Consider the following 57671-nt stretch of genomic DNA (forward strand, 5'->3'; position numbering starts at 1 on the left):
TTTACTTATTCATATCTAAAATTTTATTAGCAATAGTTATTGGATCAAAATTAATATGATCTAAAACATGATTAAAAGGCGCAGAGTGTCCAAAAGTATCTATACCAAAAGCAAAACCATCATCGCCAAGGAATTTATGTCAGCCAAAAGTCGATGACAATTCTATTGAATATCTTTTAGTTTTAGTATCGATTATTGATTCTATATATTCTTTATCTTGTTTTAAAAATAAATTCATATTAACCATTGAAATTAATTTAACCTTTTTATTATTATTATTTAAAATTTCTTTGACTTTTAATGCTAATGAAACTTCACTTCCGGTTGCAATAAGTGTAATTGTACTATTTGTGTCTTCTTCTAAAACATATGCACCCCTATTAACGTCCTCTACTACCCTACTTATATCTTTGTGTTTTAATTCTTCTAAATTTTGTCTAGTAGCTAATATTATACTAGGTTTATTTTTATTATTACAAATTGCATCATAATATGATGCAATAGTTTCTGTCATATCACAAGGTCTGTAAACAGAAATATTGGGGATTGATCTTAACATTGCTAATTGTTCAATTGGTTGATGTGTTGGTCCATCTTCACCAACTGCTATTGAATCGTGGGTAAATACCATTAATTTTTGAATACCCATTAAAGCAGATAATCTTATAGCTGGTTTCATGTAATCTGAAAAAACAAAAAAGCCACTTTCAATTGGGTATAAACCACCGTGTAATGCAATACCATTATTTATTGCACTCATTGCAAATTCCCTAACCCCATACATAATATTTCTGCCTAATTTATTGTTATAGTCATAATTTCCATCAGGTCCTTTTATTTTTGTAGACTCACTTAAATCAGCACTGCCACCAATAAAAGCTTTTATTTTACTTGAAATGTAATTGAAAGTTTCACCAGAGCTAACTCTTGTTGCTTGTGTTGTATTTTTGTTTAAACTAAATAATTCATCAATATTAATTTTTCAATTTTTATTAATGTACATTTCCAACTCATTTGCCAAATCAGGATATTCTAACTTGTATTTAGCAAATAAATCATTTCAATCATCATTACACTTTTGTCCTTTTTTAGAAACATTTGTTTCGTAAAAGTCGTATATGCTTTGAGGTATTTCAAATGAATTATATTTTCAATTCAATTTATCCTTTACATTTTGAATATCATTGCCAAGTGGTGCTCCATGAACTTTTGTAGTTCCTTGATTTGTAGAAGCAAAACCAATAATAGTTTTAACTTCAATATATGTTGGTTTGTCTTGTTTTTTAGCTTCATTAATAGCTTCATTAATAGCATCAATATCTTCGCCATCATTAACTCTAATTGTGTTTCAATTAGCAGCTTCAAATTTTTTGATCATATTTTCTGATTGTGCTTCACTAACTTTAGCATCTAGTTGAATGTCATTTGAATCATGTAAAACAATAAGCTTATTTAGTTTATATCTACCTGCAAAAGAAATTGCTTCTTGACAAACCCCTTCTTGCAAATCACCATCTCCACATAAAACATATGTGTAGTGATCTATTATTTTAAAATTGTCTTTATTGTATTTTTCAGATAAATGAGATTCTGCTAATGCCATACCGACACCCATTGCAAATCCTTGTCCTAAAGGACCTGTTGTAGCTTCTACACCATCTGTTATTCCAAATTCTGGATGCCCTGGTGTTATTGAACCTATTTGTCTAAAGTTTTTTAAATCATTAATTGATACATTAAAACCTGATAAATGTAATATAGAGTATAAAAGTGCACTTCCATGACCAGCACTTAAAATAAATCTATCTCTATTTATTCATTTTGGGTTTTTAGGATTTATAATCATTTGATTTACAAATAATGCATAACACATAGGTGCTGCATCTAATACTATTCCAGGATGACCTGAATTTGCTTTATTTATTGCTTCTATTCCTAGAATTCTAATTGCATTTAAGTTATCTTTATTCATTTTTTTCTCTCCAATGTAATTATATAAAAAAAATAATAAACAATTTAAATTGTTTATTATTTTTTTTCTTCATTTGGATTTACAATTTTTATACTTTTAAGTTGATTCTCAAAATTTTTTTTAAATATTTTTAAATATTCTTGCCTTAAATTATTTCTTTCAATGATTTCTGATTCTGTTAGACTTCTACTTTTAGCTAATTTAGCAAAATTATTAATTTTTTTTATAAGTTCGTCCATTTCCATGATATACCTCTATATTAATGGCTTTAACAGTTTTACAGAAACACCATATTCTGTTTTAGGTACTGTTATAGACACTTTCATTCCTTTAAATGTTTCAAAATTTATTCATCCTAAACCAGATATGTGGATATCAACTTTGTCAACTTTATCAAAGTCAAAATTATGAGTTACGAAATCATAATTAATATCTTTTAATCTTGGTGATAATGAATGTCTATGTTTTTTGAAATAATTCATTGCATTTAATGTTTTAGTTCTATGTAATGGTAGTCTTTTATTAACATAAAAATGAAAACTAGTTTTTTTTGGTTTTTGTTTTTCATTTAAAATCTCACCATCATCAAAACTAAATCATGCTAAGCCACCATAAAATATTGTTTGATCTTTGTATAATTGATAAGTAATTTGTTTTATTTCTTTTTGAAAAAAGAAATAATCTCAATAACTTGGTGCTGTTGCAATTGCAATATGTTTATGTTTTATTAAACCTGGTGTATCATAAATAAAATTATCTTTAGTAAAATTAATCTTTATTTTATCAAGTGTTGTATTAACATATTTTGAAGTAACTATTGATGGGATTTGTTGGTTCAGTCTTAAACAAGCATTTATTAAGCTTGATTTACCAGCATTAGATATACCTATAATGTATTGATCGTACTTAATTTTTCTTAACTCAAGTATTAAATTAAAAATATAACTATCTTTTATAGATGAAGTCAGCATAATTTTTGAGTTTTTTAATGGAGATGAACTAAAATAATCAGTTAAAAAATCCAATATTTTTTTACTGCTGACTGCTTTTGGCAATAAATCAACCTTATTAGCAAGTATTATCACTTCTTTTGTTGAAATTAACTTTTCTAACCAATCTAATCTACTTCCTGGTAAATCAAATATATCAACAACATAATAATATCTAATTTTTTCTTTTTCTTTATTTATGTTATCTAAAATTTCAATAAAGTCTTTATCATTTATATCTTGTTCAACAAGTCTGTTATAGTTTTTTATTTTAAAACATCTTAAACAATAGTCTTGTTTTTCAATATCAATAACATAACCTGGTATTTTTTCATCATTAATTTGTAACTCTTTCCCACATCCTACGCATTTTTTTGGACCATTACCATCAAAATTAGTTGTGTTACCAATGCCAGGTTCATATTCTTTAAGTGAAACTTTACTTGTTTGTTTGATTTTTTGTTCATTATTAGTTTTTGAAGTACTAATTAATTTGTTCTCTAAATCATTAACTTCTTTTTCAATTTCCTTAATTTTATTATTATCATCATTATTGTCATTAAAGAATTTCATAATTTCCTCCGATATCACCTTCGTCATAAAAACCTTCATGTAGAATATTTTTTTGAGCTAACTTTTTAAATAAACTATTTTCAAGATAATGAACCAATTTGTTGCTACTAACATCTCTATTTATTGGAGATATTAAAATACTTTTTATGTGAGCTCTATTAGCAACAAGTACATCAGTAACCAATTGATCACCAATTAATATCATTTCTTCTTCTTTATAATCAAAAAGTTTTTTAATTAGTTTCATTTTACCAAGCAAAGGTTTTTTACAATCTCAAAAATAATTATCTATTCCAGCTTTTTTTGCAAAATTTTCAACTCTACTTCTAATATTGTTTGAAAACAATACAAACTCCATATTATGATAATGAACATTTTTAATAAAATTTAAAACATCATTACTTGGAACTCTTTGATTCCATCCTATTAAGGTATTATCCATATCACATAGTAATAATTTAATACCACTATTTTTTAAAGATGCTAAATTAACCTTTTTATAACTCTCAAGATATATAGAAGGTTTAAAGTAATTTAGTAATAATGATTTTCTTTTGTAATTTTGCATGTTTCACCTTTAAATAATTATATTATAAAAATTATTTAAAAAGTATTTACTATTTATTTTTTTTATATTTTCTATCTTTATTTTCAACAGTTAAATTATCAATGTTTTTTTCATCATTAGTTATAGATTCTATTTGTGTTTTTTTATTAATTAATTTATTTTTTCTTTCAACATTAAAATGTCATACTAAAATTGCGACAATTATAAAAAATACAAATCCACCAAATATGAATAAAAAATCAATTAGTGATTTAACCCAATCAGTTTGTCAAGATTTTACACTTGGAATAACACCAAAAAAGAAGGCTATTCCAAGTAATACCAAAGTAATTATTGAAATAGTTATTGGTATTTTTTTATTTTTAAAAAATATAATGTCTCTTTCTTCATCATTAAAATTAATTCTTAATTTAATATAGGCTACAAAGTAAAAGAACATTTGAACAATTGCTAGTGTTGTTGCTGATTGAATTATTCTTGTTAAAAACTCACTAGAACCTTGATCTGTATCACCTGTTGTCGTTGCACCAACAATCAATAAAATTATCGCAACAACAATTGCTTGAATGTATAGAGCGTTTACTGGCGTACCATTTTTATCTGTTTTTGATAAAAATTTACCCATAACATTTTCTGGTACTTCTGAAAAGAAAACTTTTGCTGGTGCAGAAGTTCAAAAGAATAAAGAACCTATTCCATTTAACGCTGTTACTAATCCAACAATATGTATGATTGCTTTACCACCACCAGAATCAATGTCCAATCCTAAAATTGCTGGGAAAACATAATAATATGAGTTAGAAATTCCTCATTTTGTAATTTGACTTTGTGAAATTGTAAGACTTAATAAAATGGTACCCATAAACATCAAAAACACAACTAAAATAATACCGATTAGTGAAGCATTTCTAAAAGTCTTTGCACCACCTTTTGTATCTTTAATAAATACACTCATAGTTTCAATTCCGTTATAAGCAAATATTAATCATGGAAATGCACCAATAAATGATCATCAATCACCATCAAATCCATTTTCTTCATCAGTAATTGGATTAAATGAACTTGAATTCATATTGGTTAAAATACCTTTAGTTGGCAAAGTATAAAGTAATGCAATTATAATAAAAATTAAACCTAATAATAAGCTTGCTATTCCACCTATGTTTGTTACTTTACCTAATCATTTTGGTCCTTTTTTTGATACATAACTTCCTGTTCAAAATAAAATTATTGAAAATAATGTTAATGTTATAGCGCCAACTCTTGTTGAATTATCAGTTGAAAGACCACTATTATCAACTAAAATTTTAGCAATTTGATCAAATCCATTTGCACCATAAAAAAAGAAACTAAGTGCAATAACTGTAAAAGGTGCAATTGTTGCAAAAAAGAATAAGTTACCAAAATAACTTGATCAACTTGCAAGAAAACCTGCTTTTTTACCTAATGTAAAAACACAAAAACTACCCAAACCAGACTCTTGGTCTTTTAATTTTTTAACACTTCCAAATTCTGAAGTTATCATAACTAATGGAATAGCATAAATAGCACCACCAACTAAAAATAAAATGGCTGCTAATATTCCAAATTGATTTTGATTATTAATTATATTTCTAAATCCAAAGATTGTTGAAAAACTCATTAAAAATATTGAGATTTTCGTTAACGATTTTACTCTATTTGACATAAATACCCCTATCTAAATAATAATTTAAAGATTTCGCGCAATAAAAAATATTTGAACTTTCAAATATTTAGCGCTTAAGCTTTCGTTTATTATTAAAGAATGGCATATTTCTCCTTTTCATTTATTAAATTATACCTAATTATTTAAAAAAAACTATTTTTTAATAAATTTATTTTTAAAATAATTATTATAAGTAAATTCATAAATAAATTCTAAAAAAATTAAAATCTTAAGAACATCATTATAACAATGATCAATAACTTTTTTTAAAGTTTTATTCATATGTTTATATGACTCAAAACTAATTTTTTTAGTATTTGGATATGAAAAAAAAGAATATGTCTCACAGCACATAGAATAAATATCTGTTTTTTCATTCTTGAAAATATTATCTACATTTCCTTCAAACCAATCAAAAAATTTTTTCATACTAGTTAATGTAATCATTTCATCATTTTGTTTCCCAGAAGGTAAATTATTTTTATTTCAAAATTCAGTACCATCATTTTTTGTGTTTGAAAATGAAAAACAATTTTCAAGAATATCATAAACATCAAAGTTTTTTACATTTAGTTCATTTTTTTCTTTATTTAAATAAGTCATTTTTAGTGGTTTCTTAGAAAACAATTTTCTATTATTGTTAACTCATAGTTTAATAATTTTTATATCATTACTTGCCCCTGCACACACAATAGTTCTGATATCTTTATTGCGACACATATTTAAAAAAGAAATTATCATTTTTTCATATTGACTATAAAAATTATAACTACTATCGTTATAACTTCTTTTTATGCTTATTGATTTAATTGCTTTTTTGTTATCTCTTGATGATATTTCTTTTAAAGATTTGGCAAAAGAATATTGCACAACGTAAACTAAATCTTTATTATTTTCATTATATAATTTTTCTTCAAATTCATTATTGATATCATGGGAATAATTAAAAAATTCAGTATCTAATATTATAATTGGAAACTCAATTTTTTCAATGTAATTTTTTGCAACTTCTTTATCAAATCTAAATGTTTGATTTTCATTTATTAGAAAATATCCTTCATCAATAACTTGAATAGAATTTAATTTCATCATTTATACCTACTTTTAAATAATATCATAATTTTTTTAATATAATATAGTATTATAATGTAATATAAAAATATAGGTGAAGAAATGAAAAGCAATAAAAATTTAATTGAATTTATTGATGAAATATCTGCAAAATGATTTAAAGATTACTTTATAAAAAAAATTAATCTAATTAAATCTAATTTTTTGAATGATAACGAATCTGATTTAGGCGGTTTTAAATTAAATATGAGCGTTGCTAACTTTTATTTAAACTCAATAAAAACTGATTTAGAAGAAATAAAAGATTATGATTCAATGCAAAAATTCGTTAATAAACATAATTTTTATAAAATGAAAACAGATGATTTAAAATTATTTAGTGAAGAAGCTTCTGAAGAAATAGCTGAAACTCTTGATAAGGAAGGTAAAAATATAGAAGAAAAAATAACCGAATTAATTATAAAAATGCAAATAAATAATATTACAAAAAATTTAGGTAATTCAACTAAGTTATTTAATAGTATTTTAAATAAACTCGGGAATGAAACTTCAATAAATGACATAGATTATGAAGATTTAAAATATATTATTGAAAGTAGCTATAATGAAAGTCTTGAATTATTTAAATCTTGGTCAAATCAAAATAAGAAACAAAGTATTAATTATGAAGAAGAATTAAAAGTACTAGAATCAGATGATGACTTTATAAAAAAACTTGAAGCAAGTGAAATAATTGAGCATTATTTTAATAGTATAATTTCGAGTGAAATAGATGATTCAGAAATTTCAGACATAACCAATATTAAGAATGTTGATAATAATAAAATAATTATTTTCAATAAAGGGATAATGTCTTGTGAAGAATTATGTTCAAAGATTGATTTAATTAATTATTTGTACAAAAATGAAAACAATATGTTTAAGAGATAATTTTATACTTAAAATTATTAAATGTTAAGTATAAAATATCTTTATCATTTACAAAAGAGAATTGTTTTTTTGCAAATGATAAATTACTTATTAATTTTGATTTTATAGTTATATCTTCAAAAAATTCATCGAAATTTTTTTCATTTAAATTACTATTAATTATAAAATCAAAAACATCAATTGTTTTTTTATCTTCATTTTTAGTAATTGATTTAACAAATTTTGTTGAATAAAAAATTTTATTTATAAAGTATATTGTTTCATTTATGTTGTATGGTATGTCATTTTCAAGAGTTAAAAGAATTTTACCAACTGTTTTTCAACCTTTTTTAATAGTAATTGCAATATCAGAGTTTACAGTTAATTCTAGATTAACGTCAACACTTATAAGATTTAAAAATATGTTTTCTATATAAAATGTTAAACCTGTAAAGTCATATAGATTGTTTTTATCTTTTGAAGGTGTATATAAATTTACTAAACTATTAAAAAAATCTGTTAATAATTCTTTTTCACTTATATCTACAATGCTATGATCTATTTTATGTGTTGATATATTATTATTGAAACCGATATGTTCTCATGAATTATTAATTAATTCCATATATTTTGTATTATATGGTTTTAAGTTATTTTCTGGTAAGAAAAATTTTTCGAGAGTAGTTGTATTGACATTTGCATGTTTAGAAGGAAATGATTCAATTTGTTCACAAGAAATTACACTGATACTTGTACTAGACATTGATAAAGCTGTTAATAAAGATAATATTTTTTTCATTATTCTATTTCCTCTTTTGGCGGCAAATTATGGTACTTTGTTTTAATTTCTATGTAACTTATATTTTTATCTTTAATATTAATAGGATTGCTAAAAGTACTTGTTTTTCAAGTTTTATTTCTAAAGTATTCTAATTTTGAATAATCAATTTCTTCTTCTGGTTCTGAATTTAAAACATCAATTAGCTTTTCACCAACATTTGGCTCATCACCAGTATTTGATTCATTACTTTCTATTAAAATTTCATGAGTTTTATCAACAAATTTAATTGGTTCAATGTAAAATAAAATATTTGTAAGAATATTAGCAAGGTTATCAATTATTGGTTCGTTTTCGAGTTTTTTCTCATCAAATTCAAATGATAAATTAAGATAATATTTAGTTTCATTATCATCAGAATCTTCTTTTGATTCAGACTGTATTTCTTTAACTTCAAGATTATAATCTATTGGTACAGTTTCATCAGTTTTAAAGTAAACTGGTAAAAAAGATTTTATAATATCAAGATCAAAATCGACATTTTCGTTAAGGATTGAATAATTATTTTGCTGTTCTGAACTATCTTTGTTAGATATAATTGTGCTTTGCGTAGTATAAAATTTAATAATATTATTATTATCCTCATCTCTTATGAATTTGTAAAATGTATTGTTATAATCAACTGTAAGATTTAAATCAGAAAAATCATAAAATATGTTATCTTTACTTAATGGTCCAATTCCATAACTATAAGCTATAGAATCAAATGCAATCTGAACGTTACTTATCAAATCACTTTTTTCATTTATTAAATTTGGATTAGCGTAATTTTCATTTGTCAATTTAGTGCCTTCAAATTTATTATCATCACATTTAAACTCAATGCAATTTAAAACAATATTATTATCTTTAAATAAAAACTTTTTTGCATTTTTATTTTTTTGATTTTTTAACTTTAAATCAGGTAATAAATTATAAAATCCATTTTTGGTAGAATTGAAAATATTAGAATATGCAACTAAATAATTTGCATTTTCAAAGTCTGGATTAATTGTATTAGTTGAACATGATAAAACAGATGAAGGTATTGCTAACATCATTATAGATAGTGTAATTTTTTTAAATTTATTCACATTTATCATTCTCGTTAATTTTATTAGCATCAATATCATCTTCTCAAAAATTAATTGCTAAAACATTTTTTACATATCTAATTGATATTTCAAGACCATTTACAGGTACCTGGAAATAACCATTAGTGAATTTAGCTGCTATATGTATCATACATAGTGGAACCATTTCTGGTTCTGATTTAATAAAAACAACAGGGTCCATATCCTTAAATTCTTCAAAACCAAAATGTTCATACATATCTTTCTGAAATGATTTTATACCATTATCCATTCAATTTTCTATTAAATAATTTACAATTGAATTATGAAATGTTAATCTATCTGATATATGCGAATAAGCAAAATCCATTGCCCAACTTGAGAATTTTTTAACAGCTTCTTCTGGTGTTCTTACAATTAAAACACCCCTAAATCTTTTATTGTCATCGCCAATTGCAGATATAGAAATAAAAGAAGTACCTTCCAGGAATGATATTTTACCTAAATTTGACTTCTTAATATTATAGATTTTTTCGCTCATTAGAATTCACTCCATACTATACATTTATTATACACTTTTCAATTAATTAATTAAACCCTTTATGAGTTTTAATAATCTAAATAGAATTGATTTTTCTAAGGTATATTTCACCTTTTGATGTTATTTTTCTTCCTTTTGGTGTTTTAATAATTAGACTATTTTTATACAAAATTGGTTCAATATTTGAAACAATTATGCTTTGTGACAATGAAAGCAACTGTGCTATATGTTCCAAGCCTAATATTTTATAATTTTGCAATAACTTTAAATAATTAATTTCTAAACTTGATATACCATATTTATATATTTCAAGTTTATTTAAAATTTTTAAAATAGTATTTTCATCTACTATATTTACATTATCACATATAATATAATCTTGTAACCTTTTTAATAAATTTATTGCAACTCGAGGATTACTTTTACAATATTTAGAAATTATATTTATTGTTTTGTAATTTAAATTTATATTTATTTTTTTAATATTAATTTCTATTATTTTTGCTATCTCTTCATCATTATAATCTTTAAAATTAAAATTAATTGGAAATCTATTAATAAAAGGTATTGAAAGCTTATTTATTTCTGTTGTTGCAGCAATTAATGTAAAGTTTGCCAATTTAATGTTGATTATTTTTGAGTTGTATTCTTTTCCTATTATTACATTAATTCTTCCATCTTCAAGTACTGGATACAAAACTTCAAACACTTCTTTTGAACAAGCATGTACCTCATCAATAAATAAAAACTCCCCTTCTTTTAATGAAGTTAAAGGTGAAATTATATCACTTGGTTTTTGTAAACTAGTACCATTTAATGTATAAATCTTCTTAGACATAGTTTTAGCTATTAAAATTGCTAAGCTAGTTTTACCTAGACCACTGTTTCCATTTAATAATATATGATCTAATGAATCCTTTCTTTTAATAGCTGATTCAATAAATATTTTTAAGTTCTCAATAATATTTTTTTGTCCAATATATTCATCAAAACAATTAGGTCTTAAGTTATTGTTTGACTTCATTTAATTTGTTTATTGCCTCTAATACAATAATTTCATCTTTTTGTTTAAAGTCGATTTCACTAATTGCTGAGTATATTGAACTTAAATTATAACCTAAATTATACAATGAATTAATTATTGTAAGTTGTTTGTTAGAAAATTTTACACTAAGAAGTTCTTTTCTAACTTTTTCAATAATCTTACGAATTACTACTGAATTTACTCTTGTCTTGTTTACAATACTTTCAATATCATAATTTAAAGAATATTTTATTAAATTATCATAATTTATATTTTTATATATTTTTTCCAATGTTTTAAAACCAACATTACTTATATCAATTATAAAAGTACTTAATTTTCATAATTTAAAATCATCAAAAAATAAATATTTTATATAATATTCATTTTTATAAAATAAATATCAAACTTTTAATTCTTCATTTATTTTATAGGCTCTATCAGAAATAAACTTTCCAATATAACCATTGTTATTACTTTCTATTGTAATTTCATTTTCTTCTATATTTACAATTTTTCCTAATAAATACATAAAAAGCACCCATTTATATAATCGGTGCTTTTAAAAATAAATTAAACAGTTTTATAATTAACTAAAACTTTTCCTGTGAAACTACTATCTTCATTCGCCTCAATTGATGCATAAGTATTCTTTCAACTATCTAATGGTATGCTGAAATCAGTTAATGTAAATTTAATATTGTTTTCTTCTCATTTTTCTTTATGTAGTTCAAAAATTTTATTATAAATTGTCTCTTTAGAAGGAACATCATTTTCCCCTTTTTGCAAATCACCTAAATCTAAATTAGTTATAATATTACCTAATATAGTTTTGGCTTGTTCTTCTTTTTTACCACATGAAATAGCAAATGTTGATAATGATGCTGTTAAAGATATAGAAGTAAGTAAAGTAATAATCTTTTTCATAATTCTCCTTTTAGTTCAATATTAATTATATATAATATTTATTTTTATTTACAATTTATTATAAAAAAAAGTAAGTTAATACTTACTTTAAATTATTGTGTCTAATTGAATTCTTTTCTTAGAAAGATCAATCATGTGTCATACTTCAGCTTCAAATTTTTTAGTTCCGTTTATAACTGCTAATAATGGCAACTCTCCTATTTTTGTTGGCAATTGCAAAGTATCTGCAAAGTATTTATCAATACCTCTAATAAGTGCTCCACCACCACAAATTGTTATACCATTTCTAAAGATATCTCCAGCTAATTCTGGTGGTGTATCTTCAAGAACTTGTACAGTTAAGTCAACTATTCTTGATACTGGTACTTTTAATACTTCACGAACTTCTTCAGGTGTAATTTCAACTTCTCTTGGCAAACCTGAAACAACGTCACGTCCATAAACTTTCATTCTTCGTTCATCTGGATATCTGCTCAATGAACCAATATTTATTTTTATTGACTCTGCTGTTTTACTACCAATTTCTAATCCATATTGTGATCTAATAAATTTTTGGCATTCTTCATTTAAGTAGTTTCCAGCAACTTTAATAGATTTAGATACAACAATATCACCTGATGAAACCACAGCAATATCAGTTGTACCACCACCAGTATCGATAATTAAATTTCCTACAGGTGCATAAATATTAACACCACCGCCAAGTCCAGCCATTTTAACTTCTTCTTCAATAAATACTTCTTGAGCACCTAAATTTATTGCAATTTTTTTTAAAGCAGATTTTTCCAATTCAGTTATAACTGATGGACAAGCTAGTAACATTACAGAATTTTTAAGTATTTTTGTAAGTCTTAATTTTTCAAAAATATGTTTCAATTGTGCTTCAGTTGCACGTATATCAGTTATTACACCACTTACCATAGGTCTTATAACTTTTATATTTTTATTACCTTTTCCAATCATTTTATAGGCTTCAATACCAACTGCAATAATTCGATTCTCTCTAATTTTATATGCAACAATTGAAGGTTCATTATAAACGATTCCTTGTCCAGTTATATAGACAAGAGTATTAGCGGTCCCTAAATCCATAGAAACAAAATTTGGTTTTGATTTCATAGTTTTCAACATAATAGTACCCCTTATAAATTACTAATAGCTATTAAATATTAGTTATTTTGTTAATAATTAATAACCTACATATACTATAATATATATTAATAATTTAATGAATTGATATCATTATGTTTAGAATTAATTTCAAAAAAAAGTATTTATTTTAATAAATCTTTAAAGATTATATATTAAAATAGATACCTTCTTTTATTAAATTATTCAGTTTTTTTCCTACTGCACCCTCTCTAACATTTTCAATTACTTCCTTAGCAAGTGATTTTAATTTAAATATTGCATTATCAACTGCAAATGAATTTTTGAAATCTTCAAACATACAAATATCATTTACATTATCTCCAAATACATATAAATCATCTTCTTGAACACTTAAATGTCTTAAAAGTTTTCTTAAGCCATAACTTTTAGTAACATCCTTTTTGTAAATTTCGATTTTTGCACCACTAGGATAATCAAATTGTACACTTTGTAAGTTCAATTTATTTACTAATTTATTTGCTAAATTAATTTTGTCAGAAGTATTACAGTCCAATACAATATTTACAAACTCATTATCATTTTTAACTGACTCATCAATTAATTCTCTTATTGAGTTATATATATAAAAAGTTTTATTATTTTCATTATCATCAAATTTTATTTTAGCATCACTTGTACAAAAATGTTTATATCATGGATCATTTTTTATTATATGAGCTCTAAAATCATTATGCATAACAAAATCAATTTTATTTTTATGAAATTCTTCCATTATTAATTTTATTTCATCTTTTTTAAAATGATTTTTAAAGATATATTTTTTTGTAATTGGATCTATTACAGAAGAACCATTTGAACAAACTATTGGTAACTTGATATTTAATTCATCAACTAAAAAATCAACAAGAAAATAATTTCTTCCAGTTACTAATGTAAGCGCATTATTAGATTTATTTTGAAATTCTAATAAACTTAACTTGTTTTCTTTTGATATTTCATCTCATTTATAAAGAATTGTTCCATCAATATCAGTTGCTGCAATTCTTTTTATAGTATCAACCATTTTTCAACCTTCTTTTATTTATATTTTATAAAAATAGAGTCTTAAATTTATCTAAAACATTAACAAAGTTATCTTTATTAACTGATGAAATTGATAAGAACTCATCACCTTCACTTAATTTAAGTGTTTCTTTAATAAGTTTTTCATTTTTTTTAATATCATTTTTTTTACATTTATCTTTTTTTGTAGCTATAATAAAAACTTTTTTGCTATGATACTTAAAAAAATTATACATTTCAATGTCATCGTTTGTTGGTTTATGTCTTAGATCTACTAACTGACAAATGAACTTTAAATTATCTCTATTTGTAAGATATTCATCCATCATTTTTGCAAAACTTATTTTTAAATCATTACTCACTCTTGCAAATCCATAACCAGGAGCATCGACAATTCTAAACTCACCATTATTTATTTCAAAAAAATTTAAAAGTCTAGTTTTACCAGGGGTCGATGATGTTTTAGCTAATTTTTTATTATTTGTTAATGAATTTATAAAAGTTGATTTACCGACATTACTTCTACCAATAAAACAAACTTCCTTAATTGAATCTTGAATTCAACCTTCCTTACTTGCAGCAGATTTTATAAACTTTGCATTTTTAATAATTAACGACTCCATATTAATATTTTAAAATCTTTTTATAAGGTTTTATAGTTTTTTTAAATTCTTTTGCAATTCTTTTTATATCCATTTCTTCAGTTGGTTTTAACAATATAACATCATAATAGTATTTATTTAACTTATCAACATAATCTTTTTGCTTGTTAATTTTCATTTCTAAAATCAGATTTTTCTTGTCAGTTGTATCAAAATAATTGATTAATGATTCTAATACTCTTTCTTCCATTTGTAAGTAACTAAAAAAATCTTCTTTTTTAAGCTTGTTTAAATTTGCTTTTGAAAATGCTTTTTGTTCTTCTTTGTTTAAAAAATACTCTAACATAATCCAATGTCTCCTTTATATAATTTTACATTTTTTTAAACACATATAAAGTGTTTATTTAATAAAATTAATTTATAACTCTATATATTATATATATAAATAAACAAAAAACCTAGTTAAACTAGGTTTAAAACATTAGGAATTTTATTGATAAGAAATGCTAATTCTTGAATATTAAACAATGTAAGAATGTTAATTTATAACAATCCTTTCCAATAAAAATTATATTATTAATACTTTAGATTTTTATTTTTTAATGTGAAATAAATTTTAATTTATACACAATTTATTAAAATTTACTTTGTGTCTATTTAGTTCTAATAATTTATAATAAATAATTCTTAAATAATAAAGAACTGCAAAGTATGATTCGTCGTTAGATTTATTAATAGATTCATTGACTGGTAATTTCAAAGTAAGATCTTTATTTTTTATTAATTCATTTTCATTTTCATTTGTTATTATTAATGTATTTATGTTTTTATAATTTAATTTTTCAATTATATTAGAATAGTCATTTTCTTTTAATGAATATGAAATTACAATTGCAATATCATTTGAATTGATAATTTCTGTAAAAGACTGTTGACATGTTAAATCTGCTACATAAAATGTTTTAAGATTAATTTTAATAAGTCAATTAATAAATAAATGTATTAAAAATGAATCATTACCAGTTCCAAAAATGTAAATATTTTTTGCTTCATTTATAGAATTTACAATACGTTCAATTCTATTTTTAGAATAAAATGCAGCTCCATTTATAGAATTTACTACAACATCAGTTAACATGCATCTAACTTCTTCGTATGGTGCTTCATTTTGTTCATCCATTATTTTTTTATGTGTTTGGATTGTTCAATATAAACTTTTATATCCAGTTAAACCTATTTTTTTACAAAACCTTGTAATTGTAGATGCACTGGTGTTTGTTAACTTAGACACATCAAAAATTGTATAATTATCTAAATTTTCAAAATTATTTCCAATAAACTCAGCTATTACTTTAAAACTAATATTATCTGAGTGTTTTGCTATTTGATTAATTTGATTTAAGATACTTTTCATCATATTGAATTTCACTACTTTCTGTAAAATTATTAAATGATATTAAACCTAAATTTATTTCATGGTTTAATATTTCTTAACAGTAGTAAATCATCTGATGATATTTGCCCTATTTTATTTACTGTATTATCAAAATTTTTATAATTATCTTTAAGTACTATTAACACTTCTTTTTGGTAGTGTTTATTATTGGAATTTATAATACAAACATCCCCAAAGTTATAAGTGTTATTGATATTATTAGGTTTAATATCATCTTTAAATACTACCCTTGGTTGAGTTGAACGAATGAAGTTTTCATTTGCGTCTCCTCTTCAGAAATGATTGTTAAAATTTATTATTTCCAATTCATAATCAGTGACATTTTTTTCTAATTTGATGTCAAATTCAAAAACATTATCAAATTTTATTTCTTTAATACTTTTAATTTCTTCTTCACTTAATGGCTGATTCCCGACATAAATTGTTTCAAATAAATTTGTTGATAAAGCTAATTTTATTTGATTTTTTAATTTCAGATTTCTGTAACTTTCACAACTAACTAATTTACTAACATCGTATTTTTGAGGTCCTTTTTTTCCAAAATCCGATCCCACAAAACAACTAACTTCAATATCTAAATCTCTAAAAATTTTAGTAGATTCTAAAAAAAGTTCATCTGAAAGTGCACTATCTGCTAATGGATAAAAATTATGACATCCAAATAATCTGTCTTTATTTGGCATAAAATCACAAATATTAGTTACAAAATGATCGTTATTACTTGCATTAATCTGAATATCTAAACCTTGATAAGTAGTTTGTGCTACTTTTTGAGCCAATAAAGGCACATCTAATCTAACACAATCAATTCCTTTTGTTATAAAGAATGAAAGATCATTATCAGTAATGTTATACATTTTTAATGTAACATCTGCAATATCAACTACTGTATAATAACCCAATTCTTTTGCATACAATATTGTTCTTTCATAATATTCTAATAATGATTTATCAGGTTTTTCACCTAATTGAAGAATTGATAAAAACACTTTTCTAAAACCAGAATCATAACATTTTTTTAAATAAGTTTTTGTTTCTTCTTCAGTAAAATGTTCAGGATAAACTGAAATACCAAGATTTTTATTTCTCATAAAGTTATACCTCTCTGTTCGTAATTATTAAAAAAACCAACAACTTTATTTTAATATAAAAAATAAGTTTTTAACAACTTATAATTTTATATTTTTATTGGTATAATATATTGCTAATTTTTTTCTAAAATTATAAAATTATTTAGAAAATCTTTTAATTTATAATCATATTTAAACTTGATAGTTGTTTTAGCGCCATCATCAAAGTGAGTTAAAAATAGTTTTTTTCTTTTTAAATCATTGTCAATATTAAGTATTTCTTTCTTTTTAATTACATTGTTTATAGTTATTAGGTTGTCTTCATAAATAATAATATATAGTGATTCATTATATTTATAAAGTAATAAAATTAGACATAATATATATAAAATATATGAAACATAAAAAATTGTAAAAATTAGAGGTATAAAATTATAAATATTAATATATATGATCGATAAAATAAATGTTATTATATTTGCTATAATTATTAACAAATTTAAAAATAAAAAATTTAATATAAACAATAAAATAAGAACTTTATTTTTGTAATAAATAGTTGATTTAAATTTTTTTAATTTGTTTAATTTAAGTGATAGATCAATTACAAAATAAAAACTAATTATAGCAATTATTAAAAATAAGACAAAACCAGTTATTAAACTAACTATATTAAAATTTGGCATTTTATTCTCCTTTCAATAATTTATTTATAGTGAAATATATTTTTAATGCATCATCTATTAAAAAAAATTTATCATTTTGAATTTTAATGAATACTGTATTTAACCATTCGCCATTTATGTATTTTTGATCTAGATAATAAGAGTCAATATTATTTATATTATATTTTATATATTCTTGTGAAAATAACACAACAATCGAAAAATTGGTTATATAGACATCAATTTTACTAATTAGTTTTTTGTTTATTTTCATTTTTTTTATTTTTATATTGTAAATTTTACAACTTAAACCTTTATAATAACAATTTTCATTTTCATTTAAGCTATAATTAATTTTAATTTTTTCTAATATAAATTCTTTCTTATATTTATTTATAAGATTAGTTTTTTTATCTATAAAAGTTTTTAATTTTTTATATTTTAATCTATTTATTAAGTACAAGATTAATGCAATAACAAATGCTAAAAATCAAGTTATGAAAATTATTAATATAACAAAGTCAGAATTAGTCATTTTTTTATTACCATTCTATATTATTTAAAGTTATAAGGATAATTTTTTTCTAAAAATTCTTTTCAACCTGGGTTTGGACTATGTTTAGGATAAATGCTTAAAAAATCCCTTCTAGCTTTATTATAATCAGAATTAGTTAAAAACCCTTTATTAACCAAATACATAAATACAATACTCGCACTTCTGTTAACACCTCATATACAATGAATATAAATAACTTTATTTTCAATATTATTATCGATTAAATTAAATACATCTTTAATTAAATTTATATCTAATGAATCAACATAAGGATAATCTTCAAATCTATAATAGTATTTGTTTTTATCTTTCATTTTAATTTTATTTTCATTTATTACATTAATGTTTTTTGACAACATTTTTTCATCAAATGTTTCTTCAGCACATGAAATAACTAAATCAGCATTATATACAGTACTATTCATGTCACCTAAATAAAGGTTTTCAATAATTTTTTTAGACATATTAATCCTTTCTAAAATATTTTAATAATTTAAAAACTTATTTTATGATTTTATTAAAATATTTTTTTTATAGTAATTTTATTTTACAATAATATATAGAAAAGGAGGTAAAATTATGGAATATAAAAAACATTATAGGAATTTAAAGAAATACCATTACAATTGGTTTAATATTACTTTTGTAATTTTACTATTTCCTTTAGTGATTTTATTAAGTTGAATATGTTCGAAAGTATTTAGGGTGTATTTATTTAAGTATAAACGATCAGGTTTAAATGATAATAATATTGAAATTAATAGTTATGAAGAATTGTTGTGTGAATTAAAAAAACACAATGTAAATGACTTTGACATACCAAAAGATCAAATTAAAGAATTTTTTATAGGTTATACTTCAAAACAAATTAGTTCATTAATTTTAAGAAATCAAAATAGTAATAAATGAATTGTTGGCTTACATGGTTTTAAAAGAAATAAATATTTTGCATTAAGAAACATATTTCATTTCTATAAACAAGGATATAATATTTTAACATTTGATGCATATGCTCATGGAAAGACATATGGTACTAAATCAGATTTTGGTTATACAAATGCTATTGTATTAGATGAAGTAATAAAATGAATAAAAATGTGTTATAAGGTAGAAGAAATTGGAGTATTTGGAGTTAGTATGGGTGCAAGTACATCATTGTTATTTGCAAATAAATATTATAAAAACAATAAAGTAGATTGAATAATTGCAGATTGTGCATTTAGTGAAGTAATTCCACAAATAAGATACTTTTTAAAAAGAGCTTTGAAATTACCTTGATGATTAATGTCTTTTAATATTAATAAAAACTTTAAAAAATATACTGATGTTGATTTAAAAGAAGTTAATTTACTTATAAAAAATGATGATTTAAATGATCTTAAAATACTATATATTCATGGTAAAGAAGATGATTTTGTATTATATGATAATTCAATAGTCTTATATTATTTAAAAACATCAATTGAGAATAAAAAAATTAGTAAACTTGAACTTTTTGAAAATGCAAAACATTCAGGTTCATTATGAATTAATTTAAAGAGATACAGAGAAAAAACAACTAATTTTGCTAAAGGAAAATGTTAAATAAAATAAAAAAATGTAGTCATAAGACTACATTTTTAAATAAAATTTTTCAAGCTAATATAATAGAAATACAAATAATAAAGATATTATGTAACTACTACTATTTTAATGAAATCTTATTTATAATTTTTAAACTCTTTTAAGAGAGATTTTTGCTTGTTTGTTTGCTTCATCAACTGATATAACATAACCATCAACAGTTTGTCCAACTGAAACAAATTCATTTACGTCAGAAACGTATTTGTCAGCTATTTCAGAAATATGAATTAAACCTTTGTAAACAGTTCCGTCAATATCAGCGTCACAGAATGCACCAAAGTTAACAGTTTTTGTAATAGTTACTTTAACAACTTTATTCATTTAATAGTTCTCCTTCACTATTACTATACATTGTTTTTATTGAAATAACCATAATATTATAAATTTTTTAGAAATATCAACTAACTTTATTGATTTTTTTTAATTAGTTTATTACTTAAAAAATTATATAAGTATGTAAAACCAACCATAACTGAAATAATTAAAAAGAATGCAATAAAAAATCAACCAATTCCAGGTATACCTAAAGGTCCAGATGAATTATGAATATTTAAAAAGAAATAAGGATATCAAGTGTTTCCACCACCAGGCTTTTCATATAATGATGAATTAGATTTATAACGAAGTTCTCCTTTTATTAATGAGAAAATACAATAACCAAATAATATTACAAATTGAATTCAAAATTTTTTAATGAAGAATTGATTTAATATTATTGTATTTTTATTGTTCATAAAAAATATAAAATAAATTATAAATGCAATTGGAGTAATTATGTGATTAACTACTGTTGCAAAAGCATCATATGGATGTGTTGGAAAACCAGTATCTAAAGGTACTAGTATAAAATTATACACAATAAATGTAATTGTTATCATAACAGAAAATGTTAAAGCAGTTGTTTGACTTAAAAATTTATTGTAACCTTCTTTTTTTGGTTGTATAGCAGCTCACAATAATCATATTTGACATAAAACATTAGATATTAATGTAAATGTTGTAAAATAATCTAATGAATAAATTTCATAGTTAAAATTATAAACATCTAAATCATGTCTAGAAAATAATTTATAAAAATAATAAGTATAAATTGAAATAAAAGAAAGTATTCCAAATACATACTTATAGGTAATTTTAAACATATTATATTTCATTTTTTCTCCTTTTTATAGGTTTTATTTTATAACAATATATATATAAAATATAATATTTATAGTAAAATATTTTATTCTTTAAATATGTATTTACTAGTTATAAGTGAAAATAATCAATATATAAAGATGATCAAAAAATTTATTAAGTATAGCTTATTTGAATTTGTATCATTGACAGATAAATAATTTAAAATTGTTGAATTTATAAATATTGTTAATGGTAAAAAAATATTAAATATTAAATTTATTCAATTAATTTTTTTATACTCTATTAATTCTAAAATACTTGTAAAAATATAACTTAGCAACATTGTAGATAAAACTATATAAACTAAATAACATAAAAAAGTAATCAAATCTGATTCATATCAATCATCTGAACTTTTCATTATTGGAGATAAAATTACATTTAAAAACATATCTATGAAAATAAAGAATATAAAAATTAAATAAATACTTAAATGTAACCAAAAAATTTTAATATTATATTTTTTTTTATTTAAAATTAAATTTATAATAAATAAAATAGTTGATATTAAAAAAACACTTATTGGAAAAGTTCCGTAAAAAAATCTATTTAATGGTATTTCAGTTACATTAAATACTATACTAATTGATAAATATAAAATTAATGAAAAAATAAATGCAGGGTATAAAAAATATGAAAATCTAGAAACATATAAACTAGTTATTTTTCATTTATTTACTTCATATTCATGTGAATGAACATCTTTATTATGTATTGAAAGAAAAAAACTTATTACAAATCAGCTATTAATATTATAATATTCATTTACTCTCTTCAGTATAAAAAAACTTTCTGATTTTTTATGAGACATCCTACTTTTTTCTTTTTCAAAAGTATTTTCAATATTTCTTATAACAAGATTGCAAGATTGAATTAAATCACTATAATCGTGATCACTTAATATTCTTGTAGTAACTTCATCAATTAATAAATTTAAATAAATTGGTTTATATTTGATTGAATTATATTCTTTTATATTAAGTTTAATTTTATTTGTATCGCCTAAATCTAGACTATTTTTTAAGTCTTTTAAATATTTTATAGTTATTTCAAATTCGAATAAAATATTGTTTCTTAAATTTTTTTTATAATCTTTTAAATTTTTTATATTATAAAATAAAATTGTTTTAATAGCGCCATAAAAAATAGAAAAAATTGATGCAAGAATTAATAATTTAAATGGACTAAATATTTTATAAATTAATTCATTTGTATCAAATTTATCAACTCAAGAACTATATAAATAATATAAAAAAGCCATTATAGTTATAAAAACAATTTCATATATAATTTTTTTCATTATTTATTATCCTTTTCTTAAAAAATTATACCTTATATACTTTTTGTTTCAATAGTTAAGTAATAAATGCTTTTTTTTTTTTTTTATAATAAAAATGTATTTGATATAAGTATAGAAAAAAAGGAATCTAAAAATGTCATTTTAAATAAAATATAAAAAATTTAGTTTCCTTTTTTTAAATTAACAAAGAAATTGCTTGCTACTTATTTAAAATCATTGGTTTAATATCTGATGATTCAAACTCAATTTCATTATTAAACATAACTCTATTAAAGTCTTTTACAAAGAACCTAGAAGTAAATATTGTTTGATAATTATCTGCGAATAACTCAATAGAAGAAGAATCTATAAATATTTCAATAATTTGAGACTCATTTTTTATTTTTCGTATTGCATATCTTGTGTTTTCATAATCTCAATCTACTTTAGATGTTTGGTTATTTCTATCCATTATTATTTCATCATCTGTAAATTTAACTTCAATATATTCATTTTTATCATTAATAATTTTAAAACTTAAATTATCTTTTAAATTAATTTTAATGTGTTTAGCTTTTTCTAGGTTTAATGAATTTGATTTTTGTTTTTTAGTATTAAATAATATATTATTTTTAAAATCTTCAAAAGGTTTTTGAATTAAAATATCATTTTGAATGCTCAACTCTCTTGGAATAGTTAACATTGAGTGTCATGAATATTCATCAGTTGGATATTGAACATCAACTGCTCCAAACCAACCATATCAAACTAATTTATTATTCACTCTATATGTTTGAGGGGCATAAAAATCGAATCCATAATCAGCACATTTCATTGCAAATTTTTCATTTAGTTCTGTACCATCAAGATCAATTTTATTTAAAATAGTGTATACAACATTTCTTGAGCTATTCAATTCATATTTATTATCTTTATTAAAATAACCTTCAGCTGATGTAACTAATAAATATTGATTATTTAGAAAATCTAGGTTTGGACATTCTCACATATAACCATAATCATTTCCTTTTATTGATGGTTTAAGCACTGTTTTGAATTTAAATTTGTCATAATCTATCATTTCATATAAAGCGATACCACCTAAATCATCAGATTTTGTTCTAACACCAAAAACCATATATTTTTTATTATTATATTCAAATATTTTTGGATCTCTTGCATGTGGTGTAAAAATATTGCCATCTCATTCTACAGCTATTTTTTTATTTATAATATTACCGTTTTTAAAATCTGCTACCAACTGAACTTCTTCAGTCATTTCCCCTTTACCATCTTCCATATTTCCAGTTCAATAAATTTTTACTTCGTCTCCGAAATCATAAGCACTTCCAGAAAATGAACCATATTTTTCTTTTTCATGATCTGGTATCATAGAAACACCATGATCTTGATAATTAATAAAGTCTTTAGTTGTAACATATCTTCAATGTTTAAATCCATGATAAGGTGTAACTGGTGATCATTGGTAATGAATGTGGTGAACACCATCTTTAAACAATAAACCATTTGGGTCATTTAATAATCCATTTGGAGGAGCAATATGATAAAGTGGTCTATAATATCTATCACTTTCAACTAATTTGTTAGCTTCTTCATAATATTTTTTATCAATTTCATTATATTTTTTTCATTCTATTTCTTTGATTCTTTTCATTCTAGTTCTCCTATTTAACAGTTTTTGCTAATTTATTTTTTTTAGTTTCAATTTCTGCACCAGGTATTGGTGAAAAATCTCTATCTAAAATATTTTTTGTCATTTTTTTAAAGTAATTAATTCTTGAAAGTAATATTGTTACTAAAAAAGTAGTGCTTATTGTTACTGCAAGAGCAATTGCCATTCATAAAAAACCAGTTCCTGCTCAAGTTGTCATATCAAAACCATTATGTACATCTGCCGCCTGTGGAATAACTGTCAAGAAAACTAATAATGAACATGGGCCCATTGTAGTTAACACTCCTGAAGCAGTTGTGATAATAACACCAGCCATTGTTCCTATACTGACTGCTATTACCGGAAATAAGAATCTTAAAGCTACACCAAACAATGCTGGTTCAGTTGAACCTCCTACAAATGCTATTAAATATGATGGTACTGCTGTTTTTTGTAGTTCCTTATTTTTTCTATTCATTATAGCAAATGCAAGTACACTTGTTGCAACTGATACATTAAGCTGTGTAAACATTGGATTAATTGATGTAGCATTATAAGTCATAAATTGTTGTAATGCTACAACAACAAATATTTGGATAAATCCCGTTACAACTAACCATGGTAGTAATAAAGCAAACATTGGATTAAATATAAATTTTGCTATTGAATGAGTTGTTGCTCATAAAACAGCTTTATTCATACCAAATGTTATAAGCATTCCTATTGGTGCTAATAATAATTGTCCTACAAAGAATGCAATAATTAAAACTGATGGAATACCCAATAATTCTTTTATAACTCCAAATTTTATTTTTCTAACTAATCTTTCTAGATAAACTGCCATAAAACCAATCATAACTAGTGGCAAAATTTGACCTTCATATGATATTTTCCAAGGATAACCGCTTGTTAAATTTGAAAAAGATCAATCAAAAGCAGTACCTTCAACATTTCCACTAGATCCTCAATCAAATAAGGGCTTACCTGAACCCATAAAATCATTAGTTGTTGCCAAATCTTTTGCACAAAGAACAACACCTATTGAAATACCAATTGCCTCACTGCCCTTCATTAATTTAAATATAGATCATGGTATTAAAATACTGAAAGCAAGAGCTAATGATTTTTGCAATGTTTTTAAAATATTACCTAATGTTTCTGCAAATTCTCCTGTATCACTTATTTTACTTCCATTTACCTCTATACCATTAACTATATTTTCAAATGTTGAAACAATTGATAAAGTTATTAGATAAGGTATTATTGGCATAACTAATATTCCTATACCATCAGTTAATGTTTTAAAAAAACCTTTTTTTGAAGATAATTTAACATCAAATAAATTAGGAATTCTTTTAACTGACAACCCAATTGAAGTAAGAAAGTCCTTGTTAAAATCTTCAATATTTTTTCTAACAACAAATTGAATTAAATTATCATTAATTATTACACCACTAATAAGATCATTATTCTTTAATTCATCTAACCTTATTTTAGTGGCGTCTTTCACTTTTATTCGCATTCTAGTTGAACAATGACTTATATTTTCAATATTTTCACTATTACCTAGTAAATCAGCAATTATAATGATATTTTCATCAATATCCTTTTTTTTGCTAAAAAGTCTCATATGCCTCCTCCATAATAGAACTTATACTAATTTAATATATTAATTTAGTATTTTTTCTATCTAAATATATTTAATCATATATTTGGTTTTTTTTGGTTTTTTTTTGTATTTTTTACAAAAAAAATGGAATTTTTTTTATTCCATTTTTTAATCTTTAGTTTTAGATTTTAAATCTTTAATACTTTGTTGATATTTTGATTTTATTTTTTTTAACTCCATTTCATATTGTTTTTTGCTTAATTTAATATTTTCATCAAGATCTTTAGATAAAATCTTTAATTTAAGAGTTTTTATATTAGTAGACTTTTCGTCCTTTAAAATTCTAGTTTCATTTATTTTCGATTGATAAAGTATTGCTTTTTTACTAAGAATTTCAGAATCTTCACCAATCATACCTTCACTGAAACCAACAATTGTGCTGACAACCATTGCTGCTATTATATTTACAGCAGTTCTTCCAATATCATAAATATCTTCAAGAACTAACATAATTGAAAAAGCAGCATTTTTAAAGCTAGGAACTCCTAATGAACCTAGTAAAGAAGTTATTACTAATGTTGAAGTTCCAGGAGTTCCTGGTACTCCTAAGGAAATAATCATTGTCATTATAAGCCCTAATAAAAGAAATAACCATATACCTTGATCATGTATTATATTAGAATCTGAACCAGTTCATAATAATGCAACAATTAGTCCCCCTTCTGCTCCAGCTCCCCCTATCATACCCATTGTAGTTGATAGTGGAATAATTGTATTAACACATGATTCATCTACTTTCATTTTATCTACTAAAGCATTCATTGTAAAAGGTAAAGTTGCACTTGATGATTGAGTAACAAGACCTTGATATGCTGGTCTTCATCCATTTTTCCATCATTTTGATGGGTTAATTTTTACTATCGCTAAAATGCATGTTAAATAAATAACACAAATAAATAAACTAAGATAACCAGCACCTAAAACTTTTCCAACAGCTGTTAAAGCAGTTAATGACTGAGTAATCATTAAGTTTGTAACTATAGACATAATTGCAAGTGGAATGATTTTGATAAAACTATTTACAATTTTTAAAACTATTTCTCAGCTAGCATCCATCAACTTTACAAAAGACTCAACTTTTTTTTCATTTTTAATTGAAATTGCTTTAACTGCTAAACCAACAATTAATGCCATAATTAAAACAGGTATTACAGCATCTTTTCCTAAGTCTGAAATGAAGTTTTTAGGTAAATAGTCAATGATCATATTTGGTATTGATTTAATATCAGTTGAGTCAGAATTATTTGATCCTTGACCGCCAATTTCATCTAAAACTTTTTTTCCATCACTAGTAACTCCAATTTTCAATAGTATACCAATTCCTGCTGCTATACAAAATGCAATCGCAACATTAATCATTAAAAAAGAAATACCCTTACCAGTTATTCTACCTAATCTTTTTGAGCTTTTCTTTGTAATTGCTCTATATATTGATAAAAATATTAATGGAATCATAAGTAATGTTATTGATAAAATAAATATTTTCTTAAACAATACAGCTCATGAATCTAATTCATAAATTCAATAAAGTTCTTTTTTTCATACCTCAGATTCATTACTTGCCTTTTCTGTAAAAGATTCTGGAAATCCTGCAATAATCTGAATAACTAGTCCAAAAAGTAGTCCTAAAACTAATCCAGAAAATAGGTGTAAAAACTTATTTTTAAACTTTTTTAAAAAGAATCACAAGCTTATTTGCAAACTAAAAAATATTAGAATTGCAAGTAAAGATTTTCAACTACTTATAGCTAAAAAATCTTTTAATATATCTGTATATAACATAAACTCCTTTCCCAAATAAAAAAAAGAGTATCTAGAAAAAATTAAACTATTGCTTAATTTCTATTTACTCTTTTATAATTATTTGTTATTTAATTAAATTCTAAAGACACAATAAAAGAGTAAATCTATTATTGTTATCATTATTTAAATGATTGAATTTACTCATAATATATGCCTCCATATTTTTATATTAACATATAAATGAATTAAATTAAATAATTTATCAAAAAAATAATTATAGTGCTATTAGAATTATTATTGATTTAATTTAAATTAATTTTACTTTAATTCATTCTAATTTTTTAGTTAAATTATTTATTACTTTTATAAAAAAATTATTTGCTTTCCAGTTTAAATTCTTTATATAATAATCATTTTTATTACCTTCTGTAATTCTTATAATTTTATTATTTAATTCAGCATAAATTTCATAATATGAATATATATCAGAATCCTTTAAGAAGTTCTCAAAGTTAATTCTATAATTACTAGTACCATTTCCCCTTTCAATTTGTAATTCAGAGCTAATTTTTAAGTTATTATAATTAGTTTCGAAATTAACTAGATTAGTATTTGAATTTTTAATAGTCATTTGGCCTAATTTTAAAGTACCTTTTCCACCCTTAAACTTTAAACCGATTTTTGAAATAGTTTTATTAGAATCAATTTTACCAGTAATTTTAAATCAACCATTTTGATCTTTTATTATTTTAATATCTTCAGCTTCGATTGCCTGCTCATCATTTTTGTCTGTATCATATATTATTTTTAAATCATCAATATTCATATCATTACCTGTTAATTTAACGATCATTTCAACATCTTTTGATTTATTTTTAATGTAATTCGATCCCATTATTCATCAATCATATGAAGTGTTACTATCTAAAATAAAATCTTCAATTTCACCTTTATTGTTAAAACCACTACCAAGACTTATAGAATTACCTTTTAAATAAGGGTTGTAGTAGTCATAAAAACCACTAATTTTATCTTTTAAACTAAGTTGTTTTTGATTATCTGATTTATTAATCTTTCATTTGTAAGTTGGTTGTACGTCAGCAATGTTTATGTTAGTTCAAGGATAGTTATTCTCAATATCAATACCTTTTTCATCATTCAAAGAAGCAAATTTTGCACCATTTCCTGTTGAGAAATTTGTAAAAAATACGTCATTTCAATCATTTAAAGTAGTATTTTCAAGAATTAAATCACCATATCCATAACTATAACCTTTTTCATCTGGTTTAAATTCAATATCTTCAGTATATACTCCCTTATCATCATTAGACAAAGATTTATTTCTACCTGTGTACATCATTTCATCATAAAAATTTGCATAAACAAGTTTATAGATATCTCTTTCGATTTCAGTTATACCAGTTAATTTTGCAGAATCAATTACTGCTATTTCATATGGATTATGTGACGAAAACATTGCAATAGAATTACTAATCGCATCTTCACCTTCATTTTTAAATTTTAGTTCATAAGTGTTTTTATAACCAGGAATTTCTTTTGAATTTTCTGAATCTAATAAGTATGCTAAAAGTCTTGAATCATAAGAACCGATATTATCTTTATTTCAAAACTTTTTATGACCTTCACCTCAAACTCCAGTGTTATACATATTGAAAACATCTTTAAGTTTTTCTTTATCATAATTTAAATAATCTACTGACTGTTTTAAAGTTCTACCAAAATCACTCAAATAATAGTCTGTATTATGATATATTTCAACAGCTTCTTCTACTTTTGGTTTTTTAGTTTTTGGGTCAATATCTAAGCTACCATGGTCTTTGTACCCAAACAAAATAAGATTATTTATTTTTTCATCAACTGAACTTTTAACTTTTTGGTTTCATTGTTTCATTATTTCGACAACAACTTTATAGTCTAATATTTTACCATTACCTTTTCCACCATTTGGTTCGTTGTTTCAAAATCAACCATCAAAACCAAGTTCTACACAAAGTTTAATTAAAACATCAACTATTAGAAAATTACCTTCACTATCTTTTTTTAAAAAATCTTTAAGCATTTCTTTATTAAGACCATGATAACCATCAAGAAATATATTTCCTAAAATTTTAGAACCATTTAAATGTGTTTTTTGAACAACATCAGTTGGTGGTGGTATTATAATACCTTGATTTACATTCCCGGCTCAAGCAACTATTATATCATTATATTGATAATTGTTAATTCCCCTGCTAAAAGTATCATTTTTTCCAACTATTGTATTATGAGTTGCTGTAAGTTCATCTATTATATTAGAGATATTTAATTCTTTAATATTAATGTTTTGAGAATTAACTCATTTTTTAGCAACCTTAGAGTTCTTTTGTAATGGAATTCTAGAAATATTGTATTTCGCATCTTTATTAGTATTTAAATCTCAATCTAAAATACTATTTATATAATCATTTCTAGTAGAATCATGAACATTCATAACTTCTTTTTTTAAATTACCATTTGGCATGAAATGTGAATTTAATGGAACACCTGTTGGTGCTTGTTTTGGTATGTCAATTTTTGCTTTATAACCTGTATTGAAGTTTGAATAATCAATATATTCTTCTTTTTTTTCTACATTTAACTCAATTGATTGATTTATTTCACTAGGTAAGTTATATTTTTCTAATGAATCATATCCTGGAAAATTAGGTTCTAATTTAGATCAATCATAATCTTCGATAGTACTAGTATCTACTGCGTATTCACCTGTTTTACAAGAAATTACAGTTAAACCAACTGGCATAGTTAAAAAAATAGTATTTAATACCATAATTAATTTCTTCATATTATTCCCCTTAAAATACAATATGAATATAGATTATAATTTAAAATAAAACAATAAAATTTAAAGAGTTAGAATTTATTTCATATTATAATTTAAATTTTATACAAAAAATGATTGTTAAAAATAAAAAACCACTCATCTTAAGAGTGGCTAATTTATAAATTATAAAACTATTTTGTTTTCATATAACTTTGTGTATTTAACATTTCTAACATTATCTTTATATTCTATCTTTGATTTATAAATAAAAATTTTAAATTCATTTAACTCGCTACTTCCTAACAAGCTAAGCATATAACTATTTCTTACATTTTCCTTATCTATTATAACCTTAAAAGATTCACCCTCTTTATATAGACTAATAAAAAATTTTGGAAATGCATATCCTTCATCATCAAATTCATATGGTGAAACATATCCAGTTTGCTCCTCATTAACTTTTTTAAAAATTACCATACTACCTTCAAATCCATCTGAGTTTATACTTTCTGTTTTTACAGCAGAAGTGTTACCATATGTTTTATTAAGTTTTTTACCACTTTCATCCAAACTTAATTTATCACCATTTAAATCTATTATATTACTTGTTAAAAACTCTATTAAATCTAAATCAGATTTTTCTTCATTATAATTTAATTTGTTTATTTCATTTGAACATGATGTAGTATTTGATAATAAGATTGTTGGCGGTGTTAAAACTGTAATTGTTCCTAATATATTAATTATTTTATTCATTTTAAACCTCTCATAAAAATTATTTTTTGTTATTTCAACTAAATGAATAATAACCACCTATTATTAATAAAGTTGAGTATAAAAATGCTGTTAAACAAGGTATTCATAATTTAAATCCAAAACTAATTACTAGTGATGGTGAATTAGGATTTTCATATGCTAATTTCGGTATTTCACTAGCCGCTGCAATTATACCAGTTCAAACACTATGTTTATGAGGAACTATATAACTCATATATGTTAATGCTTTACTTTTTGAAAGTAATTCCAAAGGTAATAAACAATCTGAAAATACAACACTAAACAGTACAACTACCAATGTTATACTTTGAGATAAGGCAACACTATTAATTAACCCACTTATTATTACACCAAGTGATATTGAAATACTTATACTTAATAATAGAGAATACATTATTCCCATTCAATCTTTAAAAGTTCATAGACCAATAAGTTCAGAAACAGGCCCTGTAGATGGTTTAAAATAGATTAAAGATATTAACATTAAAACTAAAAATGAAACAAAAAATGAAATAATTCCTAAAATAAAATTAAATACATATAATGAAACAAAAAAGTTAATTCTTGATATCCCTGCACTATGAATTCTTTTTAAAAAAACTGAGTTTTTTCATTCTGAAACTGAAGTGTTAACCAAAAATATGATCGCAAACGTTGGAAGAGTTAAGTATAAAAATATTTTTGGAGGTCTGTATACACCTGTGTTACTGTTATACCAAACATATATCATCAAAAATGCAATTGGTATTAAAATAACATAAACATATGTTCTAAAATTTTTTAAGATAGAAAGAGATATAATAATAAAATTATTTTTAAAATCACTTAAAGAGTTTTTAGTTTTTGTGAATATGTTTTTTTCATTATTTTGCATGTAATTCACCCTTGTAATATTTAATTAATAGTTCTCTAACAGTTTTATATTTCTTTTTTACATCGTCAATGTTCATATCTAAAAATATTTTACCCTTATCAATGATCATAACTCTATCACAAAGAGTTTCTACTTCTTCAGGAATATGAGAAATTATCAATAGAGTTTTCTTTTCTTTTTTTAAGTTTGCAAAAAAATCAGCTAATCTTAATTGCATTTTTAAATCAAGCCCAGTTATCATTTCATCTAAAAATATATAATTAGGATCATTCAATATTGCAAGTAGAGTGTTTAATCTTTGTTTTTGACCCCCACTTAGTTGATTTAAATCTTTTTTTAAGATATTTTCCAATTCAAATGTTTTTATTAATTCATTTGTTTTTTCATCAAAACCTTTAGTTCATCTTTTTTTAAAGTATTTAATTAATAAGTTTGAATTCATGCCTTTTGGTCAAAAACCTTCTTGAAACTGTATACCAACATTTTTATAAACGTCTTCTTTTCCATTTAATAAAACTTTTCCTGATGTAGGTTTTATTTGACCAACAATTATTTCCATTAGAGTAGTTTTTCCTGCCCCATTAGAACCTAAAATACCAACAGCTTCACCATCTTTCACTGTAAAATTAATGTTATCTAAAACTATTGATTTACCAAATTTTTTAGTAATATTTTTAATTTCTAGCAAATTGATACCCACTCTCTAAACTTCTACTTCAAATCATTTGACTGTGCTATTTAAATTATTAATTACTTTTACATATAGAGTTTTTAAATCTCAATCAATATTTTTAATAAAGTAATCATTTTTATTACTCTCACTAACTCTTACAATTTTATCATTATTATCTGCATATATTTCATAATATGAGTATAAATCATCATCTTTTAATAAATTATCAAAACTTAAACGATAATTTTTTATACCATTGTTTCTTGAAATTACTAAATCAGAAACTATACTATTAAAATTATTGTCAAAAGTTTTGGGTTTTGCACCTTTATTTAAAACTTGCATTTGTCCAATTTTTAAAAGACCAGAATTACCTTCAAATTGTAACCCAAACTTAGCTATAGTACCTTTTGAATCAACGTTTGCTGACAGTTCAGTTCAACCATTACCTAGATTTTTTGTACTTGTTACTGCAATTTTTGTACCAGATGAATCATCATAGATAATTTTAATATTATTAACTTGTGAAGACTTAACAATCATTTTAACTTCTTTGCTTTTATTTATAATGTAGTTTGAACCCATAATTCATCAATTATAAGTTCCATTTTCACCGATATTTTCAAATGGAGTGATTTCCCCTTTATCATTATAACCACTACCTAAACTTAATGAGTTCCCTTTTAAATATGGATTGTGATAATCATAATAACCTGATATTTTATCAGAATCTAATTGATTACCCTTACTATCAGTTATAAATCATTTATAAGTAGGTTGTACATCAGCTATATTTGTATTTGATCATGGATATTTTTCTAGTGAAATAATCGAATTATCTACATCTAAAGAATTAAATTTTATACCATTCCCAGTTGAGAAATGGGTGAAAAAAACATCATTATAATCATTGAGTACAGTATTTTCTTGAACAATATGACCTAATCCATAACTATATTTATTAACAGCATCAATATCAGTTGTAAAAGTATATACACCTTCATCTTTTTCTGATAATTTTCTATTATGACCTGTGTATAGCATATCATCATATTTATTTGCAGCTACTAAACGGTATGCATCTCTTTCATATTCATCAACACCTGTTAGTTTATCTCCTTCTGAACCACCTATTTCAACTGGTCATTGTGAAGCAAATACTGATATTGAATTATTTTTTGACATGTCACCATATTTATACTTTCTAATTATTTGGCCATCGTTGCCTTTAATAGAGTCATCTGCTTCATTCAGATAGGCTAATGATCCAGTATCAAATCTTCCTAATAAATCTTTATCATAATATGGTTTTCCGTTTACTCAAGCACCAACATTATACATATTAAATACTTCATTTGGTTGTTTATTTTTTTCTTTAATATATTCATATGAATCATTATAAGTTTGTCCAAAGTCAGTTAAAAAATAATCTGAATTTTCATATAATTGTTTAGATTCTTCATTTTCTGGTATATTATTTAAACTTCCATTATTTTTATATGAAAAAAATAACAATTTTTCACTTGGTTTATTTTTAAATAATTCATTTACTTTATTTTTAAATTGTTTCATTATCTCTATAATTGTTACATAACTAACTATAGATCCATCTGAAAAATATCCATTTGGCTCATTATTTAAAAATCAACCATCAAAATTATATTTTAATGCCATATCGATTAATTTATCAACAATCAAATAATTTCCTTCTGAGTCAGTTTTTATAAAATCTCTAAGTAATTCAATTTTTAAACCATGATAACCATCTAAAAATATGTTTCCAAGAATTTTTGTTCCATTTAAATGTGCTTTATGAACTTCATTTGCTGCTGGTGGTAATATAATACCTTCATTGATAGCTCCACCTCATGATACTGTAATATCATTATATTGATAATTGTTAATAAATCTAGTAAAGGCTTTGTTATTTCCAACTATTGTATTTTGTTTTGATGTTGAAGGTATAACAGTGGACATATTCATTTCCATTACATTTTCGTTTTGAGACGCAACTCATTTTTTAGCTACTTTAGTTGTTTTTTGTAAAGGTATTCTCGAAACATTATATTTTGCATCATTATCATCTTCATAATTTCAATCTAACAAACTATTTTCTTCATCAAATATTTCAGATTTATCTATTTGATGTAAATCTTTTTTTAAATTACCATTAGGTAAAAAATGTGAGTTTAAAGGGACACCAGTCGGTGATTGTTTTAATGCATCTTCATTAGTTTTAAATCCAGTGTTAAAATCGTTATAATCAAGATAATTCTTTATATTTTTTATATTTAATTTTAATGTATTTTCAACCTTAGAAGGTTTGTTAAAACTTTGTAAATTTTTATAACCTTCAAAATAAGGTTGTTCTTCTTTTCAACTATAATCTTCTATTTCTGATAAATTAGTACCAAATGATTTTGCTGGTTTATCGCATGAAACTGCTGTAGCGCATAATGGCATCAATAAAATTGTTGAATTTAATAAAGCAATTAATTTTTTCATTTTATTCCCCTTTGTTTTACTTTCAAATAATTTAAATTAAAAAATATTTTATATATATTAAAATATAAATCTTAATATATATAAAATAGTTTAATAAATTGATTTAAAATAATTCACATTATTATATTAACATATAATTTATTGCTATAAAAATATAGATAAATAAAAAAAACATTTATAAATGTTTTTTTATTTATCTAATTTATATAGTTCATCAACTTTTAAATAATTACCAGCATATCTAAGTTTTATCTTAAATGTATTTTCAATATTTGTTAATTTATTTTTTACTACATATTCAAAATCATTTAATGAATTTGATTTTATTGAAACATCTAAATTAAGAAAAATACTATTAGCAACTTTTTTTGTATTAGACAATCTTTTATTATATTCACTTATCATATTGTTAATAATACTAATAATTCCACTTAATCATCCCAAATTTTCATTTAATATTGTTTGTATTCTGTCAAGGGGTGAATCTTTTGCTATTGTATTATCTTTATTTAAACCTAAATTATTCATAAAATTATCAATATCACTTAATGCATTTTGCAAAGCATCATTTTTATATAGACTATTAAATAAATTTGCAAATGAATCAAATTTAATAACATAATTTAAGTTTTCATTTTCTTTTAAAGTTATTGTTTTATAAATAGTATTGATAATTTTTTTTACAGATTCACTCATTAAAAATCCTAAACCTAAATCTTTTTTATTATCAAAAATTTTAACTACTTCATCATTTGAACTAAATAATGATGAATTTAATAAATTTTCAATAGGTTCAGACAACATTTTTTTAATCGATAAATTAAGTTTTTCATTATTATTATCATATAAATAATCTATTCATTTACCAGGATTTTTAAAATATTCATCTCAATCATTTTTTCCAATATTAATTATAAAATCTTTTATAAACCCATCAAAGTTATTTAAAATATCTTTTTCGTTTAAAAATGATAATACTAAACTAAAATTATTTGTTAAAGTACCTTCACTAGATTTATAACCAATACCCCAATTAATAAAAGATCTTACAAATTGATCTATATAAATTATGTATTCCATACTTAATATCTTACCTTCTAGATATTCAGAACCTAATAATTTAATTGCAAATTCAGATATTATATTAATCAATCCATTTTTTTTACCATTATATGGTGAACTAATAAGAGTCCCTGTAGAATCATCAGGTTTTTCATCACCGGGAGTTGCTAAAAGAATACCAATAATATTTTTTAATACTGTTGATCCTTTTTCTTTTTCATCATTTGTTATTACATAAAGTATATTTACAATATTTTTAATATCAAGTTGATTACTATTTTCATCTAATTTTTTAGTACGAATTTCATCAATTTCAGATATTGTAAAAAGTTTTATTTCATCAACTTTGTCCATATCAATTTTTATTGTGTTTATATATACTAGAAGATTTCTTAAAAAATATAAAATTCCAGGGACAACTGAAACATCAGTTAATATATCAAAACTTAATTTTTTTTCACCTTTTATTAATTGATTCAAGTTATTTGCAACTTTCTTTGAAGCTGATTTTATGTTTAAGTTTATATTATCAGAATTATTATAAGTTAATGTTTCATCGCTTGAATCTTTATTTATTAATTTATCTAATGAGTTTGAAAGAGCTATGATTCCTGCATTTAAAGTGTCTTCATAATTAAAAAATTCATTTTTATCATCTTTTAAGCTATTTATACTGAAAGCATTTTCAAAATCTTTTAAAACATCATTGTTTAAAACTTTACCTAATGTTTTTAATAAATTAGGTGAAATTAATTCTTCTAATTTTTTAGATAAAATCCCCATTAAAGAAATAAACTTTTCAGGTGATGATAAGTTATTTAATATTAATGGAAGTGATTGAACTAGTGAAGTTATTGTTCCCATTGTTCCAGAAATTTCAGGTGCAACTACACCTTCTTGATAAATACTTGAATCAACATTTGTTTGTTCATCAACTAACTCAACACTGTTTTTAAAATACTTTTCAGATATATCACTATATCTTGTATAATCAGAAGTTTCAACTCCTTCAAAACTATCAAGACCTAAATTAGATATATAATTATCTTTTACAAAATCATTCATAATGTATGATGAACTATAATGTAAAGAACCTAATCCTTGAGAATCATTTGTATCTGTATTTATTTCGTTTTGATTTAAATATAATGCTTTTGCATATTGAGTCATTAATTTAGATACATTATTTTGATCTTGACTATTATTAAAACTATTTTGTTCATTATTTCCACAAGCTGTAACTACAGATATTGAAGAGGCTGTTATTGAAATTACACCTAATAAACTAATTAATTTTTTCATTTTTTTATATTACCTTTCTTACTCATTTATCAAGTTTTTATCTTTTAATAAGTCTCATACAATGTTAGATACATATTTATGACCAGCAGCTGTTGGATGAACTTTGTCAATAAAAAAGAATTTATCTACATAACTTTTATCTTTTAAATACGCTTCTTTATATTTCTCTAAAACAGTTGCTTTTATTTGAATATTAGATAGATCCATACTTCCTAAATCAAAAGCAGAAGAATCTGTAAAGTTATCATTAACATTTATTGAATCAGCTGTTGTTTTAAATCCATCTAATATTAATTTCAAATTAGTATATAAATTATATATACTAATTACATTTTCATTATTAGTATTAATATTGTTTACTATATTTCTTATTCCATCATCAAATTGTTTTGTTAATAGATTTATTTTTATTTTATCTTCTGGATTTGTATATCTATTATCTGGATTTGAAGGATCTTCACCATTATAACCAGGAGTTAATAGTATGTCTGGAGGTGTTATGAAAAGAATTCTTTTAGCACCATTATTTACTAATGTTAATAAACAATTTTTTATATTTTCTAATGCATTTTTCATTATGTTTTTTTGTTGAGTATAATTATCTCTTGCATCAGCTAATGCAAATAAATCATTTCCACCAATTTCAACTAGGAATAAGTCTGTTTCCTTAATTTGATGTTGTTTGACAACTGCTTGAGCTTGTTTATAAATTCCTGTATTACCCATTAATAAAGTAGACATCAACCCACTAGATTCATATGCTGTAGCACCACCAACTGAATAATTTCTACCTCATGCAGTAAAAGTTTCATTATTTTCATTTTTATATTCAACATCTGCACTATGTATCAAATTTGAAGGTTTAAATGTATTATCATCAAAACCTAGTTTATTGTTTATTAACTCTGCAACTCTTTTTCCATTACTAAAACCATTGTTATATAAATTTGAACCTTTACCATCATCGGGAGGAATATTTACATTTACTCCAACTTCATCTTTTGCAATAGTTACAAGTCCACCATTATCACTTAAACTATCACCAAGTGTAAAGAAATTACTAACACCATGATGTTTTTCTGGGTCAACACTTGTATCAATAGCCTTAGATTTATCTATGTTTTTACCAACCATTGGGTCGAAATCAAAGTTTATTTCTGTTTGTTGTGGCATACATGAAACAACAGTTGTTGAAAAAGAAGCTGATATTGTAAACACAGACAATATAGTAAGTAATTTTTTCATTATTTTGCCCCTTTCTTTTTGCTAATCAATAACATTGTTAACACTAATATATATCCTGGTAATACTACTATTAATAAAATAAAGAATAATATTACCCCTACTCTTAAATTATCAAGAGTTTCTGTAAAATGTGGAGTATATAATTCATCAGCTGTTACACTAGTTTTAGACATATTTGATTCATTTAAAGATTTATCTTTAAAAATATTGTGTCCAAACACATTCATTCCATATTTTATGTTTTCTATTTGTTTATTTAAATATCAAATTTTATTATTTATTAATAAAGTTCCTGGAGAATCGTAAATGTCGATACCATCAACCCCTGGGTCACTTGATTTCATTTTAGAATCATATAAATCTTGATCAACAATTGTTTGGTTTCTTAATAAATCATTTCTGATTGATGATGAAAATATTTCATTTAAACCATTTGTTTGAAACATTCAAGCAATACCAGCATGAACATATCCATAACTTAAGAATTCAGTTGAAACTGCTTCATCAAATGAAATTAAATCAATTCCTAAATCATAAAGATCAATGTCTCCTTTATTTTCTTTTACTTTACTTCATCTACTTTCATATCATTTGTTAGCAAAATTTGTATAATCTTCTTTTTTTTGATTATAATTTTCTGTCTCATAAGAGTTTAAAGTTGATACTGCATCTGCTGAATAAGCTTTTTTGATAACAGTTTCCATAATAGTTTCATATGATGGATCTTGTCCATCAACTACATAAACACCTTTTGGCATTACTTTAGATATTTGATTTTCAATACTTTTAATAAATCTTAATGATTCAACTCCAACACCAGGAGTTACCATAAGTAAACTAAATAAAAAATAAACTGAAAATACTACAGAGAATATAATTAATTTCAATTTATTTTTTACAGTAAAGAAAGTTAAAAATTTTTGCATAAACTAATTTACCCTTCTATTAATTATAAATGCTACTAATTCTGTTAAGAACGTAATAATATTTTATATATTAATTTTTATTGAAATAGCAAAAGAAGCACATTTAAAAAAGTTTTTAATAAATATAAACTATTTTTATATTAATCAAACTTTTTTTATTTTTTTTCTAAAATATATTGAATTTTTTAAATTTTAAAATAAACTAAATAATGTTAGCAATCAAGGTGTTAGATTGCTAAAATAAAGGAGGAGTATTTTTATGATTAAACCATTAAATAATAATGTAGTTTTACTTATTGAAAAACCAGAAAATAAAACTAATTCTGGAATCATATTAACTGAATCTGCAACTGAAAAAACTAATAAAGCAAAAGTCATTGCAATTAGTGATAAATTAAAAAACGAAGATAAAAACTTAACTATAAAAGAAAATGATATAGTAGTTTATAAAAAATATAGTGGAGTTGAATTTAAAGACAATGATAATGAATATTTAATAGTTGAAATAGAAGATATTATTGCAAAATTATAATTAAGAAAGGAAATATATTATGGCTAAAAAACTTAAATTCTCAGAAGATGCAAGATTTTCAATGTTAAAAGGAATTGATACCTTAGCAAATGCTGTTAAAGTGACATTAGGACCAAAAGGAAGAAATGTTGTTTTAGAAAAAGATTATGGATCACCTTTAATCACTAATGATGGTGTATCAATTGCAAAAGAAATAGAATTAGAAAACCCTTTTGAAAATATGGGAGCAAAACTTGTAGCAGAAGTTGCTTCTAAAACTAATGATGTTGCAGGAGATGGTACAACAACTGCTACAGTATTAACACAAGCAATTGTTAGAGAAGGTTTAAAAAATGTAACAGCTGGTGCAAATCCTGTTGAAATAAGAGTTGGAATTGAAAAAGCAGTTAATGTAGCTGTTGAAGAACTAAAAAAAATGTCTACACCTATTGATTCTAAAAATGCAATTACTCAAGTTGCTGCTGTTTCATCTGGAAGTCAAGAAATTGGTGAATTAATTAGTGAAGCAATGGAAAAAGTTGGAAATGACGGTGTAATAACAATTGAAGAATCAAAATCAATGGATACAGAATTAGATGTTGTAAAGGGAATGCAAATTAAAAGAGGTTATATTTCTCAATACATGGTTACAGATAATGAAAAAATGATTGCAGAACTTGAAAATCCTTATATTCTGTTAACAGATCATAAAATATCAAACATTAAAGACGTTTTACCAATACTTGAAGAAGTTGTACAAACTAATAAAAGTCTTTTAATTGTGGCAGATGATTTTGAAGGAGACTTTATACCAACAATAGTTTTAAATAAATTAAGAGGAACATTTAATGTAGTTGCAATTAAAGCTCCTGAATTTGGTGAAAATCAAAAAAATCAACTTGAAGATATTGCAATATTAACTGGTGCAAAATTCTATAATAAAGATATCTATACAGATTTAAAACAATTAACAATGGAACATTTAGGTACTGCTAATAAAGTTATAATTTCAAAAGAAACTACAACTTTTATTGAAGGTAAGGGTGAAAAAAAAGAAATTAACCAAAGAGTTGAATCAATCAAAAAAGCAATCGAATCAGAAACTTCTGATTATACAGTTGATAGATTAAAAGATAGACTTGCAAAATTAGCTGGTGGTGTTGCAGTAATTAAAGTTGGTGCACCAACTGAAACAGAATTAAAAGAAAAAAAATTAAGAATTGAAGATGCATTAAATTCTACAAAAGCTGCAATCATTGAAGGAATAGTTCCTGGTGGTGGTACAGCACTAGTAAATACAATTAATGAAGTTTCTAAACTTAAACTCGAAGGCGATGAACAAACTGGTGTAAAAATTATATTAAGAGCATTAGAAGAACCAACAAGACAAATTGTTCAAAATGCTGGACTAGATGGATCGGTTATTTTAGAAAGATTAAAAAATGAAAAACCAGGAATTGGGTTTAATGCTAAAAACTCAAAATGAGAAAACATGATTAATGCCGGTATTGTAGATCCAGTTAAAGTTACAAGAAGTGCATTACAAAATGCTGCTTCAATTAGTTCATTAATACTTACAACTGAAGCTGTTGTTGTAAAAAAAGAAGATAGCAATAAAGAAGAATCAAACGATATGCCTGGAATGGGAATGGGTCCTGGTTTATACTAAAAAAATCCTCAAATAAATGAGGATTTTTTTTATTAAAAAACATATTCTTATATATAAGAATATGTTTAAAATTTATAAATTTAATCGATTGTATAATTAAATTATTTTTTAGGATTTTTTACATCATTGTCTCATTTACCATTAAATGCTTTTGCAAAATCATATTCATTTAAATATCCTAATCCATGACTTACAAGTGATTTAGGTCTAACTATATTATTAATTTTACCTCTATCGTCATTCATTGATCACATTGATACATATGATAATCCAACAGTTTGGGCTCAATTATATAATTCTTTTGCATCTTCTAATGTAAATACACCAGAAACTGTATCATTTACACCAATCATTGGAGTAGCTCCTATTAATTTGTATAAACTTGAATCACTTAAATTACTTGAACCATAATTCTCATTTATTGATGCAATAATATTAGATTTAGTGTTTTCAATTGCACTTTTAGCTAAATCAAAATTAGTTAAACCTTTATTACGTGCATCATCATAAATTCCATTACCATAATCCATTAACATTAAGTTAATTACTGGTAAGTCAGATGTTGATAAACCAGCTTCTTTATAAGCTTTTACAAATTTATCCATTACATTATAACCAACATTTGTTAAACCAGTTGGAAGAACAGGTAATGTAATTGAAAAGTTTCATGAATTATCTGATTTTTTCATTTTAGCTAAAGATTTAGCTAAAACATCGTTTGAATCATGATCATTTTGAGCTTCACCCTCTATATCAAAATCAATATTTTTAGGCATATTAACTGATGTACCTTTGCTTGAAACAAATGTAGCTAAGTCTTGATTATATTTAATTAAAGCAGTTTTTAAATCATCACTTGCTTTTTCTTTATCACCATTTGCAAGTTTTAAAGCTAAGTTTCAAGGATTTTTTTCAATGTATCCACCAGTTGTAGCTCCACCATAAGCAACTTTTATATTTTCAAAGTTATTAGATTTTACTAATGGTTGTAACATTTTATTGTAAAACACTGATTCTTTTCATCAGTTGTAACCTTCACCATTATTTTCAATACCAGCAATTGAAAAGTCAAGACTATTATTATGAGAATTAACTTGTTGTACAAATGCTAGTGTTAAATGATTTAACCCTGAATTTGATTGTATTGAAGCAACATCATTTCCTTCATATAAACCAGCGTCGATATATGGTGAGTAATAAGTTGAACCATTATTTTCTACTTGGTTTGTAATACTTCCACTTCTATTTGGATTTGCATCACTTCATTTAACATAAGTGCTTTGGTTAGATTGTGAAGGAGTAGTTGGATTAACAACATTTCCATCATTTGCTGACGGTCCTTCTCCAGGTGTCCCTTGATCTTGACCACCAGGAACCCCTTCTCAACTTCCACCAGATGCACCTTGTTGTTTTTGTGCTTCATCGAGACTTTTATTATTTTTGATATCTGAATCATAATCCATAAAACCATTAAGTTTTTTTAATGAATCGCCAGTCTTTTCTTTTGGTGCTTCTTTTAGTTTACCATTTAAGATCTGTGCATAAGTAAATTTTTCATAACCTTTTGCACTTCTTAAATTTTGATCAATTGCATTTAAATCAGCATAATTTTCACCTTTAGAACCATTTGGTTTAAATTCAGATGGATAATCCCTTGTCAAATAGAACATTGACATTTGACCAATACCTAATTTAGAAGCAAAATTTCTTAATTCTAGTGCTTCATTAGCATCGAAGTCATAAACTGCTTTTTCAGCTCTTTTACCAATTCATGGTGTTAATACCATTCTTTTATAAACTTCATCTTTTGATATAGTTCCACCATTTACATTCTTATGAACATTTTGTCAGAAAGTATTTACCTTTTGAGTAGCTTCTTTCATTACATCTAACTCTCAATTTTCATTTTCTATTGAATTATTGTAATCTGAATATGTTAAGTATGGTAAAACTACGTTTAATCTAAAATTCATCCCTAAATATTTTGTAAACATATATAATGGGAATTCTTCAGCATTTAGTAGTTTAATGTCTCCAGTTCATTGTGGATTTCCACTTCACCCTGAATAACCATCCTTTGTTGAAGCTACTAATGATAATCTAATATCAAATTCATTGTCTCTTTCTAATAAAACTTTTAATGCTCCTGCTAGTAATCTTTGTGAATCTGCATAACTACCTGTGTTAGATAAATATGGTGCTGCAAAATAAAAGTCAAACTTTTTAGTTCCATATTTTGCTGATATTTCAGCAAGTTTATCTGCAAATTCTTCTTCATTTAGACCATTTTTATAAGCTTCATGTCATAATGAGTTTGCAAATGGACCAAAAGAAATGGTAACTTTAGAAGTATCTAAACCTTCTTTTACTCATTTATCTCAACGATCTTGGAATCATTTTGCAGATTGATTTGCAGTTTTATTAGGTGCTGCATCTCACATTGGTACTAATGACCCCTCATCACTTGCATTTTGCATAAATCCAACTGTTATACCATCAGTATCCTTATTGAATAAAGATTCATCATTTCATAAAGAACCTAAATCATTATAACTATTATTAGTAGCTTTTGAAGATGAGTCAAATTTAGCTTCATCTCTGTAAGCTGCACTTAATCCTTTATTTTTTAATAAGTATTCTTTACTATCTTCAACAATACCAATATCTGTATAAGGATTAAATGAAGTACCTTCTTTTAACTTACTTGTCATTAAATCTTTGTTTGCTAAAGTTGATTTTGTTGATTCATTAACTGATGCATTACTTATAATTACATCATTTGAACTTCTTAAAAGTTCTGAGTTGTTTTTTTCTGTTTTGCTATAATCTTTTGTTAATACGCTTGCCCAATTCATTTGTCTAGTTTGCATAAGCTTTCTAGTATCAACACTTTCCTCATTTTCACTTGGCTTAGTGCCTTTAGAAAATATAGAACATGAAGTGATTATAGTAGCTAGTGGAGTTGCAATCATAAATCCACTTAACAATCCTAATAATTTTTTCATTGTTTATTTTTCCTCCTATAATAGGACTATATCAAATAAACATACCCCATTCAAACTAATTTAGCAGTTTAATTTTAGAATTTATGAGTATATCTATTTTAACTTGTAAAAATGGGGCTTTATAGTGAGTAAAATATAAAAATATTTTATTAAATATAAAAATATTTTTATATTAATATATGTATAAAAAAATGAGGTTTAATCCTCATTTTCAATTAATAATTTCATATCAACATGTTCAATGTTTGTGTCCATATAAACATCACTAATTTTTTTAAAACCATTTTTTTCATAAAAATTTACTGCATAATTTTGTGCATGAATATATACTTCATGTAAACTAAGTTCTTTTTTTGAAAAATCTTTTAAAAAATCCATTAGTTTATTACCTATTTTTTTGCCTCTATATTTACCTAATACTGCTATTCTTCCTCAGTATCATTTATTATCATTACTATAAATTCTGGCACAACAAACCGCTTCATTAAGCAAATATCCAACAACATGATATGCTTTATCATCAAAATCATCGATTTCTTCAGTTATATCAACATTTTGTTCATCGACAAATACCTTTTTTCTAACTAATAATGCATCAAAAAACAATTTATTATCTACATTAAATACAGCTCTAAAATTTATACCTTCCATTTATTTTTCTCCATAAAATTATTATATATTAATTTTATAAATCTACAAATTAAGTAATGATTCAAATAAAATAAACAACAAAAATAGATTTATATTTGTTTAAACTATTTTTTTAATTATTTCATGTCAACCGAAACTATTTCTCAAAGCACTTACTACTTTTTTCAACAAAGTTATTCATTTGTAAACTATTTTGTCTCATCATAACTGATAAACCAATTATTGTTGTTGGTGTTCCTTGTTTTATAGCTTCTTCAAGTATCCATAAACCTTCACCATATATAATCATAACATAACTATAATTTTCTATTTTAAGTTCTTTTGAAAAAGCATTAATCATTAATTCAGCTAACAAGTTACTAATAACACTACCATGATTTCACAAAGTTGTTATTTAACTTAAATCAAAATCAGAGTTTTGCATATTTTGATAACCTACTGCAAATGGTTGCATCATACAATTTGTAAAATCATTAACATCACAAATATCAACAATAATATCTATATTATTATTTTTCACTCATCTTTTTAATATTCTATACGCCATTACAATTAAACAAACTCCAACATCACATGCATCCATTAATTTTTTTATCTTTTTTGAATATACCTTTATCATTAATTATTAAAAAATTTATGTTTTGCTTTAATATATAAATAATTATTATTAATAGCAAAGTTTTTAAAAATTATTAGTTTTAATATTGAGTTTTCTCAAATTAAAATTTTAATCAATTCTTTAAAACAATTTAATTTTTACTCTTTAAAAAACTTTACAATATCAGACTTAATACAATGACATTATAATGAAAGATCTAATAGATAACTTTTCTAATTTTTATATTTAATTAATTACAAAAATTGATAATAAAGTTTTTACATCATTTTTATTAGAAATAGATAAAACTAGTGTTTTTTTTAATTAAATTAGTTTTGCCCATAAAAATATTTACCTTTTTTTGCTATAATATAACTATAAATAAAAAGTATATACTTTAAATAATTATAAAAAGGTACACCGAATATGACTGCATATAGAATAATAAGATGGCTAGTTTTTATAGTAATTTCAAGCATAGGTATTTTATCAATAATATTTTTAAATAATTATCATGGAACAATTGAAAAAGTATTAAAAGGTATTCCACAATTATATAATTTTGATTTAAATACAAACTCAAAAAACTTTAATGTAAATGGAACTTTATTTTGAATAATAATGGGTATTTTTTTAACAGGATTTTTTTATATTTTGTTTTTCTTATCTTTTATAATTGATGTTATAAAAGCAAATAAAAAACTAATGTCATTAAATTTTATTAATTTAATTTTCATGTTAATTTTTGGAATTGTAATTGTATATTTAAATTATAAAGTTATGTTATTTTTTGGACAATTTATAGATAATCAAGACATTAATGGAAATACTGAATATAACTATGATACTTACAATTTTATAACCTTATTAATTAATTGTTTTACTGGATTTTATGTTGTTTCAATGTTTTTATTCATAATAAATATTTTACCATATAAAAAACAATTGAAATTTTGATTAGCAATAACATTTAGATGAAATACTGCAAGTGTAAATGTTAATAACATTGAAAATACAAATAATAAAAACAATAAAATTAATAAAAAGTTAAGAATTAACAATTACATTAATAAAACTAATTTGGAAAAAGTTACAACAAACTTTAATAGACTTATTTGAAGTAATGAATTTAATAATGAAATAATACTTGACACAGAAGAAGTTGAAGCTCTAATTGATAAATATAAAACTTATAGTGATTTTAAAAGTTTAACGACTTTTACATTTAGAAATAAATTTAGTATGAATATAGCTGATGAAAATTTTCAAATACAGTTATATCCTTCTTTTTTAAAAGAAATAGATAGATCATTCTATCATATAAATTTAATTTCTAAATATTCTAGAAGAATATTTATGGCAGCATATTATAAATTTGCATATTATGTTGCATTTGCATTAGAACATAGTTTAAATATTGTTTATGCAAGAATAACAACTCAAATTTTAACTTTTGATAACTTGGACACTAAAATATTAAAATTAACTTCTGAAAACTTAAATAACTTTGTTCTTAAACTATATAATGTTGTAAGAAGTTTTGAAGCTTCTAACTTTAAAGATTATCAAAACTCATATACATATTTTGATATAGGTAAAGTTTTTTATAATGAATTAACAAATCAAATAGCAAAAATTTTTGAGTACAGTTATAATGAAATCATAAGAATTCAAGATGAAATGTATACTGGTGAATATAATGATGATGTTTTAAAACATAAAAATGATAAAGTAAAAACTGCTTTTGATTATTTTGGTTTAGCTTATAACTCGACTTATGAAGAATTTAAATCAAGATATAGAGAAATTATTAAAAAAACACATCCTGATTCAGTAAGAATTAATTCAGAATCATTAATAAAACTTACTACAATGATAAATATAAATAAAGAGATATTAGAAGAATATTTTCAAACGATCTAATATTTTTTTTTATTTATAATATTCAATAAAACTTCATTTAAAATTCTTAAACTTATAATAACTTTCTCTATATTCCACTAAATCTTGTGTTAAAGTAAACAACATTCCCTTATCTAGAATTAAATTATCTTCATTTACAAAAATGTTATTGTTCCAATCTTTAATATCTTCTTTTTTTAATGTGATTATTTGTTTTACAGAATAATTAATTTTATATTTTAAACAATTGTTAAAAAAATGCATTAAACCTTTTTTATTTATGAGGTCAATATCAATAATGGTTTTTAATAGATAATCAGAAATATAAGATATTTGATATATAAATAACTCATTATCAATAAATCTTTTAACAATTATTTTATGAACAAAGTTTTCATATAAAAAATTTGTTTTTATTTTTAAATCTTTAGTCAAAGATATTTTGCCAAGATATTTATATTTGCTTATTGCATTTGGAAATAATTCAGAAAAAGATAATAAAACATTTGTGCTTTCTTTGTAAGGTATATAACCTTTTCCTTGCAAAGAAGTAATTAGTTTATCTTCTTTTAATTTAAAATATGCTTTTCTTATAGGTTGTACAGAACATTTAAACTTTACTTTTAAATTATTTTCTGATGGTAAGCATTCACCATCTTTAATTATATTATTATGAATTAATCCAATTAAATATTCATATATTGCTTGTCATTTTTTCATATTCTTAACTCACTTATATATATTATAAAATAGTTAAAAAAAAATATTATTAATAAATAATATTTTAGTTTAATTTTATATCTTTATAGAATAAAGTTTCATATTTATATGTTAGACTTTGGTTATTATTATCTTGATTTAATTGATAGTTAAACTTATAAACATATACTTTAAATGTTGATTCATTTTTTTTACCTAAAATTGTACATATATATTTATCAATTGAACTATCCCCATTAATATTAGATTCATTAATATCTGTTAATTCCTTAAAAGTGTTTTTAAAAATTGAAAAGTCATCAACAGTACCACCATCAAGACTTATATTTTCTTCAATATATAAATTTTCTTCTAATTTAACTGAATCAGTATTTAAATAATTTTCATCTAATTTAGTTTTATCATCACTTAATTTAAATTCTAAATAAGTACCCTCGCCTTTATAACTAGAATATACTTTTGGGTTTTTTGTTAATAAATCATTTATTAAAGTAGAATTACTTTTAGAATCATTATAATTCAATTCTGAGATTTTTAATGGGTTTCCACAAGCAATAACATTTGAAGCCAAAAAACCTGTTGATGATATTATTGAGATTGAACCTAAAAACGTTAAAATTTTTTTCATTTTATATCCCCTTTTCTATAATAAATATATTTTACATAAATTGATTTAAAATTTATAGTATTTTTAAGTATTTTATGATTGGCAATATTCATAGAAGCTTCTATATCTTTTTTTCTTATATGTTAAGGCATTTTCAAATTGTTCTTGTGTATCAAAACATTTTAGTAAAACTTCACAAGTTGCTTCAGAGTCTGCTAAAGCGTTATGGTGTAAAAATTTTATGCCTAATTCTTCTGCAAGTACTTTTAGACTATGTCTTGGAAACTTTCCAGGAAATCAACTTCTTATTACATCAACACTACATGCAAAATTAAAGTCAAATGGTTCTATATCATGAAGTTTTAATGCTTTTTTTAAAACCATCATATCAAATTTAGCATTATGAGCAATAACAGTATACCCCTTAGTTAATATACTCTTAATTTCGGGTATTAGTTCAAAAAAATTGGGTTTACCTATTAAATCTTGATTTCTTATTTTATGTATTTTAGTAAATTTATAATCAATTGAAACTCCTTTTGGCAAACTAATTAATGTTTCATACCTATTAGTTATTTTTCCTTCCTCACAAGTTACAATACCAACCTGGCATGGTATTTGTAGCCAGTTTGCTGTTTCAAAGTCTATTACAATAAAACTAGGTTTATTCATAATTATTTAACTCCTTAAAAAATTGTTCATCACTTTTTACTTTGTTTTGTGTGCATTTAAATTTTAATAAATCATATAAAACTTCTTCAAAATTTTTAAAATCCAAAGATAACTTAATAATTTTTAGTTTATATATATCAAATAAATATATATTTTCTATTTCATGACCATTAATATATAACATATAAGCATACATTAATGTCTGAAAATACATCTCTTCATCAATACTTTTAGTTAATTTAAACTCTCAGATTGTCTTATCAAGTTCACTGTATCCATCACATCTACCATTAATAGTTATACTATTAAAATTTAGTTCTTCACATAATTTTTTTATTACTATTGAATTAGTATTATTTAATCTAAGCGATTTTTCAAATTTTATTGAATTTGTTTTATCAATTTCCTTAATTAACATAATGGTGTTGCTAAAAAAGTCGTCTTTAAGTCATTCGAAATTTGTATCTTTTAATTGTAAATATTTATAGTTTCTTCCTGATTGTGCAGTGTCAATTACACAAGTTAATTCTGTTAGTTCTTTCATACTCAATGATTTTTTTTCTAATATTTCATTAATTCTTTCAATTTCTCTATTCAAATGAAAATTTATATCTTCTTGTTTTTTAATTTCAATAATTATATTAATTCATTGGGTAATTTCTTCTAAAAAATTTCCTTTTAAATATAATTGAATATAAGTTATTAATGAACCATTTATTGCTGATACATCTTCTTTTATAATTTTATTTTTATAAGTAATGTTTACTGAAAATGGCGTGTTTGAAAAATCAACATTATTTTTATTTAAAAAAGGAATTTCTTCAATATGTAAAGACTTTATAAATTTATAAATGATATTTGAATCTGCATATTCAGTTAATGAAGTTACATCAAACATTTTATCATTATTTTTATTATTATTCTTATTTTCACATTTTTTAAATAAAATATCAATATTTCCAATAATGTTACATGTGTATAATAGCTGTTTCTTATCTAAAAAACACAAAGGTGAGCTTCAAGATGAGTGTAAAAGTATAACTTTTTGTTTTGCTCTTGTTATCGCAACATAAAATTTATCACATGGATATTTGCAGTTTTCTTCTTTAGCATATGCTTTAAAGTAAAATTCATCAAAACCATAAACTATTACAAGGTCTTTTTCTCTTCCTTTTGTTGAATTAATTGTTGTTATTTCAATTTTATTTTTTTTAAAGCTTTTATCTTTTCTTCTAATATTTTCTCTTACATAAAGAGCATAGTTATCATTGATTATATTCATAATATTATTTAATGGATTAATATTTGATGATGTTTTTGTTGAATTAGATAGCAAAAAAGTATTTTCAATACCATATTTATCAATTTCATTAAGTATTTTTTTGGATAGTTTATTAATATTTGATGGATCATAAATTATATAATCTACATCTATGTCACTTAAATTATTTGAATATATAAAATCATATTTATAGAAAGATTTATTTAAAAAATTACAAACTTTACTAGGAACTCTAAAACTTGTAGATAACTTCAATCTTAATCAATTTTTATTATTTACATTAAACAAATCATCTGCTTTTTCTAAAAACCTGTAATCAGAGCCTTTAAATTGATACAATGTTTGTTTACGATCTCCTAAAACACAAATTGAAATTTTATCGTTATTAATATCTTTAATAAGTTTCAATATAAATTTATAATATAATGTATTCATATCTTGTATTTCATCTAAAATAATTACATCTGGAATGTAATTATTAATTATTTTATTATTATCATTAATTACTTCAATTATAGATGTATCAGTTGTTCCATTTTTTTTACCATAATAATTAATTGTTAATGAATGATAATTCTCAATTTCAATATTATAAATATCTAATAATTTAACTTTGTTTCTTGTATCATCTTTTAGACCCTTATTATAAGTTATTAATAAAAAATTTTTATTTTTATATTTTTTAGCCATTTCTAAAGCTGTTGTAGTTTTCCCACTACCAGCAACTGCTTCAACAATAATATTGTTTTCTATAATGTTATTAATAATAATTTTTTGCTCATTTGATAAATTCACTAAAATACTCCTAATTTATAATTATGTTTTTATATTATACTTAAAAAAAATATATATTGTAATATAAATTATACGAATTAAAAAAATAGTGAATATCACTATTTTTTTTATAATGAAGTGTTAGGTTTTTTAACTTGATTGTCTCAATTTCCTATAAATACTTTTGTAAAATCACAATCATTTAAATAGGTCAAACCGTGTGAAGTAACAGATTTAGCATCATTATTATTATCTCTACGTTTATCATCATTTAATGATCACATAGAAGTATATGCTAAATTATTCTTTTGAGATCAATTATATAATTCTTTTGCATCTTCTAAAGTAAATATACCAGCTGCAGTATCATTAATACCAATCATTGGTGTTGCACCAATTAAGTAATATAGATTATTGTAATCAACGCTATAATTATAAATATTTTGAATTGAAGTTGATAATCTTTTTGATGTGTTATTAATTGCTTCAATTGATAAATCAAAATTTGTTTTACCATCTTTAATGGCTTTTCTATAAATTGGATTTCCATAATCCATTAACATTAGATTAATAACAGGTAGATTAGAGTAACTTATATTTAAATTTTTATATTCTTGAATAAATAAATCCATAACAGCTGCACCGCTACTTGTTAATCCAGAAGGTAAAACTGGTAAAGTTAATGAAAAGTTTCAAGATGAGTCTTCCTTCTTCATTTTTGCAACTGTTTTTGCTAATAAAATATTCGCATTTTTATCGTCAATTGATTTACCTTCAATATCAAAATCAATATTTTTAGGCATTTTTAATGACTTACCACTATTCTTTGAAGCGAGGTTTGTTCATTCTTGATTAAAATTAATAAAAGCATTTTTAAGTGGTTCAATAGAATTATTGATATTATAATTATTTAATCTTAAAGCAACATTTCATGGATTTTTTTCAATGTTTTCACCTGTATTAAATCCACCATAAGACATTTTTATATTTTCAAATGAATTATTACTAATTAAATAAGATAAAGTTTCTTTATAAAATTTATCATTAGATCATCAATCATAACTATCACCTCTTTTTTGACCAGCAAAAGTCAAATCAAGTTTATCAGTTGTTGATTGTGCTTGAGTAATAAATGCAAGTGTTAAATTGTTTAATTTTTTAACTCCATCACCTGGGTCACTTGTTGTTTTTTTGTAAACATCTTCTAGTTTGTTACCTGAATAAAGACCTGTATCAAAATATGGTGAAAAATATGTTTTTTCATTAGGACTATATTTTTCAGTAATATTTGTTTTTCTATTTGGGTTTGCTTTTTCTCAACTAGAATAACTAGTAGGTTCTGGTGTTATTGGATCTCCATAATCGCCATCATCACCACCATAATTAGGTTCATTTGGTGTTATATCTTCTGGTGCTTCATCTTTTGGGTTTAATATATCACTAGTTCAGTTACCTATAAAAACTCTTGTAAAATCATATTCATTTAAGTAATTAAGTCCATGACTTGTGACTGTTTTAATTGATTTTTTACCATTAATTATTCCTCTATCACAATTTTGTGATCACATTCCAATATATGCAATGTTTTTATCCATAGAATAATTATATAAATCTTTTGCATCTTCTAAAGTAAATATACCAGCCTTTGTATCATTAATACCAATCATCGGAGTTGCACCAATTAAACCATATAATTCATCATCAATAGGATTTATTTCATAAAGATTTTTAATTGTTTTAGATAATTGAGCAATAGTATTTTCTATTGCACTTTTTGCTAAATCAAAATTTGTTTTTCTATCTTTAATTGCTTGATTATAAATGTCATTTCCATAATCCATTAACATTAAATTTATTATTGGCATGTTCTTATAATCAATACCTGCATTTTTAAATTCTGTCGCAAAAACTAATAATACACCAATTCCCTCTGAACTTAGTCCTGAAGGTAAAACTGGTAAAGTTACTGAAAAGTTCCAAGTTGAATCTTCTTTTTTCATTTTAGCTAGTGTTTTTGCTAAAACTTTTAATGCTGATTTGTCATTTTGAGAATTTCCTTCAATATCAAAATCTATATTTTTAGGTGTTTCCAAATCAGTAGCAGCTTCTTTAACATATTTTTTTGCATCATTTAATAACTCTTCATTAAAATTTTTAAAAGATTCACTTAAAATATTTACTGCATTTTCTTCATTATTTTTACTTAGTTTAAGAGCTACATTTCAAGGACTTTTTTCTTGGGTTTGATCTACACCAACATTATAACCACCATAAGATATTTTTAAATTTTTAAAATCATTTTTAGAGATAGAAAATGGTGCCAAATCTTTTGGCCCTAATTGAAGTTTTTTTCATTCATCATATGACGAATCCTTTTTTAATCCTGCAAAACTAATTTCTAATTTATCACTAACACCATTAACTTGTTGAGCAAAAGCTAATGTATATTGACTTAAAACAGCATTATTATTATTTGTATCTTTAGTTGAATTAATAATATCTGAAAAATCATTTCCAGATCATAATCCAGCATCTAAATATGGAGAAAAATATGTTTTATTGTTATATTTATTTTTAGTATTTATTTTTGTAGTTCTATTTGGATTTGCGTCTTTTCATTTAACATAATAATTTGAACTTGAAGTATCATTTGTATCAGGTATTTCAGGAGTTGTTGGATTTTCTGGGTTACCAGGATTTTCATTACCTTTATAACTATTTGAAATATATGTATTACATGAAACAGTAAAAATAGTTAAACTTAAAGATAGTCCAAATGAAAATAGTCATTTATATAATTTATTCATAATTGATATTCCTTTAAATATTTTTTTTATTTAATCATAAATTTTAGTTTTTCAATAAATTTTTATAATTAAATAAAAATATTTTTAAGAATTAAAAAATATTTTTATTTGTAAAATTGTGTTTAAATATAACTTAAATTATATATTTAAAATGTAAAGATAAATTAAAATTTTAATTATATTTTTGTTATAAAAAAATAAAAATATAATAAATGATTTCTAAAATAATTATTAGTAAAAAGGAAGTTAAGTAGACCAGTATAAAATTACATATAATTTAGTTATTTATATATAAATTTTATAATATTCTAATAAAAGACATTAATAAAAAAAGTTAATTATTTAAAATAATTAACTTTTAATACTTCACTATTTTTAAAGAAAATTTTATTCAATATCTTTTGTTCAACTAAATGTTCTTGATACAGCTACATTTCATCCTTTAATAAGTTTATTTGCATCTTTTTCTGATATACTTTGTTCAAGCTTAAAGTCAACATCATAATTTTGTTTAATTTCTTCAATATCTTTTCAATATTTTACTGCTAATCCAGCAAGATATGCAGCACCCATTGCTGTTGTTTCAATATTTGTAGGTTTTAAAACATTAGTTCTACTTATATCAGATTGAAATTGCATCATAAATTTGTTATTAGACGCACCTCCATCAACTTTTAATAAAGATATATCTTTCTTTAAATCTTTTTGCATTGCACTTATAACATCATTTGCTTGATATGCAATGGATTCAAGAGTTGCTCTAACAATATGTTCTCTTTTTGTACCTCTATCAAGACCAAATATAGCACCACGAGAATAAGAATCTCAATAAGGTGAACCAAGACCAGTAAATGATGGAACTACATAAACTCTTCTATCATCATTTACTTGTCCAGCATATCATTCTGTTTCAATAGCATTATATACAATTCTCAAATTATCTCTTAATCATTGAATAGCTGCTCCAGCAATCATAACAGAACCTTCTAAAGCATATGTTATTTTTCCATTGTATGATGCTGCAATAGTTGTTAATAATCCGTGTGAAGATTCAACTTTTTCTTCACCTGTATTCATCAATATAAAACAACCTGTTCCATAAGTGATTTTAACTTCTCCTGGATTTAAACATAATTGTCCAAATAATGCACTTTGTTGGTCACCTATTGATGAACAAATTGGTATTCTTGTTGTATCGTTTTTTGAAATAAGACCTGGAAACGTTTTACCATATTCTTCAGAACAAGATTTAATTTCAGGTAATATACTTTTAGGTATGTTAAATAATTGTAATAATTCTTCATCTCAATCGTTATTATGAATATTATATAATAAAGTTCTTTGAGCATTTGTGTGATCTGTTACAAAAACCTCTCCACCAGTCAATCTATATATTAATCAAGTATTAATAGTTCCAAACATCAATTTGTTTTCATTTGCAAGTCCTCTTGCGTTATGAACATTATCTAAAATTCATTTTATTTTTGTTGCAGAGAAATAAGGATTTATTATTAATCCAGTTTTTTTTCTGACTAAATCATATTGTTCTTGAGTCATTTCTTCACAATATTTTGCAGTTCTTTGATCTTGTCAAACAATTGCGTTGTAAATTGGTAAACCAGTTTCTTTATTTCAAACTACAACTGTTTCTCTTTGATTGGTTATTCCAATTGCAGATATTTGTTTTGAGTTTATTTCAGATTTATTTAAAACCTGAACTAATGTTGAACGTTGAGTATTTCAAATTTCAATAGCATCTTGTTCAACTCATCCTTCCTTAGGGTAATGTTGTGCGAATTCAGTTTGGTCTACTGCAACTATTTCTCCTTTTTTGTTTGTTATAAGACTTCTAGCACTTGTTGTACCTTCATCTAATGTTAATATATATTTTTCCATAATACTCCTTTTTTTTATATAATAGGTATAATTGACTTTTCAATTGGATTATAATTTTTGTTCATTTCCATTTCACCAATTGCATTTTTAACTAATTCAATAACATAATCAGCAATAGCTGGTGCACTTGCAATTGCTGGAGATTTCATTCCAGCAACATTAATAAAACAACAATCAGAATGAGAAGGCTTAATTCAAAAATCATCAGTCGTAGATTCTATTGGTCTGCTTCCAGAATAAGTCATTGATGTTTTATCTATATTCAAACTAGGTACTAGTTTTTTACCTATTTTACCAATCTCATCAAATTTATTTTTAGTAACTAATCTTGTTTCTTCTTTTGAAACATTTTCTTCAGATGTTGGACCAACCATTATATGACCGTCTAACATAGGTGCGACAATTACACCTTTACCATGAATTGTAGGTACCATAAATATAACTGAATTTACAATCCCCCTTTCAGTTTTCTCTAAAATTCTATATTCGCCCCTTCTTGTAGTGAGTTTAAAATCATCATGTCCTGCCATTGAACTAATTACATCAGCA

51 protein-coding genes (1 of these 51 only partly in view) are annotated in these 57671 nt (G+C 23.5%); 5 read left to right on the top strand and 46 right to left on the bottom strand.

What is annotated here, in order from left to right:
• Nucleotide 1 precedes the first annotated feature (1 nt).
• The 6 genes from tkt to STURON_RS02655 form a co-directional block, all read right to left on the bottom strand.
• Nucleotides 2-1972, bottom strand: a complete 1971-nt coding sequence (tkt, locus tag STURON_RS02630) for a transketolase (protein ID WP_075048334.1) — start codon at nucleotides 1970-1972, stop codon at nucleotides 2-4.
• 56 nt (nucleotides 1973-2028) lie between these two features.
• Nucleotides 2029-2211 (bottom strand): DUF896 domain-containing protein, encoded by a 183-nt coding sequence (locus tag STURON_RS02635; protein ID WP_201775735.1) that lies wholly within the window; start codon nucleotides 2209-2211, stop codon nucleotides 2029-2031.
• A 15-nt stretch (nucleotides 2212-2226) separates the two neighbouring features.
• The gene (yqeH, locus tag STURON_RS02640) at nucleotides 2227-3534 is read right to left on the bottom strand and encodes a ribosome biogenesis GTPase YqeH (protein WP_158500510.1); all 1308 of its coding nucleotides are present in this window, start codon (nucleotides 3532-3534) and stop codon (nucleotides 2227-2229) included.
• Nucleotides 3521-4102, bottom strand: coding sequence for a YqeG family HAD IIIA-type phosphatase (locus STURON_RS02645; protein ID WP_075048336.1), 582 nt, complete (start codon nucleotides 4100-4102; stop codon nucleotides 3521-3523). Before STURON_RS02645 ends, yqeH begins: the two co-directional genes overlap by 14 nt.
• 49 nt (nucleotides 4103-4151) lie before the next feature.
• Nucleotides 4152-5789 (bottom strand): amino acid permease, encoded by a 1638-nt coding sequence (locus STURON_RS02650; RefSeq protein ID WP_075048337.1) that lies wholly within the window; start codon nucleotides 5787-5789, stop codon nucleotides 4152-4154.
• A gap of 153 nt (nucleotides 5790-5942) precedes the next feature.
• Entirely contained in the window at nucleotides 5943-6881 is a 939-nt protein-coding gene (locus STURON_RS02655; protein ID WP_082677080.1) for a hypothetical protein, read from the bottom strand.
• Nucleotides 6882-6962: 81 nt separating this feature from the next.
• Here STURON_RS02655 and STURON_RS02660 point away from each other — a divergent pair, with 81 nt between their 5' ends.
• Nucleotides 6963-7790, top strand: a complete 828-nt coding sequence (locus STURON_RS02660) for a hypothetical protein (RefSeq protein WP_075048339.1) — start codon at nucleotides 6963-6965, stop codon at nucleotides 7788-7790.
• Here STURON_RS02660 and STURON_RS02665 read toward each other — a convergent pair.
• From STURON_RS02665 to STURON_RS02735, 15 genes are all read right to left on the bottom strand, one after another.
• Nucleotides 7780-8568 carry a hypothetical protein gene (locus STURON_RS02665; RefSeq protein ID WP_075048340.1) on the bottom strand — a complete coding sequence of 263 codons (789 nt, stop codon included), beginning with the start codon at nucleotides 8566-8568 and terminating at the stop codon, nucleotides 7780-7782. The genes STURON_RS02660 and STURON_RS02665 overlap by 11 nt on opposite strands.
• On the bottom strand, nucleotides 8568-9680 hold the full coding sequence (locus tag STURON_RS02670; RefSeq protein ID WP_144416179.1) for a hypothetical protein: 1113 nt from the start codon (nucleotides 9678-9680) through the stop codon (nucleotides 8568-8570). Before STURON_RS02670 ends, STURON_RS02665 begins: the two co-directional genes overlap by 1 nt.
• Nucleotides 9673-10200 (bottom strand): hypothetical protein, encoded by a 528-nt coding sequence (locus STURON_RS02675; RefSeq protein WP_075048342.1) that lies wholly within the window; start codon nucleotides 10198-10200, stop codon nucleotides 9673-9675. Before STURON_RS02675 ends, STURON_RS02670 begins: the two co-directional genes overlap by 8 nt.
• Nucleotides 10201-10276: 76 nt before the next feature.
• The gene (gene ruvB / locus STURON_RS02680) at nucleotides 10277-11224 is read right to left on the bottom strand and encodes a Holliday junction branch migration DNA helicase RuvB (RefSeq protein WP_075048343.1); all 948 of its coding nucleotides are present in this window, start codon (nucleotides 11222-11224) and stop codon (nucleotides 10277-10279) included.
• A complete protein-coding gene (locus tag STURON_RS02685) occupies nucleotides 11208-11756 on the bottom strand; it encodes a hypothetical protein (RefSeq protein WP_075048344.1) in 549 nt (182 codons plus the stop codon). Before STURON_RS02685 ends, ruvB begins: the two co-directional genes overlap by 17 nt.
• 41 nt (nucleotides 11757-11797) lie before the next feature.
• Nucleotides 11798-12151, bottom strand: a complete 354-nt coding sequence (locus STURON_RS02690) for a lipoprotein (RefSeq protein ID WP_075048345.1) — start codon at nucleotides 12149-12151, stop codon at nucleotides 11798-11800.
• Nucleotides 12152-12238: 87 nt separating this feature from the next.
• Nucleotides 12239-13282, bottom strand: coding sequence for a rod shape-determining protein (gene mreB / locus STURON_RS02695; RefSeq protein WP_075048346.1), 1044 nt, complete (start codon nucleotides 13280-13282; stop codon nucleotides 12239-12241).
• Between the two features lie 166 nt (nucleotides 13283-13448).
• Complete coding sequence (locus STURON_RS02700) at nucleotides 13449-14327, bottom strand: Cof-type HAD-IIB family hydrolase (RefSeq protein ID WP_075048347.1); 879 nt, start codon at nucleotides 14325-14327, stop codon at nucleotides 13449-13451.
• A gap of 25 nt (nucleotides 14328-14352) precedes the next feature.
• Entirely contained in the window at nucleotides 14353-14937 is a 585-nt protein-coding gene (yihA, locus tag STURON_RS02705; protein WP_174519107.1) for a ribosome biogenesis GTP-binding protein YihA/YsxC, read from the bottom strand.
• A gap of 13 nt (nucleotides 14938-14950) precedes the next feature.
• The gene (locus STURON_RS02710; RefSeq protein WP_075048349.1) at nucleotides 14951-15274 is read right to left on the bottom strand and encodes a hypothetical protein; all 324 of its coding nucleotides are present in this window, start codon (nucleotides 15272-15274) and stop codon (nucleotides 14951-14953) included.
• A 270-nt stretch (nucleotides 15275-15544) separates the two neighbouring features.
• Nucleotides 15545-16345, bottom strand: coding sequence for a MurR/RpiR family transcriptional regulator (locus tag STURON_RS02715; RefSeq protein ID WP_075048350.1), 801 nt, complete (start codon nucleotides 16343-16345; stop codon nucleotides 15545-15547).
• Between the two features lie 29 nt (nucleotides 16346-16374).
• Nucleotides 16375-17475, bottom strand: coding sequence for a MupG family TIM beta-alpha barrel fold protein (locus tag STURON_RS02720; RefSeq protein WP_075048351.1), 1101 nt, complete (start codon nucleotides 17473-17475; stop codon nucleotides 16375-16377).
• 113 nt (nucleotides 17476-17588) lie between these two features.
• Nucleotides 17589-18140 carry a hypothetical protein gene (locus STURON_RS02725; protein WP_075048352.1) on the bottom strand — a complete coding sequence of 184 codons (552 nt, stop codon included), beginning with the start codon at nucleotides 18138-18140 and terminating at the stop codon, nucleotides 17589-17591.
• Nucleotide 18141: 1 nt separating this feature from the next.
• The gene (locus STURON_RS02730) at nucleotides 18142-18654 is read right to left on the bottom strand and encodes a hypothetical protein (protein ID WP_075048353.1); all 513 of its coding nucleotides are present in this window, start codon (nucleotides 18652-18654) and stop codon (nucleotides 18142-18144) included.
• A gap of 20 nt (nucleotides 18655-18674) precedes the next feature.
• Complete coding sequence (locus STURON_RS02735) at nucleotides 18675-19139, bottom strand: dual specificity protein phosphatase family protein (RefSeq protein WP_075048354.1); 465 nt, start codon at nucleotides 19137-19139, stop codon at nucleotides 18675-18677.
• A gap of 115 nt (nucleotides 19140-19254) precedes the next feature.
• Here STURON_RS02735 and STURON_RS02740 point away from each other — a divergent pair, with 115 nt between their 5' ends.
• Complete coding sequence (locus tag STURON_RS02740) at nucleotides 19255-20259, top strand: alpha/beta hydrolase (RefSeq protein WP_075048355.1); 1005 nt, start codon at nucleotides 19255-19257, stop codon at nucleotides 20257-20259.
• A gap of 129 nt (nucleotides 20260-20388) precedes the next feature.
• On the opposite strand, the gene STURON_RS02745 is transcribed toward STURON_RS02740, so the two are convergent.
• The 14 genes from STURON_RS02745 to STURON_RS02810 all read right to left on the bottom strand — a co-directional run bounded on the left by STURON_RS02745 (nucleotide 20389) and on the right by STURON_RS02810 (nucleotide 40028).
• Nucleotides 20389-20619 carry a S1 RNA-binding domain-containing protein gene (locus tag STURON_RS02745; RefSeq protein WP_075048356.1) on the bottom strand — a complete coding sequence of 77 codons (231 nt, stop codon included), beginning with the start codon at nucleotides 20617-20619 and terminating at the stop codon, nucleotides 20389-20391.
• Nucleotides 20620-20705: 86 nt separating this feature from the next.
• Nucleotides 20706-21452 (bottom strand): Pr6Pr family membrane protein, encoded by a 747-nt coding sequence (locus STURON_RS02750; protein ID WP_075048357.1) that lies wholly within the window; start codon nucleotides 21450-21452, stop codon nucleotides 20706-20708.
• A 71-nt stretch (nucleotides 21453-21523) separates the two neighbouring features.
• The gene (locus STURON_RS02755) at nucleotides 21524-22780 is read right to left on the bottom strand and encodes a hypothetical protein (protein ID WP_075048358.1); all 1257 of its coding nucleotides are present in this window, start codon (nucleotides 22778-22780) and stop codon (nucleotides 21524-21526) included.
• A 199-nt stretch (nucleotides 22781-22979) separates the two neighbouring features.
• On the bottom strand, nucleotides 22980-24434 hold the full coding sequence (locus STURON_RS02760) for a glycoside hydrolase family 32 protein (RefSeq protein WP_075048359.1): 1455 nt from the start codon (nucleotides 24432-24434) through the stop codon (nucleotides 22980-22982).
• Nucleotides 24435-24444: 10 nt separating this feature from the next.
• Nucleotides 24445-26061, bottom strand: a complete 1617-nt coding sequence (locus STURON_RS02765; protein WP_075048360.1) for a PTS transporter subunit EIIB — start codon at nucleotides 26059-26061, stop codon at nucleotides 24445-24447.
• 147 nt (nucleotides 26062-26208) lie between these two features.
• Nucleotides 26209-27882, bottom strand: coding sequence for a dicarboxylate/amino acid:cation symporter (locus STURON_RS02770; protein ID WP_075048361.1), 1674 nt, complete (start codon nucleotides 27880-27882; stop codon nucleotides 26209-26211).
• Between the two features lie 268 nt (nucleotides 27883-28150).
• The gene (locus STURON_RS02775) at nucleotides 28151-30685 is read right to left on the bottom strand and encodes an endo-beta-N-acetylglucosaminidase (protein WP_075048362.1); all 2535 of its coding nucleotides are present in this window, start codon (nucleotides 30683-30685) and stop codon (nucleotides 28151-28153) included.
• Nucleotides 30686-30847: 162 nt separating this feature from the next.
• Nucleotides 30848-31420 carry a hypothetical protein gene (locus STURON_RS02780; RefSeq protein ID WP_075048363.1) on the bottom strand — a complete coding sequence of 191 codons (573 nt, stop codon included), beginning with the start codon at nucleotides 31418-31420 and terminating at the stop codon, nucleotides 30848-30850.
• 19 nt (nucleotides 31421-31439) lie between these two features.
• Nucleotides 31440-32315, bottom strand: coding sequence for a hypothetical protein (locus tag STURON_RS02785; protein ID WP_075048364.1), 876 nt, complete (start codon nucleotides 32313-32315; stop codon nucleotides 31440-31442).
• The gene (locus tag STURON_RS02790) at nucleotides 32305-33003 is read right to left on the bottom strand and encodes an ABC transporter ATP-binding protein (protein WP_075048913.1); all 699 of its coding nucleotides are present in this window, start codon (nucleotides 33001-33003) and stop codon (nucleotides 32305-32307) included. The genes STURON_RS02785 and STURON_RS02790 overlap by 11 nt, the downstream gene beginning before the upstream one ends.
• Nucleotides 33004-33018: 15 nt before the next feature.
• On the bottom strand, nucleotides 33019-35493 hold the full coding sequence (locus STURON_RS02795; protein ID WP_075048365.1) for an endo-beta-N-acetylglucosaminidase: 2475 nt from the start codon (nucleotides 35491-35493) through the stop codon (nucleotides 33019-33021).
• Between the two features lie 189 nt (nucleotides 35494-35682).
• On the bottom strand, nucleotides 35683-37857 hold the full coding sequence (locus tag STURON_RS02800; RefSeq protein WP_075048366.1) for a Vmc-like lipoprotein signal peptide domain-containing protein: 2175 nt from the start codon (nucleotides 37855-37857) through the stop codon (nucleotides 35683-35685).
• Nucleotides 37858-37875: 18 nt separating this feature from the next.
• Nucleotides 37876-39102 (bottom strand): SGNH/GDSL hydrolase family protein, encoded by a 1227-nt coding sequence (locus tag STURON_RS02805; RefSeq protein ID WP_075048367.1) that lies wholly within the window; start codon nucleotides 39100-39102, stop codon nucleotides 37876-37878.
• Complete coding sequence (locus tag STURON_RS02810; RefSeq protein WP_075048368.1) at nucleotides 39102-40028, bottom strand: hypothetical protein; 927 nt, start codon at nucleotides 40026-40028, stop codon at nucleotides 39102-39104. The genes STURON_RS02805 and STURON_RS02810 overlap by 1 nt, the downstream gene beginning before the upstream one ends.
• 259 nt (nucleotides 40029-40287) lie before the next feature.
• On the opposite strand from STURON_RS02810, the gene STURON_RS02815 reads away from it, so the two are divergent.
• Nucleotides 40288-40560: a GroES family chaperonin gene (locus STURON_RS02815; protein WP_075048369.1), complete on the top strand. Its 273-nt coding sequence runs from the start codon at nucleotides 40288-40290 to the stop codon at nucleotides 40558-40560.
• A 19-nt stretch (nucleotides 40561-40579) separates the two neighbouring features.
• Nucleotides 40580-42208, top strand: a complete 1629-nt coding sequence (gene groL / locus STURON_RS02820; RefSeq protein WP_075048370.1) for a chaperonin GroEL — start codon at nucleotides 40580-40582, stop codon at nucleotides 42206-42208.
• A gap of 101 nt (nucleotides 42209-42309) precedes the next feature.
• On the opposite strand, the gene STURON_RS02825 is transcribed toward groL, so the two are convergent.
• The 4 genes from STURON_RS02825 to STURON_RS02840 all read right to left on the bottom strand — a co-directional run bounded on the left by STURON_RS02825 (nucleotide 42310) and on the right by STURON_RS02840 (nucleotide 46483).
• Complete coding sequence (locus STURON_RS02825) at nucleotides 42310-45213, bottom strand: glycoside hydrolase family 18 protein (protein WP_075048371.1); 2904 nt, start codon at nucleotides 45211-45213, stop codon at nucleotides 42310-42312.
• Between the two features lie 198 nt (nucleotides 45214-45411).
• Nucleotides 45412-45864 carry a GNAT family N-acetyltransferase gene (locus STURON_RS02830; protein ID WP_075048372.1) on the bottom strand — a complete coding sequence of 151 codons (453 nt, stop codon included), beginning with the start codon at nucleotides 45862-45864 and terminating at the stop codon, nucleotides 45412-45414.
• 136 nt (nucleotides 45865-46000) lie between these two features.
• Nucleotides 46001-46204: a hypothetical protein gene (locus STURON_RS02835; RefSeq protein ID WP_075048373.1), complete on the bottom strand. Its 204-nt coding sequence runs from the start codon at nucleotides 46202-46204 to the stop codon at nucleotides 46001-46003.
• A gap of 54 nt (nucleotides 46205-46258) precedes the next feature.
• On the bottom strand, nucleotides 46259-46483 hold the full coding sequence (locus tag STURON_RS02840) for a PTS sugar transporter subunit IIB (RefSeq protein ID WP_075048374.1): 225 nt from the start codon (nucleotides 46481-46483) through the stop codon (nucleotides 46259-46261).
• A 405-nt stretch (nucleotides 46484-46888) separates the two neighbouring features.
• Here STURON_RS02840 and STURON_RS02845 point away from each other — a divergent pair, with 405 nt between their 5' ends.
• Nucleotides 46889-48385, top strand: a complete 1497-nt coding sequence (locus STURON_RS02845) for a J domain-containing protein (protein ID WP_075048375.1) — start codon at nucleotides 46889-46891, stop codon at nucleotides 48383-48385.
• Nucleotides 48386-48394: 9 nt separating this feature from the next.
• Here the strand turns inward: STURON_RS02845 and STURON_RS02850 are convergent, their stop codons facing one another.
• The 7 genes from STURON_RS02850 to glpO form a co-directional block, all read right to left on the bottom strand.
• Entirely contained in the window at nucleotides 48395-49084 is a 690-nt protein-coding gene (locus STURON_RS02850; RefSeq protein WP_075048376.1) for a GntR family transcriptional regulator, read from the bottom strand.
• A gap of 64 nt (nucleotides 49085-49148) precedes the next feature.
• A complete protein-coding gene (locus STURON_RS02855; RefSeq protein WP_075048377.1) occupies nucleotides 49149-49712 on the bottom strand; it encodes a hypothetical protein in 564 nt (187 codons plus the stop codon).
• A gap of 72 nt (nucleotides 49713-49784) precedes the next feature.
• Nucleotides 49785-50363 (bottom strand): exonuclease domain-containing protein, encoded by a 579-nt coding sequence (locus STURON_RS02860; RefSeq protein WP_075048378.1) that lies wholly within the window; start codon nucleotides 50361-50363, stop codon nucleotides 49785-49787.
• On the bottom strand, nucleotides 50356-52440 hold the full coding sequence (locus STURON_RS02865; protein ID WP_075048379.1) for a UvrD-helicase domain-containing protein: 2085 nt from the start codon (nucleotides 52438-52440) through the stop codon (nucleotides 50356-50358). The genes STURON_RS02860 and STURON_RS02865 overlap by 8 nt, the downstream gene beginning before the upstream one ends.
• 107 nt (nucleotides 52441-52547) lie before the next feature.
• Nucleotides 52548-55226 carry a glycoside hydrolase family 18 protein gene (locus STURON_RS02870; RefSeq protein WP_075048380.1) on the bottom strand — a complete coding sequence of 893 codons (2679 nt, stop codon included), beginning with the start codon at nucleotides 55224-55226 and terminating at the stop codon, nucleotides 52548-52550.
• A 387-nt stretch (nucleotides 55227-55613) separates the two neighbouring features.
• The gene (glpK, locus tag STURON_RS02875) at nucleotides 55614-57122 is read right to left on the bottom strand and encodes a glycerol kinase GlpK (RefSeq protein WP_075048381.1); all 1509 of its coding nucleotides are present in this window, start codon (nucleotides 57120-57122) and stop codon (nucleotides 55614-55616) included.
• 14 nt (nucleotides 57123-57136) lie between these two features.
• On the bottom strand, nucleotides 57137-57671 hold the end of the coding sequence (gene glpO / locus STURON_RS02880) for a type 2 glycerol-3-phosphate oxidase (RefSeq protein ID WP_075048382.1). 623 nt of this gene lie beyond the right edge of the window; the window shows 535 of its 1158 coding nt (coding positions 624-1158); its start codon lies off the right edge, out of view; its stop codon occupies nucleotides 57137-57139.

It is taken from the genome of Spiroplasma turonicum (genome assembly GCF_001262715.1).
GTDB classification, from domain to species: Bacteria; Bacillota_I; Bacilli_A; order Mycoplasmatales; family Mycoplasmataceae; genus Spiroplasma_A; species Spiroplasma_A turonicum.